The organism is Cyclobacterium xiamenense (genome assembly GCF_009467825.1).
GTDB classification, from domain to species: Bacteria; Bacteroidota; Bacteroidia; order Cytophagales; family Cyclobacteriaceae; genus Cyclobacterium; species Cyclobacterium xiamenense.
In genome coordinates this window covers 1-57,671 of the sequence record NZ_WIOK01000001.1, presented here as the reverse complement: position 1 = coordinate 57,671, position 57,671 = coordinate 1, and the positions used below count along the sequence as shown (strand labels likewise).

The 57,671-nt window shown below is 47.9% G+C and carries 47 protein-coding genes and 4 tRNA genes (1 of these 51 running past the window's edge); 22 read left to right on the top strand and 29 right to left on the bottom strand.

Annotated features, from left to right (window positions below; all coding sequences use genetic code 11):
• Both GCU44_RS00250 and GCU44_RS00245 read left to right on the top strand, forming a co-directional pair.
• Positions 1-2,002, top strand: partial view of a translocation/assembly module TamB domain-containing protein gene (locus GCU44_RS00250; protein ID WP_154852241.1) — the 3' end only. 2,606 nt of this gene lie to the left of the window's left edge; 2,002 of the gene's 4,608 nt are visible here — the last part of the coding sequence; its start codon lies beyond the left edge, outside the window; the stop codon is at positions 2,000-2,002.
• A gap of 31 nt (positions 2,003-2,033) precedes the next feature.
• Entirely contained in the window at positions 2,034-3,335 is a 1,302-nt protein-coding gene (locus GCU44_RS00245) for a cryptochrome/photolyase family protein (RefSeq protein WP_154852239.1), read from the top strand.
• Between the two features lie 3 nt (positions 3,336-3,338).
• Here the strand turns inward: GCU44_RS00245 and GCU44_RS00240 are convergent, their stop codons facing one another.
• Positions 3,339-4,007, bottom strand: a complete 669-nt coding sequence (locus tag GCU44_RS00240) for a YdcF family protein (RefSeq protein ID WP_154852237.1) — start codon at positions 4,005-4,007, stop codon at positions 3,339-3,341.
• 130 nt (positions 4,008-4,137) lie between these two features.
• Between GCU44_RS00240 and GCU44_RS00235 the strand changes: the two genes are divergently transcribed.
• Positions 4,138-4,884 (top strand): hypothetical protein, encoded by a 747-nt coding sequence (locus tag GCU44_RS00235; protein WP_154852234.1) that lies wholly within the window; start codon positions 4,138-4,140, stop codon positions 4,882-4,884.
• Positions 4,885-4,904: 20 nt separating this feature from the next.
• On the opposite strand, the gene GCU44_RS00230 is transcribed toward GCU44_RS00235, so the two are convergent.
• Positions 4,905-6,728 carry a glycoside hydrolase family 9 protein gene (locus GCU44_RS00230; protein WP_241684790.1) on the bottom strand — a complete coding sequence of 608 codons (1,824 nt, stop codon included), beginning with the start codon at positions 6,726-6,728 and terminating at the stop codon, positions 4,905-4,907.
• 167 nt (positions 6,729-6,895) lie between these two features.
• Between GCU44_RS00230 and GCU44_RS00225 the strand changes: the two genes are divergently transcribed.
• From GCU44_RS00225 to GCU44_RS00200, 6 genes are all read left to right on the top strand, one after another.
• Positions 6,896-8,968, top strand: a complete 2,073-nt coding sequence (locus GCU44_RS00225) for a GAF domain-containing SpoIIE family protein phosphatase (RefSeq protein WP_154852232.1) — start codon at positions 6,896-6,898, stop codon at positions 8,966-8,968.
• 31 nt (positions 8,969-8,999) lie between these two features.
• Positions 9,000-9,344, top strand: coding sequence for an STAS domain-containing protein (locus GCU44_RS00220; protein WP_154852229.1), 345 nt, complete (start codon positions 9,000-9,002; stop codon positions 9,342-9,344).
• The gene (locus GCU44_RS00215; protein WP_154852226.1) at positions 9,334-9,750 is read left to right on the top strand and encodes an ATP-binding protein; all 417 of its coding nucleotides are present in this window, start codon (positions 9,334-9,336) and stop codon (positions 9,748-9,750) included. The genes GCU44_RS00220 and GCU44_RS00215 overlap by 11 nt, the downstream gene beginning before the upstream one ends.
• A gap of 89 nt (positions 9,751-9,839) precedes the next feature.
• Positions 9,840-11,843, top strand: a complete 2,004-nt coding sequence (locus tag GCU44_RS00210) for a peptidylprolyl isomerase (RefSeq protein ID WP_154852223.1) — start codon at positions 9,840-9,842, stop codon at positions 11,841-11,843.
• Positions 11,806-12,702 carry a peptidyl-prolyl cis-trans isomerase gene (locus tag GCU44_RS00205; protein WP_317041134.1) on the top strand — a complete coding sequence of 299 codons (897 nt, stop codon included), beginning with the start codon at positions 11,806-11,808 and terminating at the stop codon, positions 12,700-12,702. The genes GCU44_RS00210 and GCU44_RS00205 overlap by 38 nt, the downstream gene beginning before the upstream one ends.
• Positions 12,680-14,122, top strand: a complete 1,443-nt coding sequence (locus GCU44_RS00200; RefSeq protein WP_154852220.1) for a peptidylprolyl isomerase — start codon at positions 12,680-12,682, stop codon at positions 14,120-14,122. The genes GCU44_RS00205 and GCU44_RS00200 overlap by 23 nt, the downstream gene beginning before the upstream one ends.
• A 414-nt stretch (positions 14,123-14,536) precedes the next feature.
• Here GCU44_RS00200 and GCU44_RS00195 read toward each other — a convergent pair whose 3' ends face one another.
• From GCU44_RS00195 to GCU44_RS00165, 7 genes are all read right to left on the bottom strand, one after another.
• On the bottom strand, positions 14,537-15,295 hold the full coding sequence (locus tag GCU44_RS00195; RefSeq protein WP_154852218.1) for a hypothetical protein: 759 nt from the start codon (positions 15,293-15,295) through the stop codon (positions 14,537-14,539).
• Positions 15,296-15,406: 111 nt separating this feature from the next.
• Positions 15,407-18,283, bottom strand: a complete 2,877-nt coding sequence (locus GCU44_RS00190) for a TonB-dependent receptor (RefSeq protein ID WP_154852215.1) — start codon at positions 18,281-18,283, stop codon at positions 15,407-15,409.
• A gap of 101 nt (positions 18,284-18,384) precedes the next feature.
• A complete protein-coding gene (locus tag GCU44_RS00185; protein WP_154852212.1) occupies positions 18,385-19,899 on the bottom strand; it encodes a hypothetical protein in 1,515 nt (504 codons plus the stop codon).
• 171 nt (positions 19,900-20,070) lie between these two features.
• On the bottom strand, positions 20,071-22,920 hold the full coding sequence (uvrA, locus tag GCU44_RS00180) for an excinuclease ABC subunit UvrA (RefSeq protein ID WP_154852209.1): 2,850 nt from the start codon (positions 22,918-22,920) through the stop codon (positions 20,071-20,073).
• 119 nt (positions 22,921-23,039) lie between these two features.
• Positions 23,040-24,698, bottom strand: a complete 1,659-nt coding sequence (locus tag GCU44_RS00175; RefSeq protein WP_154852207.1) for an AsmA family protein — start codon at positions 24,696-24,698, stop codon at positions 23,040-23,042.
• Positions 24,699-24,745: 47 nt separating this feature from the next.
• Positions 24,746-25,684, bottom strand: coding sequence for a lytic transglycosylase domain-containing protein (locus tag GCU44_RS00170; protein ID WP_241684789.1), 939 nt, complete (start codon positions 25,682-25,684; stop codon positions 24,746-24,748).
• A 4-nt stretch (positions 25,685-25,688) separates the two neighbouring features.
• Positions 25,689-25,922, bottom strand: a complete 234-nt coding sequence (locus tag GCU44_RS00165) for a hypothetical protein (RefSeq protein ID WP_154852201.1) — start codon at positions 25,920-25,922, stop codon at positions 25,689-25,691.
• 177 nt (positions 25,923-26,099) lie between these two features.
• Here GCU44_RS00165 and GCU44_RS00160 point away from each other — a divergent pair, with 177 nt between their 5' ends.
• The 4 genes from GCU44_RS00160 (at position 26,100) to GCU44_RS00145 (ending at position 31,239) form a co-directional block, all read left to right on the top strand.
• A complete protein-coding gene (locus GCU44_RS00160; RefSeq protein WP_154852198.1) occupies positions 26,100-27,461 on the top strand; it encodes a GntP family permease in 1,362 nt (453 codons plus the stop codon).
• A gap of 19 nt (positions 27,462-27,480) precedes the next feature.
• Positions 27,481-28,446: a D-erythronate dehydrogenase gene (gene denD / locus GCU44_RS00155; protein ID WP_154852195.1), complete on the top strand. Its 966-nt coding sequence runs from the start codon at positions 27,481-27,483 to the stop codon at positions 28,444-28,446.
• Positions 28,443-29,195 carry an SDR family oxidoreductase gene (locus GCU44_RS00150; RefSeq protein WP_154852191.1) on the top strand — a complete coding sequence of 251 codons (753 nt, stop codon included), beginning with the start codon at positions 28,443-28,445 and terminating at the stop codon, positions 29,193-29,195. The genes denD and GCU44_RS00150 overlap by 4 nt, the downstream gene beginning before the upstream one ends.
• Before the next feature lie 73 nt (positions 29,196-29,268).
• Entirely contained in the window at positions 29,269-31,239 is a 1,971-nt protein-coding gene (locus GCU44_RS00145; RefSeq protein ID WP_154852188.1) for an FG-GAP repeat domain-containing protein, read from the top strand.
• 407 nt (positions 31,240-31,646) lie between these two features.
• Here GCU44_RS00145 and GCU44_RS00140 read toward each other — a convergent pair whose 3' ends face one another.
• Entirely contained in the window at positions 31,647-31,838 is a 192-nt protein-coding gene (locus tag GCU44_RS00140) for a hypothetical protein (protein ID WP_154852184.1), read from the bottom strand.
• Positions 31,839-31,888: 50 nt separating this feature from the next.
• Here GCU44_RS00140 and GCU44_RS00135 point away from each other — a divergent pair, with 50 nt between their 5' ends.
• The 3 genes from GCU44_RS00135 to GCU44_RS00125 all read left to right on the top strand — a co-directional run bounded on the left by GCU44_RS00135 (position 31,889) and on the right by GCU44_RS00125 (position 34,378).
• The gene (locus GCU44_RS00135; RefSeq protein ID WP_143057592.1) at positions 31,889-32,476 is read left to right on the top strand and encodes a hypothetical protein; all 588 of its coding nucleotides are present in this window, start codon (positions 31,889-31,891) and stop codon (positions 32,474-32,476) included.
• 151 nt (positions 32,477-32,627) lie between these two features.
• On the top strand, positions 32,628-33,668 hold the full coding sequence (locus GCU44_RS00130; RefSeq protein ID WP_154852180.1) for a sensor histidine kinase: 1,041 nt from the start codon (positions 32,628-32,630) through the stop codon (positions 33,666-33,668).
• Positions 33,665-34,378: a LytR/AlgR family response regulator transcription factor gene (locus tag GCU44_RS00125; RefSeq protein ID WP_092172078.1), complete on the top strand. Its 714-nt coding sequence runs from the start codon at positions 33,665-33,667 to the stop codon at positions 34,376-34,378. The genes GCU44_RS00130 and GCU44_RS00125 overlap by 4 nt, the downstream gene beginning before the upstream one ends.
• Positions 34,379-34,677: 299 nt before the next feature.
• Here GCU44_RS00125 and GCU44_RS00120 read toward each other — a convergent pair whose 3' ends face one another.
• The 8 genes from GCU44_RS00120 to GCU44_RS00085 all read right to left on the bottom strand — a co-directional run bounded on the left by GCU44_RS00120 (position 34,678) and on the right by GCU44_RS00085 (position 39,887).
• Entirely contained in the window at positions 34,678-35,031 is a 354-nt protein-coding gene (locus GCU44_RS00120; protein ID WP_154852178.1) for a hypothetical protein, read from the bottom strand.
• 264 nt (positions 35,032-35,295) lie between these two features.
• Entirely contained in the window at positions 35,296-35,916 is a 621-nt protein-coding gene (locus GCU44_RS00115) for a hypothetical protein (protein WP_154852175.1), read from the bottom strand.
• A gap of 640 nt (positions 35,917-36,556) precedes the next feature.
• Entirely contained in the window at positions 36,557-38,140 is a 1,584-nt protein-coding gene (locus GCU44_RS00110; RefSeq protein ID WP_154852172.1) for a fibronectin type III domain-containing protein, read from the bottom strand.
• 264 nt (positions 38,141-38,404) lie between these two features.
• On the bottom strand, positions 38,405-38,659 hold the full coding sequence (locus GCU44_RS00105) for a GIY-YIG nuclease family protein (RefSeq protein ID WP_262885308.1): 255 nt from the start codon (positions 38,657-38,659) through the stop codon (positions 38,405-38,407).
• 104 nt (positions 38,660-38,763) lie between these two features.
• Positions 38,764-39,018 (bottom strand): GIY-YIG nuclease family protein, encoded by a 255-nt coding sequence (locus GCU44_RS00100; protein ID WP_262885308.1) that lies wholly within the window; start codon positions 39,016-39,018, stop codon positions 38,764-38,766.
• Between the two features lie 139 nt (positions 39,019-39,157).
• A complete protein-coding gene (locus GCU44_RS00095; RefSeq protein ID WP_154852170.1) occupies positions 39,158-39,403 on the bottom strand; it encodes a GIY-YIG nuclease family protein in 246 nt (81 codons plus the stop codon).
• 118 nt (positions 39,404-39,521) lie between these two features.
• On the bottom strand, positions 39,522-39,767 hold the full coding sequence (locus tag GCU44_RS00090) for a GIY-YIG nuclease family protein (RefSeq protein ID WP_154852167.1): 246 nt from the start codon (positions 39,765-39,767) through the stop codon (positions 39,522-39,524).
• A 46-nt stretch (positions 39,768-39,813) separates the two neighbouring features.
• A tRNA-Pro gene (locus GCU44_RS00085) sits at positions 39,814-39,887 on the bottom strand.
• 515 nt (positions 39,888-40,402) lie between these two features.
• On the opposite strand from GCU44_RS00085, the gene GCU44_RS00080 reads away from it, so the two are divergent.
• Together GCU44_RS00080 and GCU44_RS00075 are read left to right on the top strand one after the other, a co-directional pair.
• Positions 40,403-40,476: transfer RNA gene (locus GCU44_RS00080), tRNA-Asn, on the top strand.
• A gap of 549 nt (positions 40,477-41,025) precedes the next feature.
• Positions 41,026-41,466, top strand: coding sequence for a hypothetical protein (locus GCU44_RS00075; RefSeq protein WP_154852164.1), 441 nt, complete (start codon positions 41,026-41,028; stop codon positions 41,464-41,466).
• A gap of 185 nt (positions 41,467-41,651) precedes the next feature.
• Here the strand turns inward: GCU44_RS00075 and GCU44_RS23445 are convergent, their stop codons facing one another.
• The 5 genes from GCU44_RS23445 to GCU44_RS00050 form a co-directional block, all read right to left on the bottom strand.
• Positions 41,652-41,858, bottom strand: a complete 207-nt coding sequence (locus GCU44_RS23445) for an FHA domain-containing protein (RefSeq protein ID WP_154852797.1) — start codon at positions 41,856-41,858, stop codon at positions 41,652-41,654.
• A gap of 858 nt (positions 41,859-42,716) precedes the next feature.
• A complete protein-coding gene (locus GCU44_RS00065) occupies positions 42,717-43,136 on the bottom strand; it encodes a PIN domain-containing protein (protein WP_206670790.1) in 420 nt (139 codons plus the stop codon).
• Positions 43,126-43,752 (bottom strand): helix-turn-helix domain-containing protein, encoded by a 627-nt coding sequence (locus GCU44_RS00060; RefSeq protein WP_241684788.1) that lies wholly within the window; start codon positions 43,750-43,752, stop codon positions 43,126-43,128. Before GCU44_RS00060 ends, GCU44_RS00065 begins: the two co-directional genes overlap by 11 nt.
• A 705-nt stretch (positions 43,753-44,457) precedes the next feature.
• Positions 44,458-45,360: a sugar phosphate isomerase/epimerase family protein gene (locus GCU44_RS00055; RefSeq protein WP_154852162.1), complete on the bottom strand. Its 903-nt coding sequence runs from the start codon at positions 45,358-45,360 to the stop codon at positions 44,458-44,460.
• Between the two features lie 414 nt (positions 45,361-45,774).
• Positions 45,775-47,436, bottom strand: a complete 1,662-nt coding sequence (locus GCU44_RS00050; protein ID WP_154852159.1) for an arabinan endo-1,5-alpha-L-arabinosidase — start codon at positions 47,434-47,436, stop codon at positions 45,775-45,777.
• A gap of 454 nt (positions 47,437-47,890) precedes the next feature.
• Between GCU44_RS00050 and GCU44_RS00045 the strand changes: the two genes are divergently transcribed.
• Positions 47,891-48,769, top strand: coding sequence for a hypothetical protein (locus GCU44_RS00045; protein ID WP_154852156.1), 879 nt, complete (start codon positions 47,891-47,893; stop codon positions 48,767-48,769).
• 252 nt (positions 48,770-49,021) lie between these two features.
• On the opposite strand, the gene GCU44_RS00040 is transcribed toward GCU44_RS00045, so the two are convergent.
• The 4 genes from GCU44_RS00040 to mutS form a co-directional block, all read right to left on the bottom strand.
• Entirely contained in the window at positions 49,022-49,822 is an 801-nt protein-coding gene (locus tag GCU44_RS00040) for an ion transporter (protein ID WP_154852153.1), read from the bottom strand.
• Between the two features lie 323 nt (positions 49,823-50,145).
• Positions 50,146-50,229 (bottom strand) — tRNA-Leu (locus GCU44_RS00035).
• An 86-nt stretch (positions 50,230-50,315) separates the two neighbouring features.
• A tRNA-Gly gene (locus tag GCU44_RS00030) sits at positions 50,316-50,391 on the bottom strand.
• A 137-nt stretch (positions 50,392-50,528) separates the two neighbouring features.
• Positions 50,529-53,129, bottom strand: a complete 2,601-nt coding sequence (mutS, locus tag GCU44_RS00025) for a DNA mismatch repair protein MutS (RefSeq protein ID WP_092171865.1) — start codon at positions 53,127-53,129, stop codon at positions 50,529-50,531.
• Positions 53,130-53,260: 131 nt separating this feature from the next.
• Between mutS and GCU44_RS00020 the strand changes: the two genes are divergently transcribed.
• The 3 genes from GCU44_RS00020 to GCU44_RS00010 all read left to right on the top strand — a co-directional run bounded on the left by GCU44_RS00020 (position 53,261) and on the right by GCU44_RS00010 (position 55,897).
• Positions 53,261-53,800: an RNA methyltransferase gene (locus GCU44_RS00020; protein WP_241684787.1), complete on the top strand. Its 540-nt coding sequence runs from the start codon at positions 53,261-53,263 to the stop codon at positions 53,798-53,800.
• A 97-nt stretch (positions 53,801-53,897) separates the two neighbouring features.
• The gene (locus GCU44_RS00015) at positions 53,898-54,677 is read left to right on the top strand and encodes a copper resistance protein NlpE N-terminal domain-containing protein (RefSeq protein WP_154852151.1); all 780 of its coding nucleotides are present in this window, start codon (positions 53,898-53,900) and stop codon (positions 54,675-54,677) included.
• Positions 54,678-54,745: 68 nt separating this feature from the next.
• Positions 54,746-55,897 (top strand): DUF4221 family protein, encoded by a 1,152-nt coding sequence (locus GCU44_RS00010; protein WP_154852148.1) that lies wholly within the window; start codon positions 54,746-54,748, stop codon positions 55,895-55,897.
• Positions 55,898-56,651: 754 nt separating this feature from the next.
• On the opposite strand, the gene GCU44_RS00005 is transcribed toward GCU44_RS00010, so the two are convergent.
• Positions 56,652-57,281 carry an IS3 family transposase gene (locus GCU44_RS00005; RefSeq protein ID WP_154852145.1) on the bottom strand — a complete coding sequence of 210 codons (630 nt, stop codon included), beginning with the start codon at positions 57,279-57,281 and terminating at the stop codon, positions 56,652-56,654.
• Between the two features lie 178 nt (positions 57,282-57,459).
• On the bottom strand, positions 57,460-57,671 hold a 212-nt coding region (locus GCU44_RS23150; RefSeq protein ID WP_206670789.1), incomplete at its 5' end, for a hypothetical protein.

The following is a 57,671-nucleotide window of genomic DNA, read 5'->3' as shown; positions in this document are numbered from 1 at the left end:
ATACGCAGGCACCGCCAACGGTGCGATCAGCCTGGCAGAAGGCTGGAATAAGGAAGGCATGCAGGGTAATCTCTCCATTGAAGGCATCCGGATAAACGATTTTCTGGTAGGGGAGATCGAAGCGACCGCCTATTTTGCTAACGATGCGATCAACCTTTCCCTCCAAAATTACCGGGAGGGAAAAAAGGTGATCGAACTAACCGGAAACCTGGCATCTGAAGCGAAAGACATGGGGCTAAACGCACGTTTTGAAGAAGCCAATTTGTCGGTGGTCGAGCCCTTTATTTCCGACTTTCTCAGCCAGATCGATGGCAACCTGAGTGGCAACCTACGGATAGGGGGCAGCCTGACACGGCCTAGCGTCGAAGGTCTGGGAAAACTGGAAGGAGCAACTTTTCGGTTCAATTATCTCAACACCACCTACAAGGTCGATGGAAATGTGATCTTTGAGCCAAACGACATCAGCTTCCGGGGACTGGAGCTCCGGGATGTAAACAACAATACAGCCCGCCTTCGGGGGGGCATTACCCACGATAATTTCGACAATTTCATCCTGGACCTCAACGCCGCCTTTACCAATTTTCAGGTCATGAATACGAGCGCGGCTGACAACGACTTGTTTTTTGGAATGGCCTATGCCTCAGGTGACATCAATGTGTTTGGGGCCGCCAATAACCTGGACCTAACCGCCAACGCCACCTCCCAACCCAATACCCGGGTTTACATCCCCATCGGAGGCTCCAACGGGCAAACCCAGGAGGATTTTATCAACATCATCAATGTACGGGACACCACACGGGAGGTGAGCTTTGAAGAAAGCGTGGACAAACTAACGATCAACAACCTGCGCATGAACCTGAATCTGGATCTCACTCCCGATGCCTATGTAGAGATTCAAATTGACCCAAAAACGGAGGAAAATATCCAGGGCAGGGGTAGGGGCGTCCTGAACCTGAACATCGATACGCAAGGGAACTTTACCATGGCCGGCAACTTTGAAATAGTGGATGCGGTGTATAATTTTTCTCTCTACAACGTGATCAACAAAAAATTCCTGATAGAACCCGGAGGCGTGATCAACTGGTACGGCGATCCCTACGAGGGGGTGATGGATATTTCGGCCCTTTACGAAGAAAATGTATCGCTGGCCTCCCTGCAGACCAATACCAGCCAAAACCAGTTTGAAAGCAATCAGTTGAAACGCCGATTTCCGGTACAGGTAATCATGGATCTGGATGGCCCCTTGCTCTCTCCGGATATCGGTTTTGATTTTGACTTTTCCGAATTTCCCGAAGATAGCGAATTGCAAACGACCATTTCGGCATTCCGAAACCGGATCGCAAACGACGAGCAAGAAAAAAACCGGCAGGTATTTTCCCTGATCATGTTGCGGCGCTTTTCTCCGGAAGGACAATTCAGCGGGGCAGGTATTGGCTTTTCCAACCTGAGTCAATTGATTTCTTCCCAGCTAAACAACCTGATCGCTCAGGTGGATGAAAACCTGGAGATCGATTTTGATCTGGTAGGCCTGGACGAAACCGCACTCGAAACGTTTCAGTTGCGGGTGGCCTATACATTCTTCGACGGGCGCCTCCGGGTGACGCGGGATGGTGGCTTTACCGACCTGCAGGGAAATGCCGATTTTAATACCATCGCAGGAGACTGGCAGGCAGAATACCTGCTCACCGAAGACGGACGGTATCGGGTACGGGTCTACAACCGCAACAACTTCAATACCTTCACTGCGCTCAACATCAACAACCGGGCCCCCAACACCTACGGGGTCTCGGTCTCCCAAAACCTGCTGTTCAGCTCATTAAAAGAGCTTTTCCAGAACTTCAGCAGAAACAGAGATCTGCCGATCAGCGATTCGGACGAATACCTTCGGGGCGATTTTACCATCGATCTGGACGAGGTAGCTCCCGAATTGTTCCGCCCTGATCCAGCGTTGGATCCATCCGGTATCCGCATCCTGGATACGAATCTGCCCGAAAGCCCCTAAACATTTTTACACCGACCTGACTTATAGTTTCATGGACAAACTCACGCTGTTTTGGTTTCGAAGAGACCTTAGACTGGAAGATAATCTGGGATTGTATTATGCCCATCAACAAGAAAAACAGGTGCTTCCCCTGTTTATTTTTGACGCGGAAATACTGGACCGATTGGAAGACAAGACGGACGCGCGTGTCACATTCATTCACGAGCAGCTTTCCCGATTGCGGGAGGAACTGGCTGCCTACCACAGTTCCCTGCTTGTCCGTCACGGAAAGCCCCTGGAGGTATTCCAGTCGCTGACACAGGAATACCCCATCCAAAACGTGTATACCAATAGGGACTACGAACCCTATGCCAAAAAGAGAGACGCGGAAGTAGCTGACTATTTGCAGCAGCAGGGCATTGATTTCTACGATTTCAAAGACCAGGTAATTTTTGAAACGGACGAAATCACCACGGACAAAGGTGATTTTTACAAGGTCTTTACTCCCTACAGCAAACGCTGGTTGCAAAAATTCGAGAAGACTCAAATTACCCCGGTAAAGCTGGATGGTAGGAAACAGGCGTTTTTCCAAACCAAACCACTGCCCCTGCCGAGTTTGCGTGCGATCGGTTTTGAAGCGTCGAGAATCAAGCTACCCTCGCCTGAAGTAGATGATACACGCATTCGGAACTACGACCAGACCCGGAATTTTCCGGCGAAAGCGGGTACCAGCCGCTTGGGCATTCACCTGCGGTTCGGCACCATCAGCATACGTAAACTGGCATTGGAAGCGGCTTCATTGAACGAGACCTTTCTGAACGAATTGATTTGGCGGGAATTTTACATGATGATCCTGTACCACAACCCCCAGGTGGTGGATAAAGCGTTTAAACCAGCCTACGACCGCATACCCTGGAGAAATGACGAGAAAGAGTTTTCCTGCTGGTGCGAGGGAAAAACGGGTTATCCCCTGGTAGATGCGGGCATGCGGGAACTGAATACCACAGGCTACATGCACAACCGGGTACGCATGGTTACGGCCAGTTTTCTGACCAAGCACCTGCTGGTAGACTGGCGCTGGGGTGAAGCCTATTTTGCGAAGAAATTGCTGGACTATGAGTTATCCTCCAACAATGGCGGTTGGCAATGGGCGGCGGGTACCGGCACGGATGCCCAACCGTATTTCCGGATATTCAACCCGGCTTCCCAATTGGAAAAATTCGATAAGGACCTGCGCTATGTCAAAACCTGGGTACCGGAATACGGAACCGATCGATATCCAGAACCCATCGTGGACCACAAAATGGCCCGGGAACGGGCACTGGCTGTGTTTAAAGAAGCATTGGATCAATAAGCCTCAGCGGATCAGGTGCTGATCAAATCCCAGGGCTACCAGGCGCTCAAAGGCCGCCCATACCGGACCCGGAATATCCTGGTGGATCTGGAATCCCATTTTCGGATATTCCCGAATGCGCTGCAAGTCGCCCACCATGGATTGGATGATTACCTCCAAAGAAATGGATTCGTTGGGGTACTGCTCGAAGGCAATTTGCGGACTGGTCACTCGTACGGATTTATCAGGCCAGTTTTTTTTAAAGGTAGCATAGGCCCGTCGTTCCATGTACGGTTTTTGCACAATAATAAAGGAGTGTGGATTCAACCCTCTGCTTTTGAGCAATTCCCGTGTAAACCGCATATTTTCGCCCGAATTGGTCGACCGGCTCTCGAGGAGCATGGCTTCTTCCGAAACCCCCATCTCTCGGGCAATCCGGCCGAATAAGACGGCTTCTGGTTCTTCCCAAAGCCCCGCAGTAAAGTTACCGAGCCCTCCTGAAAAAATCAGCAAAGGCGCCTTCCCGTCCAACCAAAGCGCTGCACCCCGTTCCGCGACGCGGGGATCGTGGCTCCCCAGCACCAAAATCGCATCGCTGTTCTCCAAGCTATGGCCAAGTAGGTGGTAATCCCAAACCAGCCTGGCCAATTCCCTAACTTCCTCCGTTACGGGAGGTTGCTTTCCTGTAATCATACGTAGTGAGAAAATATTCTTGCCCTGCTTCCCGGTTTTCGCAGCGCTAACCCTGCACGGAAGCGATACATGCTCAATATACCGGCGCGAATGGTTAAATTCAACCTTCCAGAAAGAAAATATCCAGAAAATGGCGAACGAAGCTCCGAAGAAGGGCGTATCCCTTGCAAACCAGCAGCCCTTGATTGATCTCTTTGACCGGTATGTACCGGTGCTAAGCATTGCCGAAAAGACCCGTCCCTTTCCAGCCACAAGCTACCTGGAAGAAATGGCCAGGCGGAATTTTCAATCTGTTCTGGTCCAAACACCCGAGGGGCTCCGGAAATTTGACAGTGGAGATCCCGCTCCGAGGCCCCTCGCACCTGCAGACCTGCTTCAGGGCCCTACGCCCTTGATCCAGGCCTTCGAAAAACTGTTGCACCAGAGGCGTTTTTTCATCGAGACGGAGGGAGGTATATCCCATATCGTCACCCAAAGCGATTTAGACAAAATCCCCATGCGGCTGGTAGTAATCGGCTACATCAGCGTCTGGGAAACCTTTCTCAGAGATCGGGTAAAATCCCAGGTGCCGGCATGGCAAAACAGCCTGTCCTCGGAGCGGCTGGCTTCCGCAGAAGCATTGTATCAACTCAAAAAAAACCGCAACGAAGAGATTGACCTGATTCAGTGCCTGCAACTGGCGGATTTGGGCAGTATTTTTTCAAAAAACAAACGCTACAAACAACTGATGCCCGGGGCCAGCCGGGAGCAATACGATGCCATGGTTCGAAATATTGGCAAGCTCCGGGATGCGCTGGCCCACTCACAATCCAGGCTGCCCTTTTCCTGGCAGGAAATCCACGAGCAGCTTTCCTTTATGCGAAAAGCCATGCTGTAAGTCGGCGTTTCCTTGCCCGATTATTTGACGGGTATCCCAAAATGCGCCATCATTAAAATGGCTCCGGCGGTTCCATCCATGGTGGGTTCATTGGTGCTGTAGTCGCCTACATCGTCCTGATAGACCACATGGCGGTTTTGCAGATGGGCAAATTCATCCGGATCGTTTAAGGTAAGGCCCAAAAGGCTATCGTGAATACTCCGGTAAATCGGACCGTCCACCAGCCCTCCCGGAACTTCCAGGCCAAGCATCACGTACACGCTGGTATGTACATCCTCCGGATATTCCCCTGCCGCGGGCATCCCGGTAAACATGGAGGTGCCCCATGGATTTCTTCCAAACAGCCAATCCCGCTGCGCTGCGAGGAAGGGGCGGAATTGGTCGTCTCCACTCATTTTTTCGTAAAGAATTACCTGGGCCACCAAGCTGCTCAGTAGGTTATTTGAACACCAAATGAACGGCACACCGATGTGAAACGGATTTTGAGCAGCACGCTTCAGGGTATAGGCAATGCCCTCTTGGTAATAGCCTTCCAACGTTTCTTTAAAATTTTCGTCTACGTGGCGGTGGAGTGCGTAGTGTCCCATGTTGATAAACGGGTACAACTGATAATGTGCCGCCGTATCGCGAACCGTCCAGGCATCCTGATTACTGCTTTGCAGTGCATATGCTTTGGCCTGATCCAGATAGGCTGGTTCTTTGGTTAGCGCATAAACTTCGGCTGCCGCCCATTCCATATCGTCCGCCCAGGTTTCTTCGTTGTACCGGTACGGTGCTCCATAGGAATTGCCCTGCTGGTATCCTTCCTGGTTTCTTCCGAGCGCATACAGGGAAAGGGCTGCTTTCCTGCATTTGGCGGCATAGCTACTGTCCTGTAAGTGCTCTTCCCAGATTCGCGCTGCCAGGGCCATAGCGGCTGCGCTTCGCCCGGCCAGATTAGCCAACCCGGTGGCTTCACTTTTGTACGTACCCAGTCCCTGGGGTGTTCCGGTAGCCGCATAAGCCGCGCGATAGCTATTGGCTCCCCAGCCGTAGTCCGAATTATCCTGATTGGGGATTTTAAACCCCCGGTGGTCGCGGTCGTCTGCTACCTGATGAAACAAGACCTCGGGTGCAGGGTGCATTTTGTGGATCCAATCCAGACCCCATTTGGCTTCGTCCAGTACGTCCGGGATGCCGTTGCTACCGGGTTGGCCCAACGCATTGTAGGCGTCTGCAAACCGATCCGGGTACAGTTCGAAGGCCATCAGCAGATGAGCCGTGGCATAACTTCCAGTAATCAGGTATTTGAGCTGATCCCCGGCATCGTGCCAGCCACCGCTCAGATCGAGGTAGGTACTGTCCGGCATGGGCCCATAAAAACTCCGGCCGTCCTTTTCGTGACACACCATGTCCAGGGTGGGGTTGTAGCCGCAGCGTTGTTGCCGCATAAACTCCAGCAAGGTTTCCTGCTTCCCGGCATACGCCTGCGGTCCGACGGGAAACGCGATGGTTTTGATTCCGGAGGTTTTGGTTTGCAGGTAGTAGCTTCCGGGCTTGGCCACTGAAGAAAAATCAAAGCTGTAATAGTAATCAAAACTGCCCCATGTGGCCGTTTTCACGCGAAGGGGCTTGCCTTCCAGTACCAGGCTGGAATCTTCGGCATGCCGTAGCTGCAGCTTTTCGCGGAACGGCTGTTTGCTAAAAACCAGGGCCTCCTTCACATCTGACGCCAGGTATCCGAGTTGGTTTATCCGTAGGTGCACGGAGTTTTGCGCATTGCCAGGCCTTCCCCATGCGAGGAACAAACCGAGTAGCAACCAAATTTGTATTCCAGGTAACATTTTCACTGATTGATCTTTCATGACTCGAATGTAGAAATTTTGCCCTGAATTTCAGCTTAACGGCTGATTTACGGGCTCAAAAAAAAAAGTAGCCGCTACAGGGCTGATTTTAAATCTTACTCCCCCGATACTTTTTTGAAGGGATCAATGAATTTTGATATTCTATTTTTATTATTGTATGATTTTCTATGGTAAAACTACCCAACATACAACGGGGAAAAATTTATATCATGCTGGCCATCCTGTCATGGCTGGCCTTGCTATTTGTAGATCTGGTCCGGCTTTTTGGTGAAATCAACCAAATGGAAGGGGATATTTCCCAGGAAATAACCTGGATCCTGGAAATTATTTTCTTTATCATCCTCTACATCTATTTCAATGACTCCATCAATAAAAAGGAGCATAGCAATTTTCTGAACCTGATCTGGCGGGCGGCCTCTACCGGATTGATTGCCACTGCTGTTTCGTTTCTGATCATTTACTTCTACTACCTGCTTGCCGGAAGCCGTCTTTCCGAAGATCCTTTGCTGCGAAATTTCTTCTACCACGTTAATTTTGCGCTGACCACGGTTTTTCTCATTTCCACTTCCCTGCTTTGGAAACACCTGATCCTGTACCAGAAAAGCAAAGCCGTGGTGCAACAATGGCAGGCGTACGAAGTAATTTTGCTGATTAGCATGTTTTTCGTGCTAATCAATCAGGAGAGTTTCAACTACGGATTCATGTTTGGTTTGATTTTCCTGATCATTTATGGGGTTATTCTTTCCGTTAACCTAAAATGGATTCCTTACCTTACCTTCCGCGAAAAATGGAAGTCCATTCTCTTCCTGGTCATCATCATCGCCTGTACCACTTACCTGCTGGTACAGATGGTATCCTATAACCAGAAAAACATCCATTTTATCAACCTCAGCGAAAACCTTTTCTTATTGGGAATATTTGCTTTTGTCCTGATCTATGCCGTTTTCAGCTTTCTGGTTACGCTATTTAACCTTCCGACCTCCTCCGTATTTGAGCAAAAGCTTACGGAGGCCATTAGTTTTCAGCGATTGAGCCAATCCATACAGCCTGGTGAAAACGAGGAACAGGTATTGGATATTCTGATGGACAGCAGCATGAGTGCGGCCTACGTGGATGCCGCCTGGCTGGAAATGCACGGACAGGATGCGGAGGGGCTGCCAGCGCGGGTACTGCATCAGAAGTTTATCAGCAACGGCGAGCGGCAGGAACTCCTGGACTTGCTGAAAAATACGGAGCCTTTTTCCGGCTACCTGAAGGGGCAGACGGATGCTAAAATCGAGTACATCAATGGGAAGATTCCGCATGAAACGTATCAATCGGTGTTGTTAATCCCCATACGGGCCAATAAAAAAGTCCTTGGAGACCTGTTTTTGCTTAAGGAAGTGAAGGACGGTTTCAATAAAGAAATGATCAATATCATTTCCACGTTTGTGGGGCAAACCTCCATCTCCATCGATAATTACCGCCTGCTCAACGAGGCAATCAAAAACGAACGCTACCGGGAAGAACTGGAAATTGCTCAGCGGGTGCAGCGAAGCTTGCTCCCTTCGGAACTGCACCACAATGCCTGCTTTGAAATAGACGGGTTTTCGGCAGCAGCGGACGAGGTAGGTGGCGACTATTACGAAACCTATCGCTTTGATCCGGATAATTTCGCCTTGATTATTGGGGATGTATCTGGAAAAGGAACTTCGGCAGCCTTCAACATGTCCCAAATGAAAGGGGTGTTTCACAGCCTGGTGCAACTCAACTTACGCCCGAAGGATTTTCTCACCAAAGCGAATAACGCATTGAGCCGCTGCCTGGAAAAAAACAATTTCATCACCACTACGTATTACACGGTCAACACCAGGGAAAAAGAAATTCATTTTGCCCGTGCGGGACATTGTCCTACCCTGTTTTATTCAAAAGAAGCGGGAAAATCCCACTTTCTCGATATCAAAGGGATGGGGTTAGGAATTGTCCGAAATGCGAGTTTTGATCGATACCTGGAAGAGGGAAAACTATCCTACCATCCCGGAGACGTAATGGTGCTATACACCGACGGGATTGTAGAAGCCAAAAATGAAAAAGGACAAGAATTTGGCTACGACAATTTGCGCTGTCTGCTGGACCGCTTTCACGCCCTTTCGGCACGGGAAATTCGTATGGAGATTATTACAGCAGTCTATTCCTTTGTGGGAAAAGACATCCTTCCAGACGACGATTATTCATTGTTGGCAATCAAATTTAAGGCATAAACTTAATCCATTGTAAAGCGTATAACGAGGTATGTTATCAATCAACAAGGCGGCGGATCGTGATCATCTGATCATAGAATTAAACGGGGAGGTAGATGCCAGCAATTCGGTGGAGCTGGACGAAGTAATCCAGCAGGCCCTTTCCGAAGACAGCAATAAAATTCTGGTAGATGGCAGAAAGTTGGAATACATCTCCTCCGCAGGTCTGGGTGTATTCATGTCCTATTTGGAAGATTTTCAGGAAAAAAACGTATCCTTCGTTATTTTCGGATTGAACGAAAAAGTACTGAATGTCTTCCATATTTTGGGTTTGGACCAACTCATTCGCATCCGGCAAACACAGGAGGAAGCCGAACAAGCACTGTATGAGGTATGAACTAAAGCTATATTGCGAAAAAAGTCGGCTGGCCGAACTTCGTTCCTTTATTTCAGAGGTACTGGTACCGGCCCAACTTAACGCCATTAGCCAGAATCAGTTGATTTTAGCAGTGGAAGAGGTCTGCGCAAACCTTATTATCCATTCGCATCAGTGCAATCCACAGCGTTACATCCTACTGACGATCCATCTACTGACGGACCGGGTTATTTTTGAAATTAAGGATTCAGGAAAGGCCTTCAACATCATCGAATACAAATCGCCGGAAATTAACGCAGTGGTGAAGGAAAAGCGAAAAGGAGGGCTGGGCCTGTTGCTTGTTCGGAAAATCATGGATAAAATCGAATTTGAAACGGACGCTTCGTTCAATACCTGCCGACTAATCAAAAAGCTGAAATCCAAATAAATGTTAAATCCCAGCACATATCCCTGGGAACCTCCCGAATTGTGGGGTAAAATTCGTAACATTGCAGCTTAGAAAGTACCGGTTATTCTATGAATGTAACGCATGCATGTTTCCTTTTTTGGGGAATGTTTTCTGCCAATGCGGTCCAGATTCCTGATACATACAGTGAGAATCAGCAGTCATCGGACTACCTGATAAAAATTGATGCGAGGACCTCTGACCGGGAGGAATTCCTATACATTTTGAAAAAAAGCCGCCAACTACAGGAGCAACGCCTCAGCCGGGCGGAATTTGAAGAAAACCTGGAACTTTTCATCGACTATAAATTAAAAGTCGTGCACGCGCTGGATCTCGGGCTGGATACCACTTCCGAGTTTCAAACCGAGTTTCACTCGTTCAGGGAACAATTAGTCAAACCCTATTTACTGGAAAATGAACTGCAGGAAGGCGAAGTACGAAAGGTGTACGACCGCATGCATGAAATTGTAAAAGCCAGCCACATTCTCCTTCAATTCCCCCCAAATGCAAGTGCGGAGGATTCAATCGCCGTAATTCGCATGGCCGAGAAGATCAAACAGGCCGCCGAAAGCGGAGAAGACTTTGCCCAACTGGCCTTGGAGTATTCAGAGGACCCCTCTGTTGAAAGCAATCAGGGTAATCTCGGGTATTTTACAGCGCTACAAATGGTCCTTCCGTTTGAGGAGGCCGCCTTTGCGCTTTCTGTTGGGGAGATTTCAGCGCCGGTACTTTCGGACTTTGGCTACCACATTATCCGCCTGGATGAGCGCAGACCCAATCCCGGCCAAGTGCAGGTTTCTCACCTATTGGTCCGAAGCGAGGCGGATAATCCAGAGAGCGAGTCCCTGAGCCGACGGAAAATCGCTGAGCTGTACCAGAAAGTTCAGGAAAACCCGGATGCCTGGCCCGAACTCATCCGCAACTTCTCAGAGGATACCGGCAGCAAATCAAATAAGGGCCTGGTACCCTGGTTTGGCGTAGGTTCACTGGTGCCGGAGTTTGAGCAAGCTGCCTTTTCCCTGGAAAAAAAAGGCGACTTTTCTCCGCCAATAAAAACCGAATACGGGTACCATATCCTGCGCCTGGAAGACCGCAGGGGGGTGCCTCCCTTCGAAGAGATGCTGCCCACGATAAAATCACGAATCCTGCGGGACAGCCGTTCCGAGATGATTCAGAGCCAGGTGATCGCCCAGCAAAAATCCCGATTAAGAATGAGGGGAAATGAATCCCTGCTTCGCAAACTATCCGATGCATTTGGTGAAGGTCAAGGGAAGACCCTGGGAGAGCTGGTTAGCTCACTGGATTCCACCGATTGGACGCAGACCTGGCTGATCGAGTCCGTGCAAGGGCAGGTCCCTGCCGAAGCATTTACGGGATTTTTGGCATCGCACTTCTCGGCCGAAGAAACCGTGGGAACCGATTCCTTTGACAACTGGTACCGCGTCTTTCTGGAAAACCAGCTGGCTACCTGGGAAGAGGCCTACGTGTATGCGACCAATCCGGAATACCGGCAACTTCTCAACGAGTACAAGAACGGGATGCTACTATTTGAATTAATGAACGAAGCAGTATGGGAAAAAGCCCTTAACGATAGTAGCGGACAACGAGCCTATTTTCAACAAAACCGGGAAAACTACCAATGGGAGGAGCGAATTCCGGCGCTGATTTTAACAGCCGATGCGCGTGAGGACCTATCGCCTGTCAAAAGCTGGCTATCGGGCCAAACCTATCGCGATGGCTTGGAAGAAGAGGTAAAGAATCGGTTTCTTCGGGAAGATCCATTGAAGTTCAGTCACGAGCAGGGCCTGTTTGAGCGGTCAAAAAAAGACCTGCTCCAAAAGTTATCCCCGGAACAGTCGTTCCATACGATCACCGAGGAAGGTCGAACGGTGCTGGTTGTTACCGGAGAAAGAATTCCAGCCAAACCGAAAGAATTCAACGAAACTCGGGGAAGACTCATTCAGGATTACCAGCAATTCCTGGAAAAAAAGCTACTTGCTTCGTTAAAAGAAACGTACACCATCCAAATCAATGAGGATGAAAAAGAAAAATTATTCCGGTCACTGGCGCAGTAAGGCACTGTTGGGGCTAATTAGCCTGCTTCTGCTTTCTTCCTGTGACTTTTTCCGCATCAAAACCGAGGAGGAAGACCCGGAAAACCCCGTTGTGGCCAGTGTGGGAACGGCCAATCTGTACCTGGAAGACATCGACCATATCAGCAAGGAAATGGCTTCGGACCTGGACTCGGCAGAATTGGTAAACCGATACGTACAGAGCTGGGTGAAAAAACAGCTGATCATACGGGAAGCGCGCAAAAACCTTTCCTTCAATGAAGCAGAAATTAACCGCAAGTTGTTGGACTACCGCTATGCGCTTATTGCCTACGAATACGAAAAGAATGTAGTAGAAGCGGGATTGGACCGGGTCGTCCGTCCAGAGGAGATCGAAACCTATTACCAGGCCAACAAACAAAATTTTGCCTTAAAGGAAATCATCGTACGTACAAACTTTATCAAGCTGGAGAAATCCCTGCCGCAAAAAAGACAGCTGGAACGGCTGCTCAACAGCAATCAGGAGGGCCAAAAAGAAGAACTAAAGGACTTTGCTATTCGTTATGCAAACAATTACTTCATGGAGGATTCCACGTGGATCAGCTTTGACGACATCATTATCAATACTCCCCTTACCCAAAATAGCAATCAGGTCCAGCTCCTTCAAAACGAACAATTGATCCATGTAGACGACGATACGTACTCCTACTACTTCAAGATTCTGGAATACCGTCTGCAGGACCAGGTCCCACCCCTCGAATTTGTCAAAGACGAAATCTCCAAGATCATCGTTAATAAACGGAGGGTGGAACTGGCCGACAAACTTAAAAGAGATATTTACAACCATGCACTTGAAAATAATGAATTTACTATCTATGAATAACGGGTCCAAAAAATTACCCCTACTGTTGCTTGCCGGACTTGTATTCAGCCAGATCAGTTGGGCACAGGATACCGGAGATACCCTGGCAAGCAGCGAAAAACCAGCCGTGGAAGAAGAAAAACCCAGCGGACAGGTGTTGGATAAAATCATTGCCAAAGTGGACAATTACATCATCTTGGAGTCTGACCTGCAGAAAGCCTATCTGGAAGCCGTTTCCCAATACCAACAAGGTATGGAAGCCCCCTCCCGGTGCCAGATTTTTGAATCCCTACTAATCAACAAGCTCATGATGGCCAAATCGGAAATTGACTCGGTCGTCGTGTCCGAGGCGGAAGTGATCATTCAAACGGATCAACGGTTTACCATGGTGCTGCAGCAATTTGGCGGAGATGAAGAAACCCTTATCGAAGCCTACGGAAAAACCGGGGACCAATTGAAAAGCGAGATTCAGGATGCCGTCAAGGAACAGTTGGTAGTAGGCAAAATGCGAGGCGTCATAACGGAAGGCCTGGAAGTATCGCCCAACGATGTTCGTACCTTTTTCGGATCCATCCCCAACGATTCCCTTCCGTTCTTCTCTGCGGAAGTTTCGGTAGGACAGATCGTAAAAAAACCGGAGGTTAGCCAGTCAGAAAAAGACAAGGTAGTCGAGCAATTGCTTTCCATCAAAAAACGAATATTGGACGGAGATGCCGATTTTGCCAGCATGGCTACTCAATATTCCGAAGATCCCGCCTCTGCCGCACAAGGGGGGGACCTGGGATTTTTTAAGCGCGGGGAACTCGCTCCGGAATACGAAGCGACGGCCTACGCCCTCAAACCCGGTGAAATTAGCGACCCCGTGGAAACCATGTTTGGCTTTCATATGATACAGCTCCTGGAACGAAGGGGAAACACCTTCAACACCCGGCATATCCTGCGGATCCCCACGCCTTCGGAAAGTGATATCGAAAAGGCAGAACGCTTTCTGGACAGCCTCCGTCAGCAAATCGTGGATGAAAAAATATCGTTTGCGAAAGCAGCCAAAGAAAACTCGGACGATAGGGAAACCTCGGATAACGGCGGTTTCTTTACCGATCCGGGCAATGGATCCAACCGCCTGACGCTGCGAACCCTGGAGGATCCGGTACTGTATTTTACATTGGATAGCATGGAGGTCGGTACCATTACCCAACCTATTCGTTACGATGACGTAGATCCACGTACCAGGAGATCCGAGCCGGGGGTACGGCTATTGTATTACAAGGAGCGATTCCCAGCCCACCGGGCCAACCTTTCAGACGATTACGAAAAGTTAAAGGCTGCTGCCAAACGGAAAAAAGAAGAAGAAATCCTATCCAAATGGTTTGTATTGGCCAAAGAAGAAGTATTTATCGATATTGATCCGCAATACGATCGTTGTGAAGCGCTAAAAGATTAGCACTGGCCCTTTAGCGTTGACGGAGATAGCTCGGACCAATGCAATGCTACACCAAAAGCCCAGGGAATCCTATACGAAAGCTTGTCCACCTTCTCCGGTACGAAAAGGACTGCGTGACTTGGCGTATAATGGAAAATGGGCACCTGCTCAGCAACTCGTCCGAGAGCTGAAAAGGCAATCCCAACCAGCACCAACAGCTCGTATCATTCCCGTAACCTGCGTCCAAGGCACGCCCAATACGGAAACAACCAAAGGTGCAGGCATTGAAATTCCTTAAAAACACGCGTTTCTACCATGTAAACGTGGACGTGGATTGATTTCGGGTAGCCCTATTTTCGGCCAAATTGGGCTACAAACTCTCCTAAAAAAACGGCGCAAACAACTCCCCAGATTAAAATTTTCGCAGCCCGCCTCCTACCGGGAAGCAAGTGCCAGTTGCTGCTTTAAAAAATTGCTGAAGTCCCGAATCCGATCCGAATCGTGGTACTTTAATGCCGTGACAGCAAACTGATACGCAGCCAGGGGATTGTCTTCGTTGAAATACCGAATTGCCTGATTGAAGTACTGCAGGCCGAGGAGGTTTTGCAAGGTGATTTTTTGGTATATGGCGGCCGCGGTGGGCGAACCCTCATTTTTCGTTTCCTCCCACAGCACCTTCGCCCCTAATTCCTCCTGATACCCCCTCAGGTATGCCTGCTGCCGCTCCGAATCGGCGATATATCCCCCGCGAGGGTCGGTCACTTCCAACAATAGTCGATTATCCCCCATCGCTACCTGTAAAAACACATGGTAAGAGGTTTCAATCGCTTCGAAACGAAACCCGAAATGATCCAGGATTGCTGCCAAAATAAGGGAACCGCTCACACAGTCGTAGGCACCTTCGGTCAACGCATCCCGATCCAGGGTATACTGCTTGTACGAATGAAAAAGGTGTTGATGTGAGCGGTAAAAGATGGAACGTACCATCCGCTCCGAATGACCGAACCGCTCAAAATCCTTTTCCAATTTCTCGTATAAGGACACAAAGGGGACACTTTCGGCCAGCCAGGCTTGAACGAGCGGATGTTTTTTGGGGAATGATTCGCGGTAGGTTGGTGCAAGATCTTCTACCCTCCCGGCGGCCAATAGCCCCGGGATGCAAAACAGCACTAACCAAAGAAAAACCCCACGCATGTATCCAAATTAATTAAATGTTACCATAAGTTAACAATTTCTTAACATAGAAACAAAAAAATATCCTTTCTGTTTGGAAAGGATATTTTTTAGTAGGAAGGGTATTCCCTATTAGAGCGAATAGGAAAAACTAAAATTGATCAAGGTCCCCGGATTCAGGCTGGTAAAAATCTGATCTTCGGCCTGATAGGATCTAAATACCTCTTGACGGGATTGGTTCAGTAGGTTTTGCACGACCAACCCCGCCTTCATGCGTTCCTCCTGACCCAGCGTCTTGTTGATGCTCAGGTTTACGGCATGAAAGGGCACAGTATAGGTATCGGTTCGGTTACCGAAACCGATATAGTTCAGCGTAGATCCCTGTACGTTATAAAAGATCCCGGCTTCCATACCGGAGACAAAATCGTTGTAGGCGATGCCCGAATTGATGATATAGGGTGCCTGCCCGGCCATGTCCCGTTTGGCACCGATTTCCTGTCCCTCCCGTGCGGTCAGCTGTCGGGATCGTAATTCAGATGGAGACATCTGAATAGTGGATTCCGTCAGCGTGCCATTAAAGGTGAAAAACAGGTTTTCCAACTTTGGAGCGACGAAAGACAGGGACTTTCTCAGTTCCAACTCCAAACCGGCCACCGTACCGTTTCCTACGTTTCTGGGCTGAAAGGCGCCCGGATCGGACAAAAACTGCACCATCTCTATGGGCTTGTCAAAAGTCTTGTAAAAGGCACTGACGGAGAACAGCTGCCCTGCCGGAAGGAATTTTTCCCATCTCAAATCAAAATTATTGATTCGGGTGGCCTCCAGTTGCCCGTTCCAAAGGACTTCGGTACCTCCATTGGTGGTTTCTTCAAACAGGCCTCCGATAAAGGTCCGTCCGGTAATAGGATCCAGTATCTCCGCGAAGGACATTTCCTTAAACGAAGGTCGGGCGATGGTACGGGAGAAGGATAAGCGGATATTTTGGTTTTCCTTAATTCCATTGATCAGGTTAATGGTTGGGAAAAAGTCCATGTCATCGAGTACCCGCTCGTTATCAAAAACAATGGTTCGGGTTTGATTGGATCCGGTATAAAACTGATCGTATTTTTCGGCACGAAGTCCAACAATGGCCCTCAGCTGATCGACTAGCGTAAACTCGCTGTGTACGTATACACCGAGGTTGCGCAAATTTGCTTCGAAACTGTTCGGGTTGTTGGGAATAAACAGCGGATTGTACCGAACGCCGTTTCGATTTGTCTCGGAGAAAAGGTTTTCCTCCCGAAGGACCTCGTTTGGATCCCCTGTGAAGGTGGTATTGCCAGTAGAAAACTGAAAATCCTCAATTAGAAAATCGCGTTGCTTGTAGACATAAGAGGACCCAAACTTGAGTTTTGCAGTTTTCCCGAATAGCTGGTGATTATTGGTCAAATCGAGTTTTCCGACCAGGTTTTGTTCTTCCAGTGAACGCCAGATCCGTTGGGGCAGGCCTACCTCCGAAGAGATGGTCTGATTGGGCCGTCGAAAACGCAGCACGCGTACGTCCGGATCATCAATGGTGGATAGGGTGGGTGAAACCTTCCAATTAACCTCCCAATCACCATTTTTTAGAAAGTGTGCTCCGGAGAGCATCAGGTTGGTAAGCGAGCGCTGGCTGTATTCGATGTTGTACTGATCCGCTTCAAATACCGCACCCAGGTTGGTGTTTTCAAAGTCAAAAATACCGACCTTCGATTCGCCGTTTTGCAAGCGAATCAAGTTCAATTTGTACTTGGAAAGGTCCGTCTTATAGGCCAGTCCGAAGAGACCGCCTAGCAATACGTTATTGACCCCAAAGCTACCTTTCGAGCGTTCCAGGGGCTCCAATTCGGTTTCATCGTTATCCCTGGGCTTGGCAAACAGGTTGTACTCGGCATCTTGAAAGTATTCTGAGCTGTTTTTATACGTAAGCGCCAGGTTATAGCCTAGCGTATTGCCACCAAGTGCCAGCTGATTTCCTAACGAAAAGCCGAGGCCCACGTTCATCGCATTTGGATCCCTTCTTCCTCCAAATTCGGGGTTGAAATCACGAAGAATGCGCTGGTAGAGTTGTCCTCTTTCTCCGGAAGGGTTTCCGACCACATCGGCAAATTGCGGGATATCGGCAACCCCTTTGGTCGGGATGTCCCGGAATCCGTTATCAAAGCCCAGAATATCGGTACCACTGGTACCAGCACGTAGAAAATCTCCATTGAAATGCATGGAGGGATTGTACCCCCCACTTAAGGACAGCCGCATGGTCTTTTCCTCGGGAAAATCCTTGGTCTCGATATCCACGACGCCCCCGGTAAAATCTGCCGGAAGGTTACTGGTAAAGGACTTGGATACGATGATGTTATCAATGATATTGGTTGGAAAGATGTCCATCTGAATGGTGTTTCGGTCCGGGTCCAGCCCGGGAATATCCACCCCATTCAGTACCGTCTTGGTATAGCGGTCTCCCAGTCCGCGGATATACACGTACTTTCCTCCTTCGATGGAAACACCGGTCACACGCTTGATAGCAGAGGCGGCGTCCCCGTCACCAATCTGCCGAAAGGCAGCGGAGGAGATACCGTCCATCAGTTGTGCCGCATTCCGTTTCACGGTCATCAAAGCCGCCTCGGTGGTCCGAATGGCTTCCGCAGAAATGGTAACGGTCTCCAGATCGGAGGTATACTCGGTCAATCTTAGGTTATCCAGTACGGTCACAGCTCCCGCCGTTACGGCAATTCCCTCCAGACTAAGGGTATTGTACGATATGAACGAAGCCTGCAGGGTATAAGTCCCTGGGGCTAATTGCAGTTCAAAGTCGCCGTCGAAATCCGTGACGGCGCCAATCTGTGTTCCCACGACGGATACCGCCACACCGAACAGGGGTTCACCGGTTCCTTCGTCGTAAATGGTTCCCCGCACCGTGCCGTTTTGCGCCAGGGCCAGGGTAGACATGAATGCCAGTCCTAGAAAAAACCAGCTTTTTAGTATCATTTTCATTGAATTAAATTGTTTTGAATACAGCGAGTTTAGCTAAAAAAGTAAGGAAAGGGATGGTTGAACCATCCCTTTCAAAAAGTCATTTACTGGTAATTTAATTATCACTTTAAATCGTCCAATGCGCCGGAAACAGCTGCCCAAGACCATCCTTCAAATGCGGTCCTGTCTGCACCTACCGTGTTTTCATGAAGTGCAACTTCCGAGGCGTGAACGTGCGTCCCATTTCTGAAAATGGTAGAAAGCATCGTTCCATCGGCGGGGGTAATCTCAAGATTTGAGAAATTTAAGATTCCATTGGTGAAATTATCCAATGATTTATTCCCAATTGGGTTTCCATCTTCATCCACCTCTCCGCTTAGCGATAAATCACCCCTTCCACCGGTTTCTGCAGGATCGGCAAAACCGAAGAAGTAAATGTTTTCAAACGTACCTCGGGCACCATCCCGGAAATCACCCAATTCAGAAACATCGTTTCCAATCACGGTTCCGTTTGTCAAGGTATGGGCTGCATTGAAGGATCCTTCCGGACCATCGATTTCCAAGGCATGGTCGGTATTGGGACCGCAGATCAAGATAAAATTATCCATGGTACCCGCCCAAGACTGGTCTGTATCCAGTGCATCGTCGCCGGAATTCCAAACGATCGCGTTTTTAACATTTACGGTTCCACCAAACCACTCGATTCCATCGTCTTGGTTACCAATTACTTCGATGTTTTCAATTTCTGTAAGGGATCCTACACCACCAAGTGTCAGACCGTTGATTTCGTTGCCTTCACCAATATTTGAACCTCCATGTCGAATGGAAACCCACTTGAGCTTACCGGAATTATCGTCCGGATCGCTACCTCCGTAGAGTCCGTTGGTATCAGAAGGTGGAATTCCTTCGATTTGTACTTCGGATACTTCCCCGGCAAGGGAACTGGGGGCATTCCCTAAAATCAACAAACCTCCCCATAGACCATCCAGGTCAGCATCGAGATTCGGACTGGCGATCATTCCCGGCTCGATTTCATCGGCAACAGAAGTGAAAATAATGGGCTGTGTAGCTGACCCGACGGCATTGATGGTAGCCCCGCGGGCGATTACAAGGGCGGTTGCATTGGCCCCTGATCCGGCTTCTCCTTTCACCACAACTCCTGGCTGAATGGTTAGCTCGGTTCCACTGGTGACGGTGATTCGTCCACCCAGGATATAGGTTTTTCCTGTTTCCCAAGTCTGGTCGGCGGTGATGTTGTCGGCCACCCGGATCACGCTAGGCACCTCGCCTACAGTCAGTACATGAGTGACGGTTTGGCTGTCCCCGTTGCTATCCGTTGCCACGAATTCAAATACGATATTACCATTTGCATCCGCCTCCGTAGACGTATAGGAAAACTCATGACTGGCGGACGTTTCACCGTTGAAGTTCACGGTCTCAATCGTACTGCCGTCCCTACGTATGATGAGGGAAGCGAGACCATCCGGTGCACTAATAGAAGCAGTCACGGGACCTACGGTTTCACCGGCTTGAATCACTGCCGTGGCAGGAATGCCAGAAATGCTGACAAAATTGTTGGGGGTCTCCTCTTCTCCACAAGCGACCAACAGGCCGGCTGCGAGTACGAGTGAGATCATCCCTTTGAAGATACGTTTTATAATTTAGGTATTAGATGTAGTAAGTCAGATTATTTACTGCTGCAAAATTGACTTAATAAATCGTAGCCCCTGAAAAAAAGAAATTATCAAATTTTAAAATTATATTCCGAAATTTAATTTTAAGGTAACATTAATTTTAATAAATGCCCATTAGACCTGTAAATCCACTTTTCGGGACAATTCTTCCTTTAAAAATTGAGCGGTATATCCACCGCTGAAGGTGCACATTTTTTCGGGTGTGCCGCTAAAAAGTATTTCTCCTCCTTTCTGCCCCCCCTCCGGACCCAAATCCACGATGTGGTCCGCCACCTTGATCACGTCCATGTTGTGTTCGATGATCAGTACCGTGTTTCCTTTATCCACCAACTTTTGAAGCACTTCCAGCAAATGCTCGATGTCCTGAAAATGCAGGCCCGTGGTCGGTTCATCCAGAATATAAAAGGTTTTTCCGGTATCTTTTTTTGATAGCTCGGTAGCCAGTTTCACCCGCTGTGCTTCTCCTCCAGACAAGGTAGTGGCATGTTGCCCCAGGGTAATGTAGTCCAGGCCTACTTCGTGCAGCGTCTTGATCTTGCGAAGAATCTTTGGCTGGTTTTCAAAAAAGGCCACGGCTTGTTCCACGGTCATGTCCAATACGTCGGCAATGGATTTCCCCTTAAAGCGCACCTCCAGCGTTTCCCGGTTGTACCGTTTGCCCTTACAGGTTTCACAGGGAATATGCACATCCGGAAGAAAATCCATTTCAATCAGTTTCATACCTCCCCCTTCGCAGTCTTCGCAACGTCCGCCTTTTACATTGAACGAAAAACGGCCCGGTTTGTATCCCCGGATTTTGGCTTCTGGCAACTCGGTAAACAATGCCCGGATATCGGTAAAAACACCGGTATACGTAGCCGGGTTGGACCGGGGGGTGCGACCGATCGGCGACTGGTCCACTTCGATCACCTTATCCAAATGCTCCAACCCTTTGATTTCCTTGTGAGGAAGCGGCTCCTTCCGGGAATTGTAAAACTGCCGATTGAGCAAGGGGTACAGGGTTTCGTGAATCAACGAACTTTTTCCCGATCCGGAAACACCCGTGACGCATACCATGGTACCCAGCGGGATTTCCAGATTTACCTGCTTCAGGTTGTTCCCGCTGGCTCCCTTTAGCTTTAATTTCTTTCCGGATCCGCTTCGCCGTTTCTCGGGCACCGCAATGCGCAGCTCCCCATTCAGGTACCGGGACGTCAGGCTATCTGACTGGAGCAGCTGCCCCGGACTGCCACTGGCCACGACATGCCCGCCATGCCTGCCGGCGCCAGGGCCGATATCCAGCACGTAGTCCGCTTCCATCATCATGTCACGGTCGTGTTCGACGACGATTACCGAATTTCCCAAATCCCTCAAATCCTTCAGGGCCCGGGTCAGTTTCACATTGTCCCGCTGGTGCAGGCCGATGCTGGGTTCGTCCAAAATGTACAACACCCCTACCAGCTGTGTACCGATCTGCGTGGCGAGGCGGATACGCTGGGCTTCTCCTCCCGAGAGGGTGCGAAGGGGACGGTTAAGCGACAGGTAATCCAGGCCGATATCTAATAAAAACCCGATGCGCTTTCGGATTTCTTTTAAAACTTCCGCCCCAATCACCTGCTGCCGCTTGGTCATCCGCTCCTCGATGCTGGCAAACCAATCGCCAAGCGTTCGAATATCCATCTGGGCCAACTCGCCGATGTGCTTGCCAGCAATTTTAAAATGCAGCGCCTCTTTCTTTAGCCGATAGCCTTCGCAATCGGGGCAGGTACGGGAGCTGGTAAAATCGCTGATCCATTTTTGCATCTTGTCGGTACCTCCTTCCTGTTGCTTCTGAAGAAAGTTAAGGATGCCTTCAAAGGTTGTCGTCCATTTGGTACCCGGGTATTTTACAGAGTCTACGGCTACTTCCTGTTTGTCACCGTAGAGCAAAATATCTACCACCTTATCGTCCAGTTTGGCAATGGGCGTGGCGAGGCTACCTTTGTAGCGTTTGAGAATGGCTTCGATTTTTTTGAATATCCAAATATCCCGGTATTCCCCTAGCGGGGCAATCCCACCGCGGCTGGTACTCAGCGAGGGGTCGGGAATCACGTTTTCCCGGGTGATTTCTTCGATCACACCCAGACCGTTGCAGGTGGGGCAGGCCCCATAGGGACTGTTGAAAGAAAAGGAATTGGGAGCTGGCTCGTCGTAGCTGAGACCGGTTTGCGGATCCATCAGGAACTTGGAGAAATGGTGGATCTTGCCCGACTCGTCCAGCAGCATTACGATGCCTTTTCCGTGTTGCAGGGCTGTCTTGAGGGATTGGGTAATGCGGTAGCGGTCGCTTTCTGTGGCCACTACCCGGTCGACCACGATTTCTATATCGTGGATCTTGTACCGGTCTACCTGCATTTTTGGCTGCAACTCACATACTTCCCCGTCGATTCGAACACGGGAATAGCCCATTTTTCGTACCTGCTCAAACAATTCCCGGTAATGTCCTTTTCTTCCTTTGACCACCGGTGCCATGATAGACAATCGCTTTCCGGAAAACGACTGAAAGATCTGTTCGATGATTTGGTCCTCCGTCTGTCGCACCATTTTATCACCCGATAGGTAGGAGAAGGCCTCTGCCGATCTTGCGTACAACAAGCGCATGAAATCGTAAATCTCGGTAACCGTACCTACCGTGGACCGGGGGTTTTTGGAGGTAGTTTTTTGTTCAATGGATATGACGGGAGACAGGCCGTTGATTTTGTCTACATCGGGACGTTCCATTCCTCCCAAAAAGGAGCGGGCGTACGCAGAAAAACTTTCCATGTACCGCCGCTGCCCTTCCGCATAGATGGTATCAAAGGCCAGAGAGCTTTTCCCGCTCCCGCTCAGCCCCGTAATTACCACCAATTTGTTTCGGGGAATGGTCAGGTCCAGATTTTTTAGGTTGTGTTCCCGGGCGCCAAAAATCTCAATGTAATCCTGCGACGGTGTTTTTTCTGCTGACATACGAACGGCTTGCGCGATAATTGGTTGAATGGACAAAATTAAGGAATCGGATGGGAAAGGCCTTAACCCAACCTAAATAACCTAAAAAACAACTGGAAGGTTTCGCACATTCCGGCAACTTATTTTTCCCGCATTTCCTCTTCGGTCTGCCCGGTAATGGTGGATTTGAGCCCGCTGAGTACCAAATTCCACCAGTAGTGAAAGACAAATTTGTGCTTTTCCCGCTCGAAGTACACGGCTCCTTTGCTCAGATCTCCCGATTTCTTGGGATTTTGGGTGCGAATGACCACCTTGTTTGCCAAAAAAGCGCCAATTCTCCGAAACGCATTTTGGTTTCGTTTAAAATTTTTATCGAGAATCTCAATTTCCAAATCCTCGTACCTGGCGATGACCTGCCCTGTTCCCTCCAGGTCGTTTGCGCGGATATCAAAAAAGAGGTCGTTTAGTCTTCCACTTTTTAAGGCAACCCGTGTGGCAGGCATGATCATGTCATTTAGCATCGGTAGGTTCATTGCTCCCACGCTGCCCTTCAGAAAAAAGGTGCCTTTGCGGTCGTTGATCAGGTGGTCCGCCTGCAGGTCGATTTGCCCCTGGCCCATAAGCCTGCCCCTGGCGCTCACCCGGAGGGTGTCGGTTTGGGCGGAGGTTTCTCCAACGGTACTAAACCCGCTGATTTCCCCCTCCACCTGATCAAAAAATATTTTTCCGGCAGTGGGGGCCTTGGTTTCCGGCCTCTCTTCATAGGTAATCCGAATGTCCGAAAAAGCAATGGCAGGCAAATGCAGCTTTCTGGGTAGCCCTTCCAGGATCTCGTGGATCATTTTGGGTCGTTTGCTGGTGTCTTCCACTTTTCGCTTGTCCCGAAATACATCCAGGTCCAGTCCCTCCAGACGCAGGGTATCCGCAGAAATCGTTCCTTCCCGGAAGTATGCCTGGAAATCCATTCCATCCAATTGCATGCGGGCATCGGTAAGCTCCATCCAGTTGGTTTCCTTTTCAAACCGGTTGACATAGGCGTATTTCCTCAATTTATTCCGAAAGGAGATCTCCTCGACAATAAGTCGCTGATCCCGGGTATTGAAGGACAGGTCTCGCGCTTCGACCACATTTAGGGAATTGTTTAGGTGTACCTGTGCATTGGCCAGGTATCCCTCGATACTTTCGACCGAGAAAAGCGCGTCGGGCCTTTCCCTGTCCTCCTTGTCGAGGCGAAAGCCATCGGCAAAAACGAACAAATCCGTCAGGGAGAGGCGTACGGAATCCGTTTCGTTGTCTCGGTTTTCGAAGGAGACTTTATTTACCCGAAGGTGATTTAAGCCAATCGCCTGGTAATCCTCGCCTTTATCGGAGGTGGTGGGCTGCTGACCTGCTTGCATTTCTTCCAAATCCGGCGTTACGGTCTCCAAAACGACGTTTTCGATATAGGCCGAGTCCAGCTGTATGCTGTTAAAAAATAAAAAGTCCACCCAACGAAAGCCCGTAAGACTTGCCTCGTCAAACGTCAGGTGAAACCTGATTTTTTTATCGGGATCCAGGTCCTCACCGGGCCTGATGTCTACCGAATCCATTTTCAGGTACGTGCCTCTGTAATCGTAATCCAGGTGGATGTCGCCAAAGGACACCTCGTGTCCGGCAAAATCATTGGTCCGGGTAATCATGTTGGACACAATGCGCTCGGCATTTCGATTCAGGTATTGATTGACCAGAAAAGGCAAGACGGTAAGTAAGGCAGCAATACTACCTACCAGAATAAGGATTAGTACAAGCGTCTTCTTCATAGATAATCATTTGCCTCTCAAGATACTGATAAAAATGCATCCAATAATTAAACCGGAAGTTTTATTACATAGCGTTTGCCCCTTCGTACCTGCAGTTGCCGGTTGACCAGCCAGGGATTGTAGGTCTTTACTTCTTTGTAGCTGCTTTTTTGTTCTTTCGCCCAGTCGGCCAGGTTGGATATGGTTTCGGTCACTTCGATTTCCCGCAGCGGGGGAAGATTGTACAGGTCGTCCTGCTGAAGCTCAAAGCCGTACTTGCCGGGATTTTCGAAGATTTCTTTTAGGGCCAATGCCCGGAAAAGATAGCGGCTGGTCTCCTCGTTTAGGTACAAGTCGTAATAATCCGGACTCAGTTGTTGGTTTTTCCTGCGCGTTATCCCGGCGATGCCCATGTTGTAGCTAGCCGCTACACTGGTCCAGTTGCCAAATTTACCGTAGGCAGCCCGCAGGTATTTGCAGGCAGCGAGCGTAGATTTTTCAAAATGGTACCGCTCGTCCACATCCCGGCTGACTTCCAATCCGAAATCACCGGCTGTGCCTTTCATAAATTGCCAGAAACCCTTTGCCCCGGCCGGCGAGGTCACGTTCATCAAGCCCGACTCGATCAGTGCCACGTATTTAAAGTCGTCCGGGATGCCGTTTTCTTTCAGTGTCTGCTCGATGAAGGCGAAAAATTTCCCGGCGCGCTTCATCATCAGCAGGGTATTGGATTCCCAATACGCATTGACGTACAGTTCCCGCTCGTAGCGCTCGTAGACTTCGGGATCATCCATCGGAACTTTTTCGCCTGCGAACCCGGGCGATTCGGGCAATTCAAAAATACGTACCCGCGGGACACGCGTAGGCGATGCTTCCTGAATTCGGGCTGGGTTCTCTAGTGAATTCAGAGCAGAGCCGCTATCTGCTCCCCCAAACCACAAGTAGCCAATCAGGACAAACTGCAGCAGCAGAAGCAGGTACAAATAGGGAATGTGTTTTGTGTTCACCGGTTTAGAAATTTGAGGGTACCAAGCGGTTGCTGTAAAAAGAAGCCGTTCCATCAATGGAATCGACGTCAGTATCCACCCGTGCAGCGCAGTCCAGCGCTTTGCCCATGATTGGGATAGGCAAGCTCCTGCAAATCTCCCCGATCGCATCGCTCCGGGACTCGTTTCCGATAACGCTACTGGGCTGGTACCCTACCATCTCCTGCAACGCAGGGAGGGCAATCTCTTCCGCTTCCAAACGCTCCTTTCGTTTACGGGTTAAAAAAAACCGCCTGTCATTTGTATGTTTCTGTAAAGGAAAGTAAAGGTTCCAACGAAAGCAAGCAAGTATGCTCGGATTTTCTAAATCGAGAGAAAAATTTCGACTTTTGTAAAAAACGCCGGATTTTTCCATTTTTTTTCCCTTATTTAAAGAATGGATAGCTTAATTTCTTCCCCATACTGGTCTTTTCTGGTGCTATTGCTCAGCATTTTACTGGTAGCACAACTCATTTCCCGATGGCGTTTTCATCCCTTTATTGCCTTGGTCATCGCGGCCGTTTTTGTGGGATTGATCAGTCCGGACCTGGTCCGTGATCGGGGATTGATCGCTGCCATCGAGCTACCCATGACCGAATTGGGTAGCATGGCGGGAAAAATTGCCTGGGTCATTGCGCTGGCTGCGGTCATCGGCACGGCCATGATGGAAAGCGGAGCTGCTTCGCAGATTGTCAGTCAGCTCCTAAAACGCCTGGGAGATAAACAAGCAGGGCTTGCGCTGATGCTGGCCGGATTCATTCTGTCCATCCCGGTCTTTCTGGACACGGTTTTTTTTCTGCTAATTCCGCTGGGAATCACCCTGGCGGCAAAAACGGGTAAGGATTACGTGTTGTACGTGACTGCTATCGGCGGAGGAGCGGCCATTACCCACAGCATCGTACCCCCTACACCCGGACCACTGATCATGGCAGAAACGCTAGGCCTGGACCTGGGCCTGGTGATCAGTACCGGGCTGCTGCTGGGCATTCTCCCCGCCTTCGTGGTTCTATTCGTCGGAAAAAAACTGAACCGTGCCCTTCGCATTCCCTTGCGGATCGCTCCGGCACCCATCGTGGCCGGTGGCAAGGAGCTATCCCTGGGCCTCTCCCTGCTACCCATCCTACTTCCCATCTTGCTGATTGGCGCTGCATCGCTGGTGGAAGCCCTCACCGGATCGGTGCCGGAATGGCTGGGCTTTTTGGGGAATAAAAACCTGGCCATGGCAGCGGGAACGGCTGTGGCCTTGTACCTGTGGGCCATCACCCGAGACCTTCAATCAACCGTACTCTGGGAGAAAATCGGGAAACCGCTGGAAATAGGGGGCCTGATTATTCTGATAACAAGCGCAGGTGGGGCCTACGGAGCCATGATCGGGCATACCGGGATCGGCGAAGCCATTCGCCTGAGCTCGGAAAACCTGCAACTCCATTACATTCCCCTGGCCTGGCTGATCGCGGCAGTTTTGAAAACCGCCCAGGGATCCGGAACGGTGGCCATGATTTCCAGTGCTGCCATTATCTCGGCCTTGATCGGAGACGGGTCTGAATTGCCCTACCATCCGGTTTATCTGCTCATGGCTATGGGATTTGGCTCCCTTTTCGTATCTTGGATGAACGACAGCGCCTTTTGGGTGGTAGCCCGTATGAGCGGACTGACAGAGAAAGAAGCCCTGAAAACCTGGACCTTTTTGTTGGCAATCATTTCCCTGGCAGGAATGCTGCAGGTATGGCTGTTGTCCTGGATTGTTCCTTTAATTTAACCAAAAAACGCATCAACCCATGCATGTACTGATTATCGGTGGAGGGGGCTTTATCGGAAGCCGCCTGGCTAGTGAATACCGCCAACAAAACCCTGCTGCACGAAGTAGCCTGACTTTGTTTGACCGCCATTTTCCCGAAACCCTCGCGAATGACCCCGAACTTGATTGCGTGCAAGGGGATTTTGGCGACCCCTCCCAGATAGACGCACTGCTCGACAAAAAACCCGACCTGATCTTTCACCTCGCTGCCGTCGTGAGTGGGGAAGCAGAAAAAAATTTCGACCTGGGCATGGAGGTCAACCTGAAAGGATCGCTGCACCTGCTGGAAAAATGCCGGGAGCTGGGACACCGGCCCCGCATTGTCTTTGCGAGCTCCTGCGGTATCTTCGGAGGAGATGTACGGCAGGTGATCACCGAGGAAACCGCTCCCAAACCCCGAAGTTCCTACGGCACCCAAAAAGCCATCGTAGATCTTCTTATGAACGACTACAGCCGTAGGGGATTTGTGGACGCTCGCTGCCTCCGGCTTCCCACCATCACCGTACGACCCGGCAAGCCGAATGCCGCCACTTCCTCGTTTTTGAGCAGCATCATTCGGGAACCGCTCAATGGACAACCCGCCAGTTACCCGGTGGACCCTACTTCGGAATTCTGGATTCTATCCCCCAAACAAGTTGTAAAAAACTTTCTGCATGCCGCCAGCCTGTCCCCCGAGTTGATCGGAGATGACCGGACCGTCAATTTGCCCGGACTGACCGTTTCGGTGCAGCACATGATCGACTGCCTGGAACGGGTGGCCGGCCCCGTAGTGGCCAAACGCATCAGCCATCAACCGGATGCTTTCCTTCAAAGCATCGTATTGACCTGGCCGCCGCACTTTGATACCCGGAAAGCCGATGCTCTGGGCTTTACGGCCGACCAGGACGTAGAAGAAATTATCCGGAATTACATCCGGGAGGAAAATATCCAATCCCCCATTGCATGAATCAGCCTATCAAAACCGCATTGATCACCGGTGCCGGTTCGGGAATCGGCCGGGCAGTCGCTAAAGCACTGGCCAAAGAAGATTGGACGCTGATCCTCACCGGAAGAAACCAACAAAACCTGGAAGAAACAGCGGCGCATTGCAAGGGGACCAAACACCTTGTCGCTCCAGCGGATATCACGGATCCCGCCGCAATCCGGCAACTTTTTGTAAAAATCGAGACAGGCTTTGGTCGCCTGGATCTTTTGTTTAACAATGCCGGCGTAAATGCCCCCTCCGTGCCCCTGGAAGAATTGGCTTTTGCCGATTGGAAAAACGTGATCGATACCAACCTGACCGGGGCCTTTCTTTGCACCCAGGAAGCGTTTCGACTGATGAAAAAACAGCGACCGAAAGGAGGGCGCATCATCAACAACGGCTCCATATCCGCGCAGGTTCCCCGCCCCCTGTCGGTCGCCTATACAGCAAGCAAGCATGCGGTCACGGGCCTTACCCGCTCCAGCAACCTGGATGGAAGGGCCCATGGCATCGTCTGCGGCCAAATCGATATTGGGAATGCCAAGAGTGCCATGACCAAAAAAATCGAAGAAGGCATCCTGCAAGCAGACGGGTCGCAAAAGGTGGAACCCACCATGGACCTGGAAGAAGTAGGACGGGCCATCGTGTATATGGCAGGACTGCCGCTGGATACCAATATTCCCTGGATCACCCTAATGGCCAACGGCATGCCCTACATGGGTAGGGGCTAATGGCCCATTTAGCCCCTGCCGGGGTAAATTACTAGTTGCCAATAAAATCCAACCGTATCAAAAAACAGCACCCATGCCAAGCTACCCGCAAACCGCTTTGTCACTTCTTGTCTCCTGCCTCCTGCTGGGAACAGGTTGCCAGAAACAAGCTACCGAAACCGCCGATACCGTTTCCGAATTTACCCGGGTCAATTACAACCGACCCGAGGCCAGTTCCTACCTGGGAGTGGGCCTGTGGGCCTGGCCGCTGCCCATGGATTACGACGGAGACGGGGACATGGACTTGTTGGTGTCCTGTCCGGACAAGCCGTTTAATGGCCTTTACTTTTTCGAAAACAGCAGCGGAGAAGCTTTTCCCATCTTCGAACCTCCGGTACGCCTGGGAGATGCCATCCCCAAAGTTCAGATTTCCCACTACGGCCCGGGAGAACCCAAGGTGACCATCCCCGGAGCCGAACTGAAGGATTTCCGCAGGGCCCTGGATTCCGAACCGCAGGCCTTGTTCCCCATCGAGGAACTTACCAAAGATTTGGGGAAAAGCCCGCGGTTCAACCAATGGAAAATGGTCGATTACGAAGGCGATGGTGACCTTGATATCCTGGTGGGCATGGACGACTGGTCGGATTATGGTTGGGACAACGCCTACGATAGTACCGGCAATTGGGTCAATGGCCCCCTGCATGGCTACGTGTACCTGCTGGAAAACAAGGACGGGGAATACCACAACCGCGGCCGACTGCAGGCCGGAGGAAAAGAAATCGATGTATACGGCGCTCCTTCCCCCAACCTGGCGGATTACGATGTAGACGGAGACCTGGATTTGATTTGCGGTGAATTTCTGGACCGGATGACCTATTTTGAAAATGTCGGCAGCCGGGAACAACCCGTATACAAGGAAGGCAGGTTTTTGGAGAATGGGGAAGGCCTGATCAAAATGGATCTGGAGATGATCATTCCCGTGGCCATTGACTGGGATCAGGACGGGTATGTAGACCTGATCGTCGGCGATGAAGACGGACGGGTAGCCTGGGTGCGGAATACCGGCGAAATGCAAGACGGCATGCCGCAATTTACGGCTCCCAGGTATTTCCGGCAGCGAGCCGACCATTTAAAATTTGGCGCTTTGGTAACGCCGGTAAGCGTGGACTGGGATTCCGATGGAGACGAAGACCTCATCGCCGGCAATTCGGCCGGGTACATTGCCTTTATTGAAAACCTGAGCGGCGGCCCCAAACCCAGTTGGGCCGAACCGAAGCTCTTGGAAGTCGACGGCCAACCGATCCGCATTCAGGCTGGGGACAGGGGTTCCATTCAGGGTCCGGCAGAAGCCAAATGGGGCTACACCACCCTCTCGGTCGCCGACTGGGACGGAGACGGCCATCAGGATATCCTTTTCAATTCCATCTGGGGAAAGGTGGAATGGATCCGCAATACCGGTACCGAACTGCAAGCCCCCCAACCGGTGCGGGTAGATTGGGGAGATCAGGCGCCGCCGTACCCGAGCTGGAACTGGTGGAAGCCGGCAGCTGGGGAACTGGTCAGCCAATGGCGAACCACACCCTATGCCATCGACTGGAACAAAGACGGAGTCATGGACCTGGTCATGCTGGATCATGAAGGCTACCTGGCCTGGTATCAGGGCAGCCGAAAGGGTAAAGAAACCGTTTTGCGGCCCGGGAAACGCATTTTTTATGGAGAAAATGCCAGCGCATTGACCAGCAAAAACGAAGTGGAAGAGGCTGCACCCGGCCCGCTTCGGCTGAATACAGGGATAGCCGGCAGAAGCGGTCGGCGCAAAATCAGCTTTGTAGACTGGGACAACGATGGCGATATGGACCTGCTAGTCAATAGCCTGAACGTTTCGCTATTTGAAAATATCAGCCAAAATCCGGAGAAGGTGGTCTTCCGATACAATGCCCCGTTTACGGAGCAAATGCTGGCCGGACACACCACCAGCCCAACCTTTGTGGATTGGAACGACGACGGTGTTTGGGAGATACTGGCAGGCGGCGAAGACGGGCATTTTTACCACCTGCCGCGGTAATCGGAAAACCGGCTCAACTCGTTCCTGTCGGAATTTTCTTGGCTGTTGGTCGTGAGATTTCCCGGTAGAAGTCTTACTGGTTTTGAGGGATAGTACCTGGTTGGGAACAGACACGGCTTTAAGGTGCCAATGAATCCAAATATGAACGACGACTTCAGGTTTACCCCGGAAAAAGGATCCATTTTTTCCAGATTCCGATTGCGCTGTACCCTGATTTGCGAACCGCTTATCTGCACGGGTCCGAATATACTTTTAGGGGAGTTTATACACGATCCACACCCGGCCTGATTTCCCTGGCACCGCGGAAATGGAAATTTAAAAGTTTGCTTCTGTAATTGCACTTTCTGAGAAATACCGATTTCCGAGGGAACGGGACACGGCAGGCGCTCGCAGGTATAAAAGTGGGTTCATACCGAACGCTGGATAGCCGTTTGCAGGGTATTCCTATACCAGGGAACGGCTACGCTTTCTGCCAATTGCTTGTTTTTCTTTCCCGAAAACCATTTTTCGTCGCAGAAATTTCCGGTTTCATCGCAGACCGTTTCCAGTTGGTCCCCTTCTCCGAAAAGGAGGGATTTTTCCCGGTAGGTTTGTAGCATAAATTATTTGTTACCTGCCTGTCAAACGGCAGACCTAAACATCAAAAACCATGAAAAATCTAATGAAAAGTGCCGCAATAGCCGTTTTGTTTCTCGTATCGCTTACGAGCATGACCCCCGCACCCAATCCAAACCTGCTGATTTCGGATGAGGGAAAAAATCTCTTTATTCAATTAAACTCCCAGTTACGGGGAACAACCATTTCCATCACCGATCAATCTGCGAACACCTTGTTTTTCGCCGATGCCTACGACGGGACCTATTCAAAAAAGTTTAACCTGGAGCAATTAGCCAATGGCACGTATTTCTTCCGGGTGGACAACCCGGAGGCGAGCCTGGTCTACACCTTGAAATTGGTTGAGGACCGGATAGAAATCGTCCAGAAAGAGGAAAAATCCTCTCCCTCGGTATTTCGGGTAGATGGAGCCACCGTGTTCCTTGCCCTGTCGTCAAAGGACCTCAAAAAGGTGGACATTAAGATAACCAATAGCCAAAATGCCGAAGTCTTCCGGACCACAGAAAACGTAGACGGCAGCATTGACAAAGTATTCAACTTTGAAAAGGCAGTGAAAGACAGCTATACGATTCGGGTAGTGGACGGGAAAACCACTTATTCCCAATACATCGAAGTGGGCTAATGGCTCCCTTCCCACTGAATGGGGTATTTCTTACCCAGCATTGGAAACCGGATACCAACCGGTTTCTTTTTTTTTGCCTACGCCCGATAGCTTTTGCAAAACGGGGTTCGGCTACGATTTTGTATATTGGTGCATCTAATTTAAAACCCACATGGCTAACCTTTTCACTTCGTTTCAAAAATACCAGGCTCCCATGCTGCACGTACTGACCTGGTCCATTTTTTTCCTGCTGCCCTTTCTCGTGGAGCAGGGCTACGGAGGAAGGGGACCACGATCCGCGCAGGCCGAAAACTTTCTGTACCTAAACAGCCTGACCAACATCTTCTGGGTCATCCTTTTTTATGCAAACACCCGGCTGCTGATTCCCCGCTTCCTGTACCAACGGAAATTTGCCGGTTACCTGCTCCTCCAACTACTGCTCTTTGCTGGCATCCTGCTCGTTCACCGCCTGCTTTTTGGAATCCTTCTGGCCGATTTGTCTTTTTCCGTTTACCGCTCCGCGCTTTACAATGCGGTTCCCTTTGTATGTATTCTGATGGCGGCAATCGCCTTTAGGTCCGTATCCGACAAGATCCGATCCGATCGGCTGGCTAGCGAACAACAACAAGAAAACCTGAAGACCGAACTGGCCTTTCTCCGGTCACAAATCAATCCGCATTTCTTTCTAAACGTGTTGAACAACACGGTAGCCCTCGCCCGGATGAAAAGCGATGCGCTGGAACCCACCTTGCTAAAACTTGCAGCTTTGGTAAAATACATGTTTTACGAAACGGATGAGGAAAAAGTACTGCTAAAGCGGGAATTGGAATACCTGAAGGGCTATATCGACCTGCAGCAGCAACGCATCGGAGACCGACTGCAGCTGGATATCGACCTGAACCCTACCGAAGACTGGCACCATATCGAACCCATGCTGCTGATTCCCTTTGTGGAGAACGCCTTCAAGCACGGTACCGGACTGATTGCCGAACCCGCCATCCATATCTCGCTGACAACGGAGGGCAGCCGGCTGCATTATTGCGTAAAAAACAAATTCGCCTCGGGTAACGCAAGTAACGATAGTGGGTCGGGAATCGAACTGGCCAATGTAAAACGAAGGCTCGAACTGCTCTATGGAGATGCGCACCAACTCCATATTCGCCGCTCCGATGGCTGGTTTACCGTACATTTAGACCTAACCCTCCGAACATGATCACCTGTATCGCCATCGATGACGAGCCCCTCGCTCTTGAACTCCTGAAGGACAACATCAGCAAGGTCCCCTATTTACGGCTGCTGGCCACCTGTAGCAATGCCTTTGAGGCCATGGAAGCGTTGCGCGCGCAGCCTGTAGATCTGGTATTTACCGATATTCAAATGCCCGGACTGACGGGGTTTCAGTTTATTTCCAGCCTGCAAACGAAACCCATGGTCATTTTCATTACCGCTTATAGCCAATATGCCGTGGACAGTTTTGACCTGGACGTGGTAGATTACCTGGTGAAACCGGTACCGCTGGAGCGGTTTATCAAGGCCTGCAACCGGGCCAAAGAACGCTACGAATTGAAGCGTGCAAAACCGGCAGATAGTCCCGGAAAGGCCCCCGACCATTTCTTTGCACAGGTAGATTACAGCCAATTGAAAATCCGGTTTGAGGACATTGTCTGGATGAAAGGCTATGGAGACTACATAAAATTTTACTTAAAGGACCGGGAGCAGCCCCTGCTGGTGCGCATGAGCTTTAAGGAACTGGAGTCGGTTTTGCCAGCAAATAAATTTATCCGCATCCACAAATCCTATGCGGTCGCCCTGGCTGAGATTACCGCCGTCCGTAAAAACAGCCTTTTTTTAGGAGACCAGGAATTTTCGATCGGAGAAGCATACCGGGAGGCGGTGGAAAAGTGGATGCAAAAGGGGCATTGAGCGCATTGTGGTACCCTTTCGTATAAACGCCTTTTTTAAAGACGCTTATGTTTCCATTAGTGGTGCACGCCAACTTAACATGTTTGGTGCCTATTCATTTGCCGACTACAAAGAAATGAGCGTCTGTAAAAGAAATAAAATTTTCTTCCTATTGGAGCCTTTTTTACGTTTCCGCGTTTCTCATGTGACGTGTCTCCTGGTTTATATTTCATCTTATGGATAATCCTATTTTTTCAAATTTAGACAACTCGTATAACGATGCTGAATTTCTTATAGATCGTTCCAAATAATCCCATGCATTATAACTTACATTTAGAGTTCTCCGGCTTCCATATCACCTCAATTTCTGAAAGCCTATCATAAACCTCATTCGTATTTCCCAATTCATCTCCAGCACAGTTCCGGATAATTGATGCGTAATTTGCCAAGGGGTCACAGTTGCCAAAAAAGAAAATCCTTTCACCTTGATACAAAGCCGTGGAATAGTAGGCGTATTCATCAGTACGCACCTCATCAATGGCTTCTTTTAGCCAGGGTAATTCCTGTATTGGGTTTTGTACTTCACACGGATTTTTTGGTGAGCAGTCGTCTTTTTCGCATGAAATAAGTACGAATGAAAATACCAAAAAGGCCGATTTTGTTAGATTTTGCATAGTTTTCCTTTTATTCATCATTTAATTATTTATTATAGTTTTATTAGTTGGTTACCCTTATCACTACATCCCCCTTTTTTCTTTCCGTGTCTACCTAGCCATGAGCGTGCTGCATTCCTTCAAGCGAAGATGTTGCATCGATTGTTGCTTTCATCTCTCCCTTTTCAAAATGAGTTTTAATAAATTCCAATTGGGCTTTTGTGCTTCTTTTAACCGAAGCACTTCGGAACTTCCATATTTGGTGCAAATAACCCCTTTCATTGCCTAAAAATTAAATCCAAAATGCAGCCCGGGCTCTCCATAGAAAAATTTCGACCATTTGTCATCTTGCTGCCTGAATCCTTCAGGCATTTCTGTGTGAAAGAGACGATGGGTGATTGCAATGGATGGTTCAATGAAAAACCTGTTTTTGAACAGCTTAATATGGTAGCCAAGACGGTAGGTGTTAAAAATTTGAAAACCCTTGTCGATTTTCTGATTATTCTCATCTACAAAACGCTGCCAGGCATTCATTACATGAATTCCCGAATACAGACCTTTCCACCAAAATCTCTGATAAACCAGCGCAAAACCATATTCTCTAATGTATCCCGGAAACTTTTCTTCCGGTGCTTCATAAGAAGCTCCGTATGGAATACCCAGTGACCAGGCATATTTCCAGGTTTTGAGCTCTAAGGATACCACATCCTTTTCTGTGATCCGGTAGCCGGAATTAACCTGTACAAAATCAGGCCTGTTTGTCTCGGCGAAATTTCCAAGGACGAAGAAGGTGCTACCAACAAAAAATCTTTTAGAAGTACTATCCTGTAGGGCGTATTGTGCATTGACGTAAAAGCTATTTGCCATCAAAATGACAAAACCAATCCACCGTATTCTTTTTTGCATGTCTTTTTTTTATGATGATCATTCAAAAGTAGATTAGGGAGATGCCATAACTCGTTCACTTTAGTTAAGAAAGCAGGCTACTTGCGGAAAAAATTTTCCCCAACAGGTTCTTTGCATTCCCCACCTTGTCAGGATGACGTTTTAAAAGTGGTGGAGCAGTTTTTCCTTCTGATCGGCTTGCTTTCCGAATTCTACTCCAGAAAAATTCGCATATTGTCCATTACTCGTCTCCGTAAAACCTACTGCAACTGGCTGTCAAAATGGAATTTTCACGGTTGCTGCACTAGTTGATGGGGCCTGCCGTCATAATATTACCGCTGCTCACTGCATCCCCTCCTATGCGTCCCTCGAAGACGGTCCTCAAACAAATAGCCACCCACTCCGGTACTGCTTTAGCCGGTTCGGCACCAACGGCAGCAGGCTTTAAAAACGTCAAGTAATAAAAGGAACCGGAATTCTCCGCATTGAAAACTCGTACGGGACTTCTGGAAATAGCCCCCCTTAGGAAAGACCGACGACTTGGTGTACAGGTGCGGCCGGGTCAACTCCCTTTCCCCATACGGTACCCCAGGTCCGGAGAATACAGGAGCTGTGTGCGGCTGAGAAGCACCTATTTCATGGGAATACTACGGATCAATCGTTATTTTTCGTCGGTTTGAAACGTCCTTACAGCTGACCAATCACTCCAATTCAGGTTTTGATCGCGGTAACGAACCCGCCAATAGTAGTTTGTATTGGGAGCTAGTCGCTCCGTTTTTTCATCCGTCAAGTCATCGTCCTTTTGCCGATTTTCTTTGTAATACCAATTCTGGTATTGTTGCCAGCTCTCGTAATCCAATGTCTCAAACCCCATGGATCTGGATACCTGCCAATGGGACGCTGCATGAAACGTACCGGTATAGTCGCTCGTAAAGGGACCGGCTTTCAACACGGCCCCCTCGATAGAAACCCCGGATCCCGTTGGCGACATGGCTTCGGGGGTATTCGGTTTGCGTTCTTTTCTCCATACCGTAATGGAATCTCTCAATTCGTTCTCCCGGTGTTCAATGGTATTGCCGCGGCTGATTCGTTTTATGGTGAATTTTGGGTCTTTTCGATCGCCGTCTATGGACACCATGACAAATCCGTACTCATCTTGCGTAACGGTAAACTCATCGTAATCCCTACCTTCAAATTCACCCCAGTTATCGATGGCCCCTCCCGCAGAGGCCACATTGATCCAGAGATGTTTGTGATCCCTGGATTGTCCCCTGGAATATCCGTGCGTGTGTCCAAAAAAGTGAATACTGGGTTTTCCCGTTTTGGTCGAAAATTGTTCCAATTCCTTAACGATCCGCCCCGTAAAATCCTCTTCGCCCGGAATCCAAAGTTCGGACTTAAACGGATGGTGCAATTGCGCAAAAACGAAATCAATTTTATCGTCGTTTTCGGTGTCCGCCAATACTTTCTTTAGCCAGTCCAATTGTTCGCGCAAATCCCGGTACCCATCGTTTGAGTCCAAACCAATGACCCGGGTGTTGCCGTAATCTTTGTACCACCAATGTTCGGCATAAGCAGGGGTCCCGTTTTCAGGCAAGCTAAAATATTTAAAGTAGTAAACGGAATTGCGCTCATGGTTTCCGGGTACCGGGTACACCGGCACTTGGGCAAATAATTTCTCCGCCGGGTTAAAAAAGTGATCTTTCCATTGATAAAATTTAGCCCCATTTTCTACCAGATCTCCCGGTATCAACACCATGGCCAGGTTATCGGGCAAGGATCCGCCAAACTCTTTTTCAAGATAGCCGATGACGCCTTCGTTCAACACTTCGCGAAATTTATCGGGTTGGTTGTAGTCGTACTGCATGTCGCTCATCGCAACGATTTTAAAATCTTTACCATCGCTGGAAAACGGAGGCGTTTTAAATTGAAAAATATCGGAACGCGCATTTCCGGTTCGCACCCGGTAATAGTATTCGGTAAACCGTTCCAAACCGGTAATTTTGACGGTATGAACCCGTGCATCGTCATAATTGATCGCTTCAGAAGTACCCGAAGCGCTTTCACCCAATTCGGGACTGGTGCCCCATTCCACGATACTTTCTTCCCCTTCGGAGGTTTGCCACATGACAATTGCGGAATTCGGCTCCACATCTTGCAGGTAGGGTTTGATCTCTAGGGTCTGTGCCAGGGATTGAAAGCTAAGACCTGCAAACAGGGAGAATAAAATTGCTTTGAATGCCATTTCTAATTTACTCGTTACGTATTGGATTGGTTACAAAAATAGCGCACCAAAAAAATTCCAACCAGGAAATTATTCGGCGCATTCTAAGGTACGATTTTTCGAAGAAAGCGTGTAACCGATACTGGAAATTGCCGGATAATTTTCCCATATCCGACTGAAATAAAAAAAGCCAGCAGCTATCCCCTACGGGCCTAATGCTCGTCGGGACGCGCTGACTTAGGTCAGGCTCCGCTCTAGTTGAACCGACAACCTTCCTGACTACTGTCAGGACACGCTTCCTGGCTGCTGAGGGTTAAAATCTTTACCGATTATCTGAAGGTACCGTTTACTTCCGAGGTTTTTGATCTTTGTTTCTTTCCTGACCGCTTCAGTTCTGTCCGCGCAGGTTTCAACATGAACCATTTCCCAGGGTATGCCTCCTTTTGTGGACTTATTTCTTCCGGAGTTATGACGCTGAAGGCGCGCTTCAAGGTCCTGGGTCTGGCCTACGTAAAAACGATCCAGCGAAGCGGAGTACAGTATGTATACAAACTATTCCATAAAAAAAGCCAGACTGGGAAACCAGCCTGGCTCAACATTCGTCGGGGTGGCCGGATTTGAACCGACGACCTTCCTGACTACTGTCAGGACACGCTTCCTGGCTGCTGAGGGTTAAAATCTTTACCGATTATCTGAAGGTACCGTTTACTTCCGAGGTTTTTGATCTTTGTTTCTTTCCTGACCGCTTCAGTTCTGTCCGCACAGGTTTCAACATGGACCATTTCCCAGGGTATGCCTCCTTTTGTGGACTTATTTCTTCCGGAATTATGTCGCTGAAGGCGCGCTTCAAGGTCCTGGGTCTGGCCTACGTAAAAACGATCCAGCGAAGCAGAGTACAGTATGTATACAAACTATTCCATAAAAAAAGAGCCAAGCTGGATGAAACCCAGCCTGGCTCAACTCTCGTCGGGGTGGCCGGATTTGAACCGACGACCCTCCCGACCCCGGTCGGGATACGCTACCGGACTTTTTGGGATCTTAAGGTTTTCCGATTGTCTGAAGGTACCGTTTACTTCCGAGGTTTTTGATCTTTGTTTCTTTCCTGACCGCTTCAGTTCTGTCCGCACAGGTTTCAACATGGACCATTTCCCAGGGTATGCCTCCTTTTGTGGACTTATTTCTTCCGGAATTATGACGCTGAAGGCGCGCTTCAAGGTCCTGGGTCTGGCCTACGTAAAAACGATCCAGGGAAGCGGAGTACAGTATGTATACAAAATATTCCATAAAAAAAGAGCCAAGCTGGATGAAACCCAGCCTGGCTCAACTCTCGTCGGGGTGGCCGGATTTGAACCGACGACCCTCCCGACCCCGGTCGGGATACGCTACCGGACTTTTTGGGATCTTAAGGTTTTCCGATTGTCTGAAGGTACCGTTTACTTCCGAAGTTTTTGATCTTTGTTTCTTTCCTGACCGCTTCAGTTCTGTCCGCACAGGTTTCAACATGGACCATTTCCCAGGGTATGCCTCCTTTTGTGGACTTATTTCTTCCGGAATTATGACGCTGAAGGCGCGCTTCAAGGTCCTGGGTCTGGCCTACGTAAAAACGATCCAGCGAAGCAGAGTACAGTATGTATACAAAATATTCCATAAAAAAAGAGCCAAGCTGGATGAAACCCAGCCTGGCTCAACTCTCGTCGGGGTGGCCGGATTTGAACCGACGACCCCTTGCACCCCATGCAAGTACGCTACCGGACTGCGCTACACCCCGAGATTTATTAATTAGCCAATATTTCAAATGTACTTTATGGGATTTGAACCCACGACCCTCCTGACTCCTGTCAGGATACCCTACCGGACTGCGCTACACCCCGAGATTTTATTTAACTTTTCATTATTTCAATTTCATTCCGGATTTGAACCAACGACCTTCCCGACCCAAGTCGGGACACGCTACCGAGCTGCGCTACACCCCGAGATTTTAAAAGAAATGCTACCATGGATTGCTAAACATTCCTTCCCGCAATGGAAGGGCAAATTTATACTTTTTTCATGTAAAAAAAAGGGCGATGCTTAAAAAATCATGCGAAAGGCAATAGTGACTCGGAGCGAGCCGAAAAACTCAAACGAACCGATCCACCGATGGAAATTAACTCGCTGATACTGAAACCCAAGTTGGGATTGGTGGAAAATTCACGAAAAATCCGTGCACCCATATTTGGAAAAAAATAAGTAAGCTGTTATGTTTGCATCTCGTTTAAGGAAAAGCCCTCAAAACGCAACTATTCCTCCTTAGCTCAGTTGGTTAGAGCATCTGACTGTTAATCAGAGGGTCCTTGGTTCGAGCCCAAGAGGAGGAGCCTAATATTCAAAGGATTACAGAAATGTAATCCTTTTTTTGTTTTCCGATGTAACACGTTTGTAACACAAATTGAAAATAAGGTAGATTTTTAACTTATCAATATTCCCCATCATTTGGTTTCCCGGTAGTCTTTCAATGATTTCAAATTGATCCCTTTTTCCCAAATACTTTTTGCTCCAATTTTTTGGCTATACTTTTAGTTCAATTTGTCTGGCTTTCACAATTTCACCTTTTTGCAATAGTGCAACATGATCAGCCATTTCGGGGAGGGTGCCAATATTCATTTTACCCCAATAGTTCTCACCGATAGGGAAATCGAATTTGTAAATGATGAAAATTACCCAAGAATTTTTTCTGAAAAAAGTATTAATTTTTGAAAAAAAAGTAATATTGGTAGCCGAACGGAAAGTTGAGTTTATTGGGTTACTCTACATGTTGCTGTTCAAAAACTACAAGGTTTTCAGGTATATACGCAAGGAAACAGATAGCATAAACGCCCTTAGGAACCATGGTAATTTAGAAAATATCTACTTCTAAAAAAAGAATTATGCCTAATTTAAATGAAACTAAAGAAAATGTAATAAATGAGTATACTAGTAGATATCCTAACTGGACAAATATTAGAGTAACTGAATATATTAAGAATTCAGACGATGGCTACTATCTCGTTGTAAAAGCAAAAGAAAATGACATCGAGACAGAAGGAGAAATATGTTTTGTCGATAATGACAATAAAGTGAGAATATTCTCAACAATAGAAGAATTAATTAATTTTATTGGCGATAGACAAAATAAAAAATGGTACCTCCAAATGTTTACTAAAACAGGTATTTCTGCAATTGTAACACTTGTATTATTAGTGACGCTTTGTATTTTAGTATTTAGACCTGGACAAGCAGACCAGCAGGTTTTACAGTTTATTGGAGGAGCGTTTCTAGCAGCCATTGGATTTTTGTTCGGAACCACCACAACCCCTAAAGCAACATAATACTCACTATAGACAGGTTAGGTTTTTCATTCGGCTTGTAAACCCAAGCATAAAATCTTAGTTGCACGGCACCTGGTAAGTGCGTATGAGGTTTGGGTCATTTTTTTAGAGATTTCGTTTCGTAGGTCTTTTGTTACCTTTCCTCTCAATTTTCCAGAATTTATCTTTCAATTTACCATATTCATTCATACCACTTTGTCCAGAGAGGATATAAACCTTCCAAAAAATCCGTTAAACTCAATTTTTGAATTATAAAGCAATGGGGTACGTTTTTTTACCCGGATCCCGTCTACCCATGTTCCGGTACTACTCAGATCATAAATCCAAAGATCATTTTTTTGATTGATAATTACGGCATGTTTACGGCTTACTTTGGTATTTCCAAATTCAATGTCATTTTAAATGGATATACCGGACTAAGCTGCCCCCCCAATCAGGAGACAAAAAAAAATAGCGAAAAAGTAACTGTCAATCCGGCAGATGCTGACCCCTTGTTTCGAATAATCAGGAGCATATTGACCCCTCAAGGTCTGCAATCCGGAGTATGCTGACCCCCCTAAATGGATTTTGGTTTATCAGAGAATCCCCTGCTCTCGGACTGTTCTTCATTCCTCCGATCCTCGCTTCGGCTGTTCCTAATTTTATTTTAGTGTTTAATGCCTCCGGCAGGTGGGAGAAATAAAACCCCTAAGCCAGTGTTTGGCTCGCCTTCCGCCTCATTCCGCACGTTCAGTCGCATTACCATGCTCTTCCTGAACGGCTCCATTCGGACTCGCAGGCGGCTCGCAAATAACCCAGTCGCCATTTTCTATCCCCTGCCCCGGAATCAACCGGGGTTTTTAAGGTTGCTGTACCAGCATGAAAAAATAAATGTGACCGGAAACCTTAATGTGGCATCCGTTTTTTCATCTCCCATGCAAAGGTAACAGCCAGCCAGAACCCGTCATAACGGCCTGCCGCAGGCGCAACACAGGCCGCCCTTGACTGAAACTGTCTGACTTGTTTGTATGCATTTAAGAGCTGATAAAACCTGAAAAATATTCAATCCATTGAACTGCCCTATTCTAGGCCAACACCTACGCCGGTGCTTTCGTTATTTTCTTTTTTAAATTAAAGCATGCAAATAATTGGCTGAATCAATCAGCCCATTATTACGAAATCGATCCAATATTTCAAATTCATCTAAATTGGGGTTAGTTCTATTCAATACCAATGCTCTAAAAGCTTCCAATGCAAGGTCAGTATTTAAATCAATGGTGTCCGTTATAAAATCGTCTGCTGTCTTTGCTGTTAATCCAAAAACTTGCCAGGTATGATGCAGGAAAATCCTTAATATTATTCGTAACGATAATATTCGCATTGGTCTTAATTGCCGCTGCCAATACATGTCTGTCCTTTTCGTCGGGTAATTCTAATGAATTGACAAGTGACTCATAATTATCAACCAATGCATCCGGGAAAGCAAGCTGGGCTTTGCTTACCCTCTTTTTAATCTCTTCGTCGGGAATGCCCTTTCGTTTCATTACGTTTTCCCATTCCCTGAATATTTGCCTACTCCATTTTGGAGTGAAAAGATCGTAGGAAGCAAACCAAAATAAAAGATCCCTGATATCAATCGGATAAATCACATTGGTATCAAGAACACAAGTAAATCTGACACTATGAATCATATAACCCTGATTCTTCGTCAGCCTTCATTATTTCTATAAGCAACTTGCGTTGTTTGGCCTTCATTTTTCTTTTATACTCTATTAAGTCTTGATATTTGATTCTTCTGTGCTTGCCGATTTTTGTAAAATTGATTTCTCCGCTTTCAAGTAATTTTACCAGATGTGGTCTTGAGCACCCAATGAGTTCCGCTGCTGCTTGAGTAGTAATTTCTGTCGCAATTGGAACGATAGATACCGGTTTACCCTGGCTGGTTTCTTTTAGAATTTTAACTAAAAGTTGTAAAGCTTTCACAGGAATCTTTATTCTTTCCTTAGTCTCTTCTATCTCAATTTCAGGGTATTCGGTATGAACTTGATTCAATGCCGCAGCTAAAGCATTATAGGATTTGATGGCTGCTTTTTGTTCCTCTTTAGTAGGTCTTTCTATGTCGTCAATACTGTTCATGTCAATTTGCTTTGTTACAGCAAATATACGAAACATTCGAAATGTAGTTCGTTTATTTCGAAATTCTTTAACCGAAGTATATCTTAAAATTTGGAAGGTACATGAACGCAACTTTATATCGCCAATGGGAGGAAAGGTTGAAGTTGATAGTGCCGCCAGTGATGAATCCATTTTTCTTGTCTATGTTAAAAGGAGATACGGTAACCTGTGGAATTGGAATTTAGCGTCCCATACAAGAACCACCGGGCTAAAAAATCCAGTGGTTCCTAAATTTAATTGTTGTCGAGATATCAAAACACCTCTAGTGGCTTTAGCGGCTTTCGGGCCATGAGATGATCTGCAATCAAATCAATCAAGACCTTTTTGAAAGTAAATTCATCATCTTTCAGGTCTTCAAATTTTATACTGGAAAGCTTTAAACTCCTTCAATTGTTCTCCTACCTTTTCAACGTGTTCGGGGTTTAAACGTGAGTTCGACCTATTTTCATAATAAAACCGTCATTCCGAGAATTAACTTTTTTTAAACACAGAAATCGGGATGATGGTATTTATTTTTAACCATTTAAAAATCAACGTGTTAAAAAAAAGAAAGAGCGACTTCAAATCACCTCCCCCCCGGCCCCTCCTGTTTTCAGTAGGAGGAGACAGGGGGTGGTAAAAATACGTTATCGGTGACTGGGACTGAGCGTAAAGAAATGATCCCTTTAGCGAAGGGCCGGGACCTGGGAGGCTACGAAATCCGCATCCTCGGTGGTGTAAGTGGTGCTCCCCCTCAAAGGACTCTGGCGGGGCCCTCTACACCATTAGCCGAAGCTCTCAAACCTCATGATTTAAAATAACATTTCTATTGGTGGTATATGCTTGATTGGTTTCATTTCAGCGTTTTTCATACGCTGTTCTAAAATCATTATACATAGAAGTTACAATTTGTTTGGGGTCGCCGTCGGTCAAGCTTTCGAAAGAAATGTAACCGGTATAGTTTACTTCTTTTAATATTTTTGCAATTTTTTCCATATTAACAGGTTCCGCAATCCCATCCACATAAACCAATTCTTTAATAAACCAGTAATTTGCGTAAGGGGCCAATTTTTGAATTTCTTTATACGGATCGCCTCTTCTTAAACTACCAATATCCAAAATTAATCCAAACCAATCCGAGTCTACTCTTTTTAAAATATCGATAATTTCATCCGCTTCGTATAAAAAATCATTGTGGTGTTGCATGCCCGCCATTACGCCTGTTTCCTCAGCGTATCTGGCGCACTCCTTAAAGTCTGACACCATCCATTCCTTCACCTCGTCTCTGGAGTATCCTTCGTGTTTTCCATTTCCTGGAAAAATTCGCATAATGGAAGCTCCAAGTTTTGATGATACGTGCAACCAATTTTTTATCAATTCAATATCAGATGCTCTTGAAGCTTTATCTGGATTTACAAAGTTATTCCTTACGCCTGTCCATGAAATATTTAACCCTAATTGTAATGCTTTCTTCTTTAACTGAAACAATGTTTTATCATCTGGTATTTCAGGATAATCAGCAAAATAATAGCCGGTTAAGTCAACTGCATTTAAACCAAGCGTAGAGGCAAACTCCATTATATCAAAAAAGGTCATTTCACCACTTCTTAGCAAGGAATTGAACGTATAGGCATTAATGCTATATTGCAACCTGGACGGGGCAATGGTTTTTATTGATGGGCTTGCGAAGAGGCTGCGAGAACCTACTAAAATCGGCGCGAGTACCGCGCTACGTAGTAAATGTCTTCTTTTCTTATTCATAGTTAACGATCCATTTTTCGGTGCTAAACAACCAGTAACGCTAGCGGTTGGTATACGAAAAGTAGACGATCGAGAAGCACCAAAGCTTCTGTTAAGCACAGCGTTTGATACGAGCTAAAACCCTTGGATTTACGGATATATTGCCCATTTTTTGTATACCCTGTGTGTGCCAGGAATGGTAAATATCGGTCAAAAAGTTGACCGTTCCAACGGGTGAAACCTTTGCCGAAGCATTTCGCCGACTTCTTTCTGTATCCCTACGCGCAGGGGTAACCCTGATGCGATCGGGGTAGCCTGTACCGTAGCCAGTGGCAATGCCTGTTCCATATCGGGATCGGATTGTTCGTATCCAGGGATAGTGCAATTGCACTGCCTTCCCCGTCATCCCGATTACGTTACCAGTCAACATTTACTTTATTTCTCCTCGTTTCCGACTTTCTTGCCCCAGATCGAAAAACCTTCCGATGAGATGCCTGCATACGTAACCGTTGTACGTCTCGGAGATGCTTCCCAGTCCCAGGCACTGTCAACCAATAGTTTCGTGCCATTTAACGTGAGCGTTTGGGAGCCCTCATCAAAAGACCAGGTTCCATTCAGATGCCCCGTTACCGAATAATCCTCCTGTAACGTGATATTTTCTGAAAGCTGCATCGCTTGGTATTCATACCTTAGGGTAATTTCTTCCCATTTACCTAGGAGATCCGCTTCCGTTAGGGTAACATCCGGAACATCCGCATACCGTTCGGGAGCAACCAAAGGCCAGCCATCTTCCGTCCAGTATATTTCCCGCACATGCCCCATCATAACGGCATTGGAAACATTAATTCCTGCAATATTCGGAGGTAAACGACCTTGCGATGCATAGAACCATTTTCCAGAATCCGGATCCTGAAAAATGGAGCAGTGTGAAATCCCAACCCATCCATAACTGCCTGCAAACTTATAGGGATGTGTGAGAACAGGATAGGCTTCCGCTCCCGCTGTGACATTTCCGCCATCCATACCGAAATACGGACCGGTTATCTTTTCTGACCGGGCCACCCGTGTATTATACGCCTGCGCTAACTCATCGTAGGACAGAAACAGGTAATAATAGCCCGTATCCTCATTGTAGATGATTTCAGGCGCTTCAAGTGCCTGCCATCTGTTCGAATACACATCCCCGCGGCCGGCTACCCGGACGCCAAAATCGGGAAGGGTATTCAGCTCCTTGGGTTTGCCCGTGACAGGATCCACCTCAACTGCAGCCAACCCGGAATGCCAGGAACCGTAAATGAGCCAGTGTTCACCTTCCGGAGTAACTACGTAGGAGGGATCGATCGCATTGAACCTAAAATAACCGCTCCAGTCGGAACCCCCATCACGCGCATACGTTTCTTCCCCATCAGCCACCGAGTGGATCACCATTCCTTTATCCTCCCAATGATTGCTAGAAAGATCGGTAGATTCGGCAAGGCCAATAAAGGCACGTTCTGTCCAATATTCATTTCCGTTATTTCCCAAAATCGGGTTAAGCACCACTACACAGTAGTACAGCCTGAAGGTATTTCCAACTTTTGTGATATGCGGAGCCCAAAACCCGTATTCCGGGTTCTCAAGGGCTGGCAAAGCCGGGTCCATGGTAGCCCGGATAGTATTCAGGGCATCTTTTACCCAGGCGGGATCAGCATCAAACACGGCACCAAGATACTCCCAGTTAACCAGGTCTTTGGAACGTCGAGCGGGATAATTCCCACCAGCCTCATGAACATTTCCATAGGAGGCATTCGTTTGATACATGTAAAAATAGTCGCCATCCTTTATCACGGTTGGGTCATGAACATTTGCCAGGTTCCAGTTGAAACGATCGCTCCAGGTGAAAATAGGAGTATAATCGTCAAAATAAGTCGGACCCTGAAAATCCGGGATCAACCCTTCATAGGGTTCGTTCCGTTGTTCTTCGTAATCATCCGGACCAGGGCTATTGACGCAGCAACCGGCCACAACTCCAAGAGTTACTAAAAGAATGAATACAGGATATCCGGTGTGGAGGCTTTTCACATTCCTGAATTTTATACCGCTTTCTTTATGAGCCATTCCTACTAATAATTACTGCACGAAACTACATTTCTTTAATTCAAACGATACTCGTGTGGTTACCGGTCTCCTGCCTGGAGACGGCGGGCCTGTCTGCCGCCGAGCTGGCAACCGGAGCCGTTCGCTATTTCTAACTTCTCTTCCGAAAGATACTGATTTTTATAGGTATATGGTTCCTCCTGCCTGCGGAAGGAAGTCTGTACCCAAGCTGAAGTCTGTGCCGACTATGGCGCAGCCAGTATCCAAGATACCTACTTTTCCAGCGGGTGCAAGTATCTTGCAGGCAGGTCGATATAGCCTGCACGTCCTTACCCATCTGAACCTCTGGAAATACCCACTAAAAAGACTTCGGGAATAACCTAGCTTCAGCCACCAGCATGAAAAACCCGCCAGCTATTGCAAACCTGGCGGGTTTATTCGCTATTTTGCAGGCACATTTACGGTAAATTATACCATGCATCGATTTCTTTTACCTTTCGGCCTGATCCTCTGTATGGCCTGTAAAACCAACAAACCGACCGGCCTGCTCGCACAAAACCCCTCTCCCATGGAAGAGCACATACGCCCGCACGGCAGGGTGGACGGTTCGGACTTTGAGGGGAAGAAAATTCCCCTACCGGGCATTTTTGACACAGAGCCTCTGCTATTGAAGCGTAACGACTTTTCTGAGGATTCGGTAAACCTGCTGATTCATTTTCACGGGAACGAAAGCGTGGTAGCCCATGCGCTGGCAGAGAACGAGGGCTGGGCAGCCGTAACCATAAACCTGGGAAGTGGATCTAGTGCGTATGGAGTTCCCTTTACCAATCCGGATAAATTTGATTCTCTTTTATTGGCCGCAAAAAGCCAACTTCAACAACCGGTTCGGAAAATCTACCTCTCCGGCTTTAGCGCCGGATACGGGGCCATTCGTGCCATCCTGAAAACCAGCAATTACGAAATTATTGACGGTGTCTTGCTGCTGGACGGTTTACACGCCAGCTATATTCCGGCCCAAACACCACTCTCCATGGGTGGACGCATACAGGAGCAGGATCTGGCCGCCTTTGAAAAACTGGCGAAAGATGCGCTTTCCGGCAAAAAATCCTTTGTGTTTACCCATAGTAGCATTTTTCCGGGCACCTTTGTAAGCACCACCGAGTGTGCTGACTTTCTACTAGCGGCTACGGGCATCCCGCGCAAGCCTGTTCTGAAAGCAGGGCCACTTGGCATGCAGCAGGTAGGGGAATCGGCCCAAGGAAAACTCAAAATTCTCGCCTTTGCCGGAAATACTGCCCCCGACCACATCGACCACCTGCATGGATTGTACCATTTTATCCGACTGCTTCAATAGCGAGACGAATCCTTACCTCCGGGCGAAAAAAGCATACCGGTAATTGCAGGCCGTATTTCTTCCCGATATCCGGGATAAGAATCGATACCACTTATCTTGGATTCAATTTTTTGCGCGGGTAGTTAATTGCTGTATTGGACCAGGTGGTAGTGGACCAATTAGGAATTCTATTCGAAGTAATTGGCTTTTTAGTCCAACATCCTTTATTCGTATTTTGTACCGCACGTAATTCCCGGCTTTTTTACTTGGCACTTATTTTTTTTCAATAGCTTGTCCACAGGTGGGGCATTTTTGATTTTTTTGCTGCCCTTGAGATAGTTCGTTGGAAAACCCCGCAGCTAAGATTCCTGTTGGCAGGGCAACAAGACCAATTCCGATAATGGCAATGATACTTCCTAAAAACCTACCCAAGGGAGTAATTGGGTAAACGTCTCCATAGCCAACGGTAGTCACGGTAATAATTCCCCACCACATGGTTTCAGGGATACTGGAGAATTTCTCCGGCTGTGCATTATTCTCCACATAATACATGAATGTGGAGGCAACAATAAGAAGGAACCCGGTCAGAATAAAAGAAACGACAAGCTCTTCCTTTTTCTTACTAATCACCCGATTGATCAGGTCAAGCGCTGCCATATACCGGGCAAGTTTAAGCAACCGAAAAACTCGGAAGACCCGTAGAAATCGCAATAAGCGTAAATCTACTCCAAAGAATGGAAGATAAAACGGAAGAACGGCCAGAAGATCAATGATCGCAAGTGGTGTTAGCGCGTATTTTATATTCCCTATAACTGGCTTTTTATAGGTAGGGTTCAGGTTTGCCGTCCAAAGACGGAGCAAGTACTCAATCGTAAAAACAAGCACTGAAAAATATTCAAACAGCAGGAAATATTTTCTAAATTTTATCCAGATAGGCTCCATGGACACTAAAATTACCGCTACCACATTTAACAAAATCAACGTGATAATGAATGCATCAACGTACCAACTTAGGTCACCGGTGGTCTTTGATACAGACAATAGTTTGTACACACGCTTTCTCATCTCTGTCATTTTTTTATTCGTAGAACAGGGGAGAAAAGTAAGCATTTTATGATAACTTTTTACGAAATCGTACCTAGGTAATAGCCGACAACAAGGCGGGGAAAAAAGAAATTAACCAATTAACTGGTGGAGCGGGGAAAAAAGAAAATAGCGATACGAGCTTTTCCTATAATTTGAGGAAACCGATTGAGGTGTTATTTCCTATTATTAGGTAAAAAAAGGGAAAAACGCTACTTCCAAAAGTAGCTTTAATAGCCTGTTTGGGCATGAAATGTGGAATATTTGTGAAACAAAAATCCCCGTTTGCGCGACGTATTGGCCGATTAAATTTGTACCAGGAGCGGGAATCGAACCCGCACGGCCTAATGGCCACAAGATTTTAAGTCTTGCGTGTCTACCTATTCCACCATCCCGGCATTATTAAGCCCAAAGTTAGGTAAAATCCGGGATTTTACCCTTACCAGAACCCGCAAAAGAAAAAGCCCTGCGTCAGGGCTTTTCTTGGAGCGAAAGACGAGATTCGAACTCGCGACCCCGACCTTGGCAAGGTCGTGCTCTACCAACTGAGCTACTTTCGCTGATTACTACAGGTGTCGAAAAGCAACGCTTTCCGTCGATGTGGACACAAATTTACGCCATAATTTTGAATCTCCAACAGTCCACCGCAAATTTTTGCACCTGCTTCCCTACTCCGCTGAAAGTAAAGCTGGTACATTCATTCCAGCATTTTCTTCACTTCATTCAATTTCAACAAAGCCTCCACCGGAGAAATGGTGTTGATATCGAGGGCATCCAAAAGCTCTTTGGCCTCCTTGAATTTGGGGTCCATCTCGAACAGGCTTAACTGGTAATTGTTTTTGGGCATGTCCCGGATATTGTCCCGGTGCTGCTGCAATTTCTTGTCCTTTTCCAGGTATTTCATGATCTCCGCCGCACGCAATACCACCGGATTGGGCATGCCAGCCATCTGCGCCACGTGGATACCAAAACTGTGCTCACTGCCCCCTTTCTCCAGCTTACGCATAAAGATGACTTTGTTTCCAACTTCTTTTACCGATACATTGAAGTTCTTTACTTTCGGGAAATCCGCAGCGAGTTGATTCAGTTCGTGGTAATGGGTGGCAAAGAGGGTCTTTGCCCGGCACTTGGGATGGTTGTGCAGGTATTCGACAATGGACCAGGCGATGGAAATGCCGTCATAGGTGGAAGTCCCCCGTCCGATCTCGTCCATGAGTACCAGGCTTCGGTCGGATAAATTATTCAGTATGCTTGCCGTTTCGGTCATTTCCACCATAAAGGTGGACTCGCCCTTAGACAGGTTATCGGAGGCACCCACCCGGGTAAAGACCTTGTCCACCATACCGATGCGGGCAAAGGACGCCGGCACGAAGCTCCCCATCTGAGCCATCAATACGATCAATGCGGTCTGCCGCAGCAAAGCCGATTTTCCCGCCATGTTGGGTCCGGTAATGATGATCACCTGCTGGGTGGAATGGTCCAGAAAGGTATCGTTTGGCACGTAGTCCTCCCCGATCCCCAGCTGCTTTTCGATCACCGGGTGCCTGCCGTCCCGAATCTCGATGGAATCCGAATCGGTGATTTTTGGTGCGCAGTAGGCATTGTCAGAGGCCACTTCCGCAAAACTCAACAGGCAGTCCAGGGAGGCCAGCACCCGTGCATTCTGTTGGATCTGCACCACGTAGTCGCCCGCATCCTGCACCAGGAGCTGAAAATACTTCTGTTCCAAAATTACTAGCCGCTCCTCCGCATGCAGGATCTTTTCTTCGTAGGTCTTGAGCTCCTCGGTGATGTACCGTTCGGCATTGACCAGGGTTTGCTTGCGGATCCACTCCGGTGGCACCTTGTCCTTGTGGGTGTTACTTACCTCCAGGTAGTAGCCAAACACCTTATTAAAGGCCACTTTCAGCGAAGAAATACCGGTCCGCTTGACTTCCCGCTGCTGGATCTGCACCAGGTAATCCTTACCGGAAGTAGCCAACTTGCGGTATTCGTCCAGATCCGGATCCACGCCGTTCTTGATAATTCCCCCCTGATGGGTCAGCATGGGTGCGTCCTCCATCAGTTCCCGCTCGATTTTCTCCAGCAGGTAGCTGCAGGTGGTGAGGCGGTCCGCTAGCTTTTTTAAGGGCCCGTTTTCCTGGGTGGAAAGCAACTCCTTGATGGGCAGGGTACTTTTGAGGGCCTTTCGCAGGTGGTTCATTTCCCGGGGATTGATGCGACCCACCGCCACTTTTGAAATCAGGCGCTCCAGGTCTCCGATTTGCTTGAGGTGGGAAAACAACTCTTCGCGAAGCTCCGGCTTTTCGTAAAAAAACCGTACCACTTGCTGCCTTTCTTCAATGGGCTGCTTTTCCTTGAGGGGCAACACCATCCACTGTTTCAGCATCCGGCTACCCATGGGGGTCTGGGTTTTGTCCAGAATCTGTATAAGCGGCACCCCGCCTTCCTGCTGGGGGTAAATAAGCTCCAGGTTACGTATGGTAAACTTGTCCAACCAAACGTACTTTTCCTCCGCTATGCGTGAGATCGAAGCAATGTGTTTTACTTCCTTGTGTTCGGTCTCTTCCAGGTAATAGAGAACGGCCCCGGCGGCGATGGTCCCCAACACCTGGTTTTCGATACCAAATCCTTTGAGGTTGGTGGTGCCAAAGTGCCGGACGAGTTTTTCGTAGGTATAATCCTGCTGGTACACCCAATCCTCACAATGAAAGGTGGTAAAGTCGTTTTTTAACAGCGTTCCAGCCAGGGTTCGGGCAGCCTTGGAATGGATGACCTCCGAGGGATTAAAACTTTGCAACAGTTTTTCTATGTACGATTGGTTGCCCTCGGCACACATAAATTCACCCGTGGAAAGGTCCAAAAAAGCAATCCCCAACCGATCCCCGGCAAAATGAATGCTGGCCAAAAAATTATTCCGGCGCTTATCCAGCACGTTATCGTTGTAGGCCAATCCAGGCGTCACCAGTTCCGTCACCCCACGCTTGACGATACCCTTTACCTCCCGTGGATCTTCGAGCTGATCGCAGATGGCCACCCGATTGCCGGCCCGTACCAATTTGGGCAAATAGGCATCCAGGGAATGGTGGGGAAATCCCGCCAATTCAATGTGCGAGGCGGCTCCGTTTGCCCGTTTGGTCAGTACAATATCCAGGATTTTGCTGGCCTTGATGGCATCCTCGCCAAAGGTTTCGTAAAAATCCCCTACCCGAAACAGCAGAATCGCTCCGGGATGTTTTGCCTTGATGGCATTGTATTGTTTCATCAAAGGGGTTTCCTTTACTGCTGCTTTTGCCATGCGGGGTTCGCGTTTTAAAATAAACCCTGAATTTACTTCATCCTTCCCATAAACAAAAATAGCGGTTCGAAATAAGGACTTTCTACTCTTTCCGATAAGCCCTACCTTTGTGTACCAAACCCCATCGGAACATGAAAAAACGAAGCATGGATGAAATGGATCGCTTATCCATAGAAGCATTCAAGGAAGCCGATAAAAACCCCATTGTGCTCGTGCTGGACAATGTACGCAGCCTGAACAACGTGGGTTCGGCCTTTCGCACCGCCGATGCCTTTCTGGTAGAAAAAATATACCTCTGTGGCATTACCGGTACGCCTCCCCACCGCGAAATCCACAAAACCGCACTGGGCGCCACCGAGTCGGTGTCCTGGGAATACCGCGAACACACCCTGGAGCTGATCCGGGAGCTCCGCAAATCCGGCTACCGGGTCTGTGCGCTGGAGCAGGCAGCGCACAGCACCCCGCTGCACCGCTTCCAGGCAAAGCCCAATCAGCCCTATGCCCTGGTTTTTGGGAACGAAGTATTTGGCGTACATGAAGAGGTGTTGCTTGCTGCCGATCATGTGTTGGAAATTCCCCAGCTGGGTACCAAGCATTCCCTCAACATTTCTGTTACTATTGGTATTGCCTTGTGGGACCTGGTCTGCAAAACCGAGGGGTTGGAAAAGTGAATTTAGTTTATCCGCAAATATTGGATATCTTAAAAGAACTTTGCCTTAAATGGTCCGTTTAAAGTCAAAGAGACCAAACCTAAACACTACATAATCCATGAAAACTTTTCTTTCTGTTATGGCTGTTTTTTGTTTTGCCTGCATCCTCAGCAGCTGTAAAACCGGGCAGCCCCTTCCTACCGGAGATACCAGTGAAAATGCCCTGGATTGGGAAGGTACCTATAAAGGCATCCTTCCTTGTGCGGATTGTGAGGGAATCGCCACATCCATCCGGCTTGATCAGGAAGGTAAATACGTGAAAGTGACTCGTTATATAGGAAAAAGTGAGGAGGAATTCCGGCAGGAAGGCCGCTTTGAATGGAATCCTGAGGGAAATACCATTGCCTTATCCGGCATGGACAACGCACCGAATCAATACCTGGTAGGTGAAAATCAACTTTTTCACCTGGACGGGGAAGGGAAAAGAATAAGCGGAGATCTGGCAAATTCCTACGTGCTGAAAAAAGTTGTTGCCAAAACAGACCATCCTCTGCTCCAAACCAAATGGATGCTAACAAACATGGAAAAATTTCCGGAAGAAGACTGGACTCCGGGAGATATCTTTGTTTTTCTGGAGGAAGAAAGCAACCGCCTGCATGGCTATGGCGGCTGCAATAATTTTTTCGGTGTATACGATCTAAAAACCGGAAACCAGCTGGAAATCGGGAAGATTGGCAGGACGCAAAAATATTGTCAAGATGAAATGCAGGCAGAGAATTTCTTTTTCGCCTATCTGGAACAGGTGTGGCAATACCAGTTGAAGGGGGATACATTGGAGTTGCGGGATGAGGGGAATAAATTGGTACTTACATTTTCAAAAGCCAACGGAAAAAAATAAAATTTTCCGACTTCTTTAGGAAATCTAAAATTTATCGGCTAATTTTTTAGTCTAAAAAGAAGTTGCTGATGAAATACTTATTCTTATCAGGATTGTTCCTGGTCCTTGCAGCCTGCCAGTCCAAGGAAAACAAATCAGGATCCGGAAATCAGTTTTCGCTTCAAATGGACACAGTGATGGTCCACCCGGGAGAGGAAATCCTATTTCTAAACTCTCGCCTGTACCATGCCAAGCTGACTCCTGATAAAAAATACCTCTATAATTTTAATTATCAGGAATACAGCATCGAAAAGATCGATCTGGATGAGCTGAAATTTGTCAGCAAAATTACCCTTGACAAGGAAGGGCCAAATGGGTTGGGAGCCTACTTCCGGACACTGGAACTTATAGGGGAGGACCGCTTTTTATTTAGCAGTTACGGACAGGACAATATCATAAATGATCAGGGCAAAAAGCTGGAGCAGTTTGAATTTGCCAAAATGGGTTCTGAGGAGGAAAAGCTGGATGAACGCGATAATTTCCTGGTCCCGCTGAGTATTGACGAAAAAGCCAGGCGCTTTGCAGGAATAGTGACCAACTGGGAAAAGAAAACCGCCAAACTGGTATTAATTGACCGGGAGAAGAACCAAATAACCAGCTTTGCTGCCCCGGAAATCGAAAAGGCCTCCAAATTTGAAATCATGCTCAACGATGGGGAAATGAGAATGGGACTGGGCACGAACCGGTTTGGAAAGGTAGAAAATGGTAAGTTAATTTTCGGAACCGGGGTGGGGCATGAGCTTTATGTGCTGGAACCGGAGGCGGAAGAATTCCGCCTGGTAAGCTATGCCAGTGAACTCCTCCCTCCGGAAAAGAGCGGGGATTACCCTGCAGAGGTGAGTAGTCAAAACGAAATGAGGGTCATACACGAGAAAATTCAATCTGACATCAATTTTGCCGCTCCGGCTTGGGACGAAAAAAAGCAGGTGTATTATCGACTGGCTTTCCGGATGGAGTTTGACGACTCGAAACCCATTCCTGAAGGGAGTTTTATGCGGGAAACCAGTGGAGCGAATGTCTACCTGACCGTTTTGGACAAGGATTTCAATCCGCTTAGTGAAGGGCAACTTACCGCAATGAGTAATTATCCTCCTTTTCATTTTGCCAAAGACGGTAAGCTATGGCTCTTCGAAAATCTGGAGGATGAAATGGGCTTTGTCCGGATGGATATTTCCTGGTAGGGGGAATACGGAAAGGCATTGACCTTTGGGGTTTTCCCAACCCCGAAGGTCTTTCCGCAGAATGTACACGAACAAAACCTTCGAGGTCCCAAAGACCTCAAAGGTTGGGAGCAAACCTAGACCTTTGGGGTTTTCCCAACCCCGAAGGTCTTTCCGCAGAACGTACACGAAATAAACCTTCGAGGTCCCAAAGACCTCAAAGGTTATAGCAGAATCCTGACCTTTGGGGTTTCCCCAACCCCGAAGGTCTTTCCGCAGAAGGTACATGAACAAAACCTTCGAGGTCCCAAAGACCTCAAAGGTTGAGAATAAACCTAGACCTTTGGGGTTTTCCCAACCCCGAAGGTCTTTCCGCAGAACGTACACGAACAAAACCTTCGAGGTCCCAAAGACCTCAAAGGTTGAGAGCAAACCTAGACCTTTGGGGTTTTTCCAACCCCGAAGGTCTTTCCGCAGAACGTACACGAACAAAACCTTCGAGGTCTCAAAGACCTCAAAGGTTGAGAGCAAACCTAGACCTTTGTGACTCGTCCTGAAAAAAGTTTACAGATTTTAATTTTATTCATTGTTAGTCCTACCACAAATTTACATTTAAATTAAGTCCGAAAATAGGTTTACATTTACATCTATCAACCGAAGCGTAAATCAGCTCTGCTGGAGAGCAACTGACCAGGAATAGGTTGATCAGATAAGGTTGACCCAGGGCTTTCGTCCTGGGTTGCTTTAAACCTATTCTGTATATGCCTAAGAAAACTCATTTTTCCATTTCGCTTAATTCGCTTTTCTTATAATAGTTTTTCCATAAACGCCTGACTTCTTTATCCAAGGATCCTTCATGGACCTGCGATGGAACCATATTGCCAACGCTTGAGTGCGGTCTTTCTTCATTATAGAGTCTGACAACAGACTCCAATATAGTTTTAGCTTCCTTTATACTATCTATCTGATAATCAAAAAGATATTCTCCCTTTATTATTCCGTTTAATCTCTCCGCAATAGCATTTTCCAATGGATCCCCATTTTCAGACATTGATATTTGAATGTTGTTTTTCCTGAGTAGTTCCACATACCCGGCGCTACAGTATTGAGACCCTCTATCCGAGTGATGAATCAGTACAAAAGCTCTCTTTCTCTTGCCAAGTCCTTCCAAGGCCATTTTTAACGCATAAACACTTTCGATTGCTTCCATCGTCTCCGCTACCTGATAGCCGACGATTTTTCTTGAGTAAGCATCTGTTATAAAGCTGATGTAATAATGGCCCCCTTTTGTCTTCCAGTAAGTAATGTCGCTTACCCAAATGTGATTCGGGCTCACTGGCTCCAGGTCCTTGATCAAGTTGGGATATTTCTTCATCCAGTGATTCGAGTTGGTGGTTACCTCAATGCTATTAAGTTAAGCTTTTTGGTTTATTTTTCTGGTTTCAAAATTGAATAATTTTGATTTTTAGCTTCCCTTTCTTGGCTCTTTATTAAGCTAGGAGCATACCTTTCACTCCCCCTGAAAAAGGCGCTTTAATTTTGGGCGATATGTTGTCTGGTTGACTTTTTTCCTTCTGATTTTTCTATTTATAGTATTGGTTGACCCGGGTAGATTTTCCCAGACCCTTTCTCGAAAACTTCCTTCCTTTTTTTACGGCTACCAGCTTTCGGGCTATCTTAGTTACAAGGATTTCCAGTATTTTTTCCACACTTTCCCGGCTGAACAAGTCCACAATCCTTTTTCTGAGTTGTAAAAAGGCATTTTTCCAGTTGTATTTGTAAATCAATTTCCGTT

Bases quoted from the DNA above. Each gene is read 5' to 3' on its own strand.
- GCU44_RS00245 (WP_154852239.1), top strand. From the start codon at position 2,034: ATGGACAAACTCACGCTGTTTTGGTTTCGAAGAGACCTTAGACTGGAA.
- GCU44_RS00240 (WP_154852237.1), bottom strand. From the start codon at position 4,007: ATGATTACAGGAAAGCAACCTCCCGTAACGGAGGAAGTTAGGGAATTG.
- GCU44_RS00235 (WP_154852234.1), top strand. From the start codon at position 4,138: ATGGCGAACGAAGCTCCGAAGAAGGGCGTATCCCTTGCAAACCAGCAG.
- GCU44_RS00230 (WP_241684790.1), bottom strand. From the start codon at position 6,728: ATGAAAGATCAATCAGTGAAAATGTTACCTGGAATACAAATTTGGTTG.
- GCU44_RS00225 (WP_154852232.1), top strand. From the start codon at position 6,896: ATGGTAAAACTACCCAACATACAACGGGGAAAAATTTATATCATGCTG.
- GCU44_RS00220 (WP_154852229.1), top strand. From the start codon at position 9,000: ATGTTATCAATCAACAAGGCGGCGGATCGTGATCATCTGATCATAGAA.
- GCU44_RS00215 (WP_154852226.1), top strand. From the start codon at position 9,334: ATGAGGTATGAACTAAAGCTATATTGCGAAAAAAGTCGGCTGGCCGAA.
- GCU44_RS00210 (WP_154852223.1), top strand. From the start codon at position 9,840: ATGAATGTAACGCATGCATGTTTCCTTTTTTGGGGAATGTTTTCTGCC.
- GCU44_RS00205 (WP_317041134.1), top strand. From the start codon at position 11,806: ATGAAAAAGAAAAATTATTCCGGTCACTGGCGCAGTAAGGCACTGTTG.
- GCU44_RS00200 (WP_154852220.1), top strand. From the start codon at position 12,680: ATGAATTTACTATCTATGAATAACGGGTCCAAAAAATTACCCCTACTG.
- GCU44_RS00195 (WP_154852218.1), bottom strand. From the start codon at position 15,295: ATGCGTGGGGTTTTTCTTTGGTTAGTGCTGTTTTGCATCCCGGGGCTA.
- GCU44_RS00190 (WP_154852215.1), bottom strand. From the start codon at position 18,283: ATGAAAATGATACTAAAAAGCTGGTTTTTTCTAGGACTGGCATTCATG.
- GCU44_RS00185 (WP_154852212.1), bottom strand. From the start codon at position 19,899: ATGATCTCACTCGTACTCGCAGCCGGCCTGTTGGTCGCTTGTGGAGAA.
- uvrA (WP_154852209.1), bottom strand. From the start codon at position 22,920: ATGTCAGCAGAAAAAACACCGTCGCAGGATTACATTGAGATTTTTGGC.
- GCU44_RS00175 (WP_154852207.1), bottom strand. From the start codon at position 24,698: ATGAAGAAGACGCTTGTACTAATCCTTATTCTGGTAGGTAGTATTGCT.
- GCU44_RS00160 (WP_154852198.1), top strand. From the start codon at position 26,100: ATGGATAGCTTAATTTCTTCCCCATACTGGTCTTTTCTGGTGCTATTG.
- denD (WP_154852195.1), top strand. From the start codon at position 27,481: ATGCATGTACTGATTATCGGTGGAGGGGGCTTTATCGGAAGCCGCCTG.
- GCU44_RS00150 (WP_154852191.1), top strand. From the start codon at position 28,443: ATGAATCAGCCTATCAAAACCGCATTGATCACCGGTGCCGGTTCGGGA.
- GCU44_RS00145 (WP_154852188.1), top strand. From the start codon at position 29,269: ATGCCAAGCTACCCGCAAACCGCTTTGTCACTTCTTGTCTCCTGCCTC.
- GCU44_RS00140 (WP_154852184.1), bottom strand. From the start codon at position 31,838: ATGCTACAAACCTACCGGGAAAAATCCCTCCTTTTCGGAGAAGGGGAC.
- GCU44_RS00135 (WP_143057592.1), top strand. From the start codon at position 31,889: ATGAAAAATCTAATGAAAAGTGCCGCAATAGCCGTTTTGTTTCTCGTA.
- GCU44_RS00130 (WP_154852180.1), top strand. From the start codon at position 32,628: ATGGCTAACCTTTTCACTTCGTTTCAAAAATACCAGGCTCCCATGCTG.
- GCU44_RS00125 (WP_092172078.1), top strand. From the start codon at position 33,665: ATGATCACCTGTATCGCCATCGATGACGAGCCCCTCGCTCTTGAACTC.
- GCU44_RS00120 (WP_154852178.1), bottom strand. From the start codon at position 35,031: ATGCAAAATCTAACAAAATCGGCCTTTTTGGTATTTTCATTCGTACTT.
- GCU44_RS00115 (WP_154852175.1), bottom strand. From the start codon at position 35,916: ATGCAAAAAAGAATACGGTGGATTGGTTTTGTCATTTTGATGGCAAAT.
- GCU44_RS00110 (WP_154852172.1), bottom strand. From the start codon at position 38,140: ATGGCATTCAAAGCAATTTTATTCTCCCTGTTTGCAGGTCTTAGCTTT.
- GCU44_RS00095 (WP_154852170.1), bottom strand. From the start codon at position 39,403: ATGGAATATTTTGTATACATACTGTACTCCGCTTCCCTGGATCGTTTT.
- GCU44_RS00090 (WP_154852167.1), bottom strand. From the start codon at position 39,767: ATGGAATATTTTGTATACATACTGTACTCTGCTTCGCTGGATCGTTTT.
- GCU44_RS00075 (WP_154852164.1), top strand. From the start codon at position 41,026: ATGCCTAATTTAAATGAAACTAAAGAAAATGTAATAAATGAGTATACT.
- GCU44_RS00065 (WP_206670790.1), bottom strand. From the start codon at position 43,136: ATGATTCATAGTGTCAGATTTACTTGTGTTCTTGATACCAATGTGATT.
- GCU44_RS00060 (WP_241684788.1), bottom strand. From the start codon at position 43,752: ATGGATTCATCACTGGCGGCACTATCAACTTCAACCTTTCCTCCCATT.
- GCU44_RS00055 (WP_154852162.1), bottom strand. From the start codon at position 45,360: ATGAATAAGAAAAGAAGACATTTACTACGTAGCGCGGTACTCGCGCCG.
- GCU44_RS00050 (WP_154852159.1), bottom strand. From the start codon at position 47,436: ATGGCTCATAAAGAAAGCGGTATAAAATTCAGGAATGTGAAAAGCCTC.
- GCU44_RS00045 (WP_154852156.1), top strand. From the start codon at position 47,891: ATGCATCGATTTCTTTTACCTTTCGGCCTGATCCTCTGTATGGCCTGT.
- GCU44_RS00040 (WP_154852153.1), bottom strand. From the start codon at position 49,822: ATGACAGAGATGAGAAAGCGTGTGTACAAACTATTGTCTGTATCAAAG.
- mutS (WP_092171865.1), bottom strand. From the start codon at position 53,129: ATGGCAAAAGCAGCAGTAAAGGAAACCCCTTTGATGAAACAATACAAT.
- GCU44_RS00020 (WP_241684787.1), top strand. From the start codon at position 53,261: ATGAAAAAACGAAGCATGGATGAAATGGATCGCTTATCCATAGAAGCA.
- GCU44_RS00015 (WP_154852151.1), top strand. From the start codon at position 53,898: ATGAAAACTTTTCTTTCTGTTATGGCTGTTTTTTGTTTTGCCTGCATC.
- GCU44_RS00010 (WP_154852148.1), top strand. From the start codon at position 54,746: ATGAAATACTTATTCTTATCAGGATTGTTCCTGGTCCTTGCAGCCTGC.